Origin of the sequence: Polaribacter porphyrae, assembly GCF_002954685.1 — a bacterium.
GTDB classification, from domain to species: domain Bacteria; phylum Bacteroidota; class Bacteroidia; order Flavobacteriales; family Flavobacteriaceae; genus Polaribacter; species Polaribacter porphyrae.
The window spans coordinates 1,235,322-1,292,992 of sequence record NZ_MSCN01000001.1 but is presented as its reverse complement, the minus strand read 5'-3'; the positions used below and the strand labels follow the sequence as shown (position 1 = coordinate 1,292,992).

Genomic DNA, 57,671 nt, shown 5'->3' with positions numbered 1-57,671 from the left:
AAATGCAGGAGATTGGGTTGGAATCCTTTTTGGGATTTATAATTTGGTATCCGCTTTTTATGCATTTGCTTTGCCATACATCGCAAAGAAAATTGGAAGAAAAAGAACACACGCTATTTCTTTAATTATTGGAGGTTTAGGACTTTTATCAATTTACGTTATGCCAAACGAAAATTGGTTAATTGTATCTATGGTAGGTGTTGGAATTGCTTGGGCAAGTATTTTAGCAATGCCTTATGCAATTTTAGCAGGTTCTATTTCTGCAAAAAAAATGGGTGTTTATATGGGGATTTTTAATTTCTTCATTGTAATTCCGCAAATCATTAATGCTTTAATAGGTGGACCATTAGTAAAATACGCTTATAACAACGAAGCAATATTTGCTTTAATGATAAGTGGATTAAGTTTTTTAATTGCTGCAGCTTTAGTCTACAAAGTAAAAGATGTAGATGATGTAGTAAAAACAGTTTAAAATTAAATGAAAAAAGGATTTATTTTCGATTTGGATGGTGTTATAGTTGACACTGCCAAATATCATTATTTAGCTTGGAAAAAGTTAGCCAACGAATTAGGTTTCGAATTTACCACAGCACAAAATGAATTGTTTAAAGGTGTTAGTAGAAAACGATGTTTAGATATTCTATTAAATGACATTGGAAAAATAGACTATACTCAAGAACAATTTGACACTTGGATGATTGAGAAAAACCTCGATTATTTAGCGTTTATAAAAAATATGGATGCATCAGAAATTCTTCCAGATGTTCCTAAAATATTAGAATTTTTAAAAGAAGAATCTATTCCAATAGCTTTAGGATCAGCGAGTAAAAATGCACAGCCTATTTTAGAAAAAGTAGGTTTGTTGCATTATTTCGATACAATTGTTGATGGAAATAACGTAACAAAAGCAAAACCAGACCCAGAAGTGTTTCTGTTAGCAGCAAAACAATTGGGCGTTAACGCAGACAATTGTATAGTTTTTGAAGATGCTGTTGCTGGTATACAAGCAGCAAATGCAGCACAAATGACGAGTATTGGTATTGGTAATAAAAATGTACTCAATGAATCGCAATTCAATTTTACAGATTTTACGCAGATTAGTACCGATTTTATTAAAAATTTAATAGAAAACTAAAATGAATCAAGATTATATCATACCAAATGCTTGGTCAATCCTTGAAGAAGGTTTTGATGCAACTATGGTTAAATCTTCAGAAAGCCTGTTCAGTATTGGTAATGGAGCCATGGGACAAAGAGCAAATTTTGAAGAAAAATATACAGGAGATACTTTTCAAGGAAGTTACATAGCAGGTGTTTATTATCCAGATAAAACACGTGTTGGATGGTGGAAAAACGGCTATCCAGAATATTTTGCAAAAGTATTAAATGCACCAAATTGGATTGGAATTAACGTTCTAATCAATAAAGAAGAATTAGATTTAAATGCTTGTAAAACAGTGTCTAATTTCAGAAGAGAACTCAATATGAAAGAAGGTTGGTTATCTCGAAGTTTTGTTGCAGAACTTCAAAACGGAATAGAAATAAAAGTAGAGAGTAAACGATTTTTAAGTTTAGAATTAGATGAGGTTGGTGCTATAAAATATAGTGTTACACCATTAAATTCAGATGCAAAAATCATCTTTTCACCTTATATTGATGCAGGAATTACCAATGAAGATACCAATTGGGCTGATCAATTTTGGGATGTTTTAAAAGTTTCGCAAAATAATCAGCAATCATTTGTAGAAGCACGCACAATGAAAACCAATTTTCATACCTGTACATTTATGCAATCGAGGCTTTTTGTTGATAATGAAGAGGTTTTAACAGATTGTAATAACAAAAAGACAGATAAAACAGCAACTTGCTCATATCAACAAGAAATCAATCAAAATCAAACCTATACCATCCACAAATTTGGAGGTTATGTAGTAGATAGAAACCGAGATAAAAATGAATTGGTAGCTGCTGCAAAATGTATTTTAGACAAGGCAGTAAGTTTTGGATTTGATGCTTTATTAGAGATTCAGAAACAGTCTTGGGCTAAAATCTGGAAAATGTCAGACATCACAATTGAGGGTGATGTAAAAGCACAACAAGGAATTCGTTTTAATATTTTTCAATTAAATCAAACGTATTTAGGTACTGATGCTAGTTTAAACATTGGGCCAAAAGGTTTTACAGGAGAAAAATATGGAGGAAGCACCTATTGGGATACAGAAGCCTATTGTATACCATTTTATATGGCAACTAAAGACCAATCTGTAGCAAGAACTTTGTTAGAATACAGATATAAACATTTGGATAAAGCCATAGAAAATGCTGAAAAATTAGGTTTTACAAATGGTGCTGCATTGTATCCAATGGTTACCATGAATGGGGAAGAATGCCATAATGAATGGGAAATCACTTTTGAAGAAATTCATAGAAATGGAGCAATTGCATTTGCCATTTACAATTATCACAGGTTTACAGAAGACTATTCATACATTCCAGAAAAAGGATTAGAAGTTTTAATCGGAATTGCACGTTTTTGGCATCAAAGAGTTAATTTTTCTACGGATAAAAACAAATATGTGATGTTAGGTGTAACAGGACCTAATGAATACGAAAATAATATCAACAATAATTGGTATACAAATTACATTGCAAAATGGTGTATTGAGTATGCTTTAGAAAATATTGAAACTGTAAAATTGGATCATATTTCTGATTTCATCAGAATTAAAGAAAAAACTAATTTTAATGATGACGAATTAAAGTCTTGGAAAAATGTAGCTGACAATATGTATTTTCCATTTTCAGAAAAACACAATGTTTTCTTACAGCAAGATGGCTTTTTAGACAAAGAATTAATTACAGTTGCAGATTTAGATCAAAGTCAAAGACCAATCAACCAAAAATGGAGTTGGGATAGAATTTTACGTTCTCCATACATCAAACAAGCAGATACTTTGCAAGGTTTTTACATGTTCGAAGATCATTTTACGAATGAAGAATTAGAACGTCATTTCGATTTTTACGAACCGTTTACAGTACACGAAAGTTCACTTTCTCCTTGTGTGCATAGCATTCAGGCTGCAAAATTAAATAGAATGGAGCAAGCCTATACATTCTATTTGCGTACTTCTCGTTTAGATTTAGACGATTATAATCACGAAGTGGAAGAAGGTTTACACATTACTTCTATGGCTGGAACTTGGATGAGTATTGTTGAAGGTTTTGGAGGAATGAGAATCATTAATAATATGCTTTCGTTTACACCTAGAATTCCTAAAGGATGGAAATCGTACTCTTTTAAAGTGAATTTTAGAAACCAAGTAATTACTGTAAATGTTTCTCAAAATGGAAATAATTTTGAATTAGAAGGCAAAGAAGAGGTAAAGATTTTAGTAAATGGAGAACTTGTAAATGTATCTCCAAATAATTTAGTAACTGCATAAAAGTATTAAAATGAAACTACACAGAAGCATTATTTTTTCTTTTGTAATTATATTTTTTTTCTCATGCAATCAGAAGGAAAATCTAAAAAATGCTTCTGCAGTTTCTATTTCCAATGCTAAACTTCCAATCGTAGAACCACCAAATTGGTGGATAGGAATGGAGAATAATAATGTACAATTGTTAATTCATCATCCTAATATTTCTGAATACAAACCAGAAATAAATTACAATGGTGTTTCTATAAAAAAGACAACGCCAACATCAAAAAGTAATAATTACTTATTTATTGATTTAGAAATTTCTAAAACTACTAAAGCAGGTAAATTTGATATCATTTTAAAGAAAGAAAATACTGACGATTTTATACATACTTACGAGTTAAAATCAAGAGAAAAATCGGCCAAAGATTACAAAGGTTTTGACAGTTCTGATGCCATTTATTTAATTACTCCAGATCGATTTACAAATGCTGATGAATCTAATGATATCAACAAAAATTTAAAAGAAACCACAATTGATAGAACTGATGGTTATCAAAGACATGGAGGAGATTTACAAGGAATTATAAATGGTGTAGATTATATTTCAGATTTAGGATTTACAACTATTTGGCCAACTCCAGTTTTAACTAATGATATGCCAAAAGGTTCGTATCATGGTTATGCAATTACAGATTATTATCAAGTAGATCCACGTTTTGGAACTATGGATGATTATAAAAATTTAGCTGATAAATTGCGCCAAAAAGGAATGAAACTCATTATGGATCAAGTAGCAAATCATTGTGGATTAGAACATTGGTGGATGAAAGATTTGCCTTTTGATGATTGGGTAAATAATCAAAAAAACTATGAGGATAATATTGATAATTGGACTTACAAAACCAACATTGGTTCTAATCATAGAAGAACTACAAATCAAGATACATACGCAGCAAAAGTAGATAGAAAAGGAAATAACGAAGGCTGGTTTGTAGCTGGAATGCCAGATTTGAATCAACGTAATCCATTTATGGCAACTTACATCATTCAAAATTCAATTTGGTGGATTGAAACGTTAGGTTTAGGTGGTATTCGTCAAGATACATATCCATATCCAGACAAACAATTTATGAGTAATTGGGCAGGAGCAATTATGAACGAATATCCTAATTTTTCTATTGTTGGCGAAGAATGGAGCTACAATCCTTTGTTGGTTGGTTATTGGCAAACAGGAGCTAATAATAAAGATGGTTATGAGTCCAACTTAAAATCTACAATGGATTTCCCAATGCAAAAAAGTATCATTGAAGGTATTAATGAAGAGGAGACTTGGGGAACAGGTTTAGTAAAAATCTACGAAGGTTTAGCGAATGATTTTCATTACGCAACTCCTAAAGATATTATGGTTTTTTTAGACAATCATGATGAAGGTAGAATGTTTACTGCTCTAAATGAAGATGCTACAAAATCAAAAATGGCTTTAGGTTATATGTTGATGTTGCCAAGAATTCCTCAAATTTATTATGGAACCGAAATTTTGATGGATGATACTGCTAATCATGGAGATCATGGGTTGATTAGAACTGATTTTCCTGGAGGATGGAAAGGAGATAAAACCAATGCATTTACAAGAAAAGGGTTATCAAAAGACCAAAAAGAAATGCAATCTTTTGTAAAAAGGGTTTTAAATTATAGAAAAAATAGTAAGGCAATTCAAGAAGGAAAAACCATCCATTTTGCTCCATTTATGGGTACTTATTTCTTATTTAGAGTTAAAGATGATGAAACTGTTGTACACATCATTAATAAAAATGACAAACCAATTAGTATCGATCTAAAACGTTATGCGGAAGTTGATTTAAGAGGAAAAACTTTAAAAAACATTATAACTGGAGAAGATTTTGTTTGGGGAGATGATTTTAATTTTACTGAAAAAGGAAGCATCATTTTAACAACAAAAAAATAAATTTAAAAAGAGTGTCAGTTCGAGTGATTTCGATTTTTCATCGAAATTGTATTGAGAACATTTTAAACTTATTAATATGAAAAACTTAATCTTTTTACTTTCCATACTCTTCACATTTTCGTGTAACTCTCAAAAAAAACAATCGAAAAAAGAAGAAAATAAGTTTACCAACATCACATCAAAAGTGTTAGAAGATGCAGTTTTAGCAGGTGGAAAATTAATTAGAGTAACTGCTTTTCCATCAAAAAATATTACACCTAGACCAATAGATGTTTGGTTGCCAGAAAACTATTCATCAGCAAAAAAGTATGCAGTTTTATATATGCACGATGGTCAAAATTTATTTGATGCAACTACAACTTGGAACAAACAAGAATGGAGGATAGACGAAGTTGCAACCAAATTAATGAAAGAAGGTACTGTAAAAGATTTTATTGTTGTTGGCATTCATAATATCCCAAAAATTCGTTGGTTAGATTTATTCCCAGAAAAAGCGATGCAACATTTATCTGAAGAAGAAATAAGTGAAGCACAGAGCATTTCTAAAACTAAAGTAGCTTTAAAAGACTTTAAAGGAGATGAATATTTACAGTTTTTAGTTGAAGAATTAAAACCATACATAGATAAAACGTATTCAGTTTACACGAATAAAGAAAATACATTTGTGATGGGTTCATCAATGGGAGGTTTAATGAGTATGTATGCAATTTCAGAATATCCAACTCTTTTTCAAGGAGCAGCTTGCCTTTCTACACATTGGGTTGGTGCAATGCCAAGAGAAAATAATCCTTTTCCTAAAGCAATTTTTAAATATGTTTCAGAAAATGTGCCAGATGCAAATTCTCATAAAATCTATTTTGATTATGGTGACAAAACTTTAGACCAGTTTTATCCACAATATGCTTCTAAAGTTGATTCTATTTACTCAAGTAATGGGTATTCAGCCAAAAATTTTAAAAATCTATTTTTTGAAGGAACCAATCATTCAGAAAATGCTTGGCAAAAAAGAGTTCATATTCCATTGACTTTTTTATTAAAAAAATAGCTCTAAAACTAATAAAATATTTATCCAATAATGAGAAAATTCCTCAATATACTTTGTATAATTTTTAGTTTTAATTGTTTCAGTCAAGTTACAATTATTGTAAAAGAGATTCCAAAAGATACACCAAAAGGAGCTTCAATTTACGTCTCTGGAGATTTTGAAGGTTGGACAGGAGGTAATGAAAAATATACTTTAAAGCGAGAAAACAATGTTTATTCGATTACGCTTCCTAAAAAAGACGTAAGTGTTTTATTCAAATTTACGTTAGGTTCTTGGAAAACTGCTGAATCTAATAAAGTAGGAGAAAGTTTAGACAATAGGTCTTACACTTTTACATCGAAACACGATACTGTTTATTATAAAATTCAAGGTTGGAGTCATCTATTTGATGCAAAAAAGATGCCTACAATATCTAAAAATGTTTCTATTCTTGATGAAGAATTTTACATTCCTCAATTAAAAAGGAAGCGAAAAATTTGGATGTATCTTCCTCCAGATTATGAAGTTTCTGGAGAATCATATCCAGTTGTGTATATGCACGATGCTCAAAATATTTTTGATGAAACTACTTCATATTCAGGGGAATGGAATGTAGATGAAACTTTAGATAAATTATTTAAAGAGAAAAATTTAAAATTGATTGTTGTTGGTATTGACAATGGAGGAGACCAACGTTTGGATGAATATTCGCCTTGGAAAAACGAAAAATATGGAGGTGGAGAAGGAGATGCTTATGTAGATTTTATCAGCAATACTTTAAAACCTTATGTCGATAACAAGTATAGAACATTAAAAAGTAAAGCAAACACAGGAATTATTGGAAGTTCTATGGGCGGTTTAATTTCCTATTATGCTGCATTAAAGTACCCAAATATTTTCGGTAAAGTTGGTGTGTATTCACCTTCATTTTGGTTTTCGCCAAAAGTAAAAGAGTTCACAAAAAATCACGGTAATGTAAAAAATACAAAAATGTATTTTTTAGTAGGCGATAAAGAAGGTGTAAAACCTAGCTCTAATCAAAAAAGTAAAATGGTTTCTGATATGGAAACTACAATTGCTGTTTTAAAAAATCTGAATTTTCTATCAGAAAATATCAAATCTAAAATTGTCCCAGAAGGAAAACATAATGAAGAACTCTGGAGAACAAATTTCGAAGAAACCATTTTATGGCTTTTTAAAGAAACTATTAAAGCTAGAAGGTTTGTTGATGCAAAATTCGATAACAATGTTTTAAATATTGATGTTTCAGATGGGATTTATAAAATCCATTTTTATGATGCCAAAATTGTAGAAACTACATTTATCCCTAAAAATGAAAAAGAAATTCAAGGTTCACACGCAGTTGTGTTATCAGAAAAATATAATGATGTTGAGTTTGATGAAAATGAAACCAAAATCAATTTTTCATCAAATCAAGTTGCAGTAAAAATCACGAAAAAACCATTCAATATTTCTTATTGGCAAAATGGAATTAAATTAACTTCAGAAAAAAACGGCTATCAAAAAACAAATGATTTTGAAACCATAACCTTAAGTTTAACCAGTGATGAGGTTTTGTATGGAACAGGTGCAAGAGCATTGGGAATGAACAGAAGAGGAAATCGTCTACGACTTTATAATAGAGCACATTATGGCTATGAAACTACTTCAAAATTGATGAATTTCACGATTCCTTTAGTAGTTTCCTCAAAAAAATATATGGTGCATTTTGATAATCCTGCTATTGGATATTTGGATTTGGATTCTAAAAAAGAGAATTCGCTTACTTATGAAACGATTTCAGGTAGAAAAACTTATCAAATTATTGCAGGAGATTCTTGGGAAGATTTAATTGACAATTATACCAATTTAACAGGAAAACAGCCTTTACCTCCAAGATGGGTTTTAGGTAATTTTTCAAGTAGATTTGGGTATCATTCACAGAAAGAAACAGAAGAAACGATTGCTAAATTCAAGGTAGAAAAAATTCCTGTAGATGGCGTTATTTTAGATTTATACTGGTTTGGAAAAGGGATGAAAGGAACAATGGGAAACCTAGAAGTGTATAAAGATTCTTTTCCTGATATGCAGCAAATGGTTTCTAATTTAAAAAATAAAGGCGTAAAAACCGTTTTAATAACAGAACCATTTATAGTTGATAAATCCAAAAAATGGCAAGAAGCCAATCAAAAAGAGGTTTTAGCAAAAGACACACTTGGTAATTCAGCAAAATACAATTTCTATTTTGGAAATACTAGTATTGTAGATATTTACAAAAAAGAAGGCAGAAACTGGTTTTGGAATATTTACAAAGGCATTTTGGATTTGGGTGTAAAAGGTTTGTGGGGCGATTTAGGCGAACCAGAAGTATTGCCTTCTTGGGTTAGTTTTGGCAAGAATCAAAAATTTAAAGCAGATGAAATTCATAATATTTACGGTCACGATTGGGCAAGATTAATTTTTGAAGGTTACAAAAAAGATTTTCCAAACGAAAGACCATTTATTTTAATGCGAGCAGGATCTTCTGGTTCGCAACGTTTTGGAATGATTCCTTGGTCAGGTGATGTAAACAGAACTTGGGGAGGTTTACAATCTCAACCAGAAATTTCTTTGCAAATGGGAATGCAAGGTTTAGCATATATGCATTCTGATTTAGGTGGTTTTGCAGGTGCAAATTTAAATGATAATTTATACACAAGATGGTTGCAATATGGTGTTTTTCAACCAATTTACAGACCTCACGCACAAGAAGATGTACCAAGTGAACCTGTTTTTAGAAGTGATTTTGCAAAAAAATATGCAAAAAATGCAATTGAATTACGCTACAAGTTATTGCCTTATAATTACAATTTAGCTTTTGAAAACAATCAAAAAGGATTGCCTTTAATGCGTCCTATTTTCTTTGAAGAAGATGACAAAAAATTGATGGAGAATTCATCAACATATTTATGGGGAAAAGATTTTTTAATCACACCAATTTTAAAAGATTCTGTAAAAATAAAAGAAATTTATTTTCCTAAAACTGCAAATTGGTTCAATTTCTATTTTGATGGTGATAAGGTTGAAGGAGGACAAACAAAATCTGTAAAAGTGAAACAAAAAGCCATACCAACTTATGTAAGAGGTGGTGCTTTTATTTTGATGTCAGAATTGGTACAAACCACAGATAATTATAATGCAGATCAATTAGAATTGCATTATTATTTTGACAAAAAAGAAACATCAGAAAGAACCTTTTATAATGATAATGGAGTTACTGCAAATTCCTTTGAAAAAGGAAAATTTGAAATCATGGAATTTGAAGCAGAATTTTCAAAAAAATTTTTAGAAATTGATTTTGAAGCGGAACTAGGTAAAAACTGGAAAAGCCAAGAAAAAAATATAAAATTGATTGTGCATAATATCAATTGGAAACCAAAAAAAGTGAGAGTTAATGGAAGAAAAAGGCAAATTTTATCAAAAGAAAATCGATTAGAAATTCCTTTAAAATGGAATCCTGAAAAAGAATTGAAAATTAAAATATCACTAAAATAAATATAATATGAACAAGCAAAATAACTTTTTAATAGCGTTAATAGCTTTGGTTTTATGGAGTTGTTCTAAAGAGAAAGTATCAGAAAAGAAGATGGAGATTAGTACTATTGATAACAAAAAGCTTGTTGTTTATCAGGTTTTTACACGTTTATTTGGCAACACAAATACAACCAATAAACCTTGGGGAACTTTAGAAGAAAATGGAGTAGGGAAGTTCAATGATTTTACTGATAAAGCCTTGTCAGAAATCAAAGATTTAGGAGTTACTCATATTTGGTATACAGGAGTTCCTCACCATAATGTAATTCGAGATTATACAAAATATGGTATTTCTAATGATGATCCAGATGTTGTAAAGGGTAGAGCAGGATCACCTTATGCAGTTAAAGATTATTACAATGTAAATCCTGATTTGGCTGTAAATGTTGAAAATCGCTTACAAGAATTTGAAGCACTAATTGAACGTTCTCATAAAGCTGATTTAAAAGTGATTATTGATATTGTTCCAAATCACGTAGCTCGTAATTACCAAAGTTTAACCAATCCAAAAGGTACAAAAGATTTTGGTGCAGATGATGATAAAACTGTGGCTTACAATGTTAATAATAACTTTTATTATGTACCAAACACATCATTTGAAGTGCCAGAATTCTTAAATGGATACAAACCTTTAGGAGGAGAAAGTCATCCACTTTCTGATGGTAATTTTGATGAAAATCCTGCAAAATGGACAGGTAATGGTTCACGTTCTCCAAAACCTAGTTTTTATGATTGGTACGAAACTGTAAAAGTAAACTATGGAATTTCTCCTGATGGGAAAAAAGATTTTGATGAATTGCCAGCAGGTTTTGAAAATGAAGATTACAAAAAACATTTTAATTTTTGGAAAGATAAAACCGTACCAAATTCTTGGATAAAATTCAGAGATATTGCTTTGTATTGGATAGCAAAAGGAGTAGATGGTTTTAGATATGATATGGCAGAAATGGTGCCTGTAGAGTTTTGGAGTTATATGAATTCAGCCATAAAAATGGAAAATTCAGATGCTTTTTTATTGGCAGAAGTGTACAATCCAAAGGAATATAGAAATTATATTAAATTGGGTAAAATGGATTATTTATATGACAAAGTTCAATTGTATGATACCATTAAAAATGTAATGCAAGGAAAAGGGTTAACAGATCATATTCCACCAATTCAAGAAGATTTAAAAGATATAGAAGATCATATGTTGCATTTTCTTGAAAATCACGATGAGCAAAGAATTGCAAGTCCAGAATTTGCAGGAAATGCCTTGAAAGGAAAACCAGCAATGGTAGTTTCTGCAACCATTTCAACAGCACCAACAATGGTTTATTTTGGTCAGGAATTTGGTGAGGATGGTTCAGAAAAAGCAGGTTTTGGAAGTCCAAGTAGAACTTCAATTTTCGATTATGTTGGGGTGCCTTCTTTACAAAGATGGGTAAATGATAAGAGTTTTGATGGAGGACAATCTACCAAAGAAGAAGCTGATTTAAGAGATTTTTACAAGAGATTATTAAACTTTACCATTAATTCAGATGCTCTAATGGGTAAATATGCAGATATTCATCAATATAATCGAGAAAATACAGAATGGTATAATGAAAAAGTGTTGTCTTTCGTGCGTTATTCTGAAAATGAAAAGTTGATTGTCATTTCAAATTTTAATGCTGAAAACACCTATGGTTTTGAATTGGCTTTGCCAGAAAATATCACTCAAAAATGGAACTTAAAAGAGGGCAAATATCAGTTTAAAGATCAATTGTATAATGAATTTTCATCAACTTTAGTTGTAAAAGACAAGAAAGCAAAAATTAGAATTGATATTAAACCTTTACAATCGTTTATTCTTCAACTTCAATAAAAATGAAAAACCTTGTCTATTTTCTATTCTTGATTTTTATTTTGCAAAGTTGTAAAAATATAGAATCAAATTCAGCTAAAAAATCAGAAGTATCTGATGTTTATCAACCTGAAGAATATGTAAAAATAGCACATCCAGAATGGAGTAAAAACGCTGCCATTTATCAATTAAATACAAGACAATTTTCTGAAGAAGGCACCTTTAAAGCAGCTCAAAAACAATTGCCAAGATTAAAAGAATTAGGCATTGACATTATTTGGTTAATGCCAATTCATCCCATTGGAAATAAAAAGAGAAAAGGCAGTTTAGGAAGTCCATATTCTGTAAAAGATTATTATGGAGTAAATAAAGAATTTGGCTCATTGCAAGACTTGAAAAATTTTGTAAACGAAGCTCATAATCTGGGAATGTATGTAATTTTAGATTGGGTTGCCAATCATACTTCTTGGGATAATGATTTGGTTATCAATCATCCAGATTGGTATGATAAAGATTATAAAAACAATTTTCGTCCAACTCCTTGGTGGGATTGGTCTGATATTATCGATCTAAATTATAACAAGCCAGAAGTAAGACAATATATGACAGAAGCTTTAAAATATTGGGTAAATGAAGCCAATATTGACGGCTACAGATGTGATGTAGCTGGTTTTGTTCCTATAGAATTTTGGAATAATGTTCGTAAAGAATTGGATGCCCTAAAACCTGTTTTTATGCTAGCAGAATGGGAATCTAGAGACCTGCATGCCAAATCTTTTGATATGACGTATGCTTGGTCTTGGAACGAAGCTGTGCATAAAATTTGTAAAGGAAAAGCAGATGTAAACGCTTTGTATATTTATTATTCTTGGAACGAAAGTGCGTTTCCAGAAAATAGTATGCGAATGACTTTTGTAAGCAATCACGATAAAAATGCTTGGGAAGGCACAATGTATGAGCAATTTAAAGAAGGTTTAGAAGCTGCAATTGTACTTTCTGTTGTAGGCGAAGGAATGCCTTTAATGTACAATGGACAAGAAGCAGGAAATGCAAAAAGATTAGAATTTTTTGAGAAAGATGCTATAAAATGGCAAGATCATAAAATAGGGAAACTGTATAAAAATTTGTTTCAATTAATGAAAGAAAATACAGCTTTATGGCACGCAAAATGGGGGAGTACAATGATTAAAGTTCCTAATAATGTAGAAAGCAAAGTGTTTAGTTTTGTAAGACAGAATGAGAAAGACAAAGTTTTTGCAGTTTTTAATTTTTCTGAAGAATCAAAAGATATTAATTTTAAAGAATCTCTTTATACAGGAGATTATAAAGATTTTACAACTAAAGAAACTATAAGTTTAGATAATAATTTTAAATTAAAATTAGCTCCTTGGAGTTATAAAGTTTACATAAAATAAAACCATCATGAAAAAAATATTCGCAATCTGTTTTTTATTTGTTACTGTAATTTCTTGTCAAGAAAAAAAGGTAGATAAAATTGCTAAAAAAGAAACGAAAGATTTTGTTTGGGAAGGAGCAAACATTTATTTTTTACTAACTGATCGTTTTAACAATGGAGATAAAACTAATGATGTTAATTTTAATAGGACTAAAGAAACAGGAGTTTTAAGAGGTTTTGAAGGTGGTGATATTAAAGGAATCACAGAAAAAATTAAAGAAGGTTATTTTACAAATTTGGGAATTAATGCCATTTGGATGACGCCTATTGTAGAGCAAATTCATGATGCAACAGATGAAGGTACTGGAAACACTTATGGTTTTCATGGATATTGGGCAAAGGATTGGACAAAAATTGACCCAAATTTTGGAACGACAGCAGACTTAAAAGAATTGGTTTCAGTTGCGCATAAAAATGGAATTCGAGTATTGTTAGATGCAGTAATAAATCATACAGGTCCAGTCACAGAAAAAGATGCTGTTTGGCCAAATGAATGGGTAAGAACTCAACCTCAATGCAAATATTCTAACTATGAAAATACAATTAAATGTACTTTGGTAAAAAATTTACCAGATATTAGAACAGATAGTAACGAAAATGTAGAACTGCCTCCTCAATTGGTTGCAAAATGGAAATCAGAAGGTAGGTATGAACAAGAAATCAAAGAGTTAAATGCATTTTTCGAAAGAACAGGTCATCCAAGAGCACCACGTTTTTATATTATGAAATGGCTAACAGATTATATCACCGAATTTGGTATTGATGGTTACAGAGTAGATACAGTAAAGCATACAGAAGAGTATGTTTGGCAAGAGTTTAGAACAGAATGTGATTTTGCCTTTGAAGAGTATAAGAAAAATAACCCAGAAAAAGTTTTAGATAAAAACGATTTTTATTTAGTAGGAGAGGTGTATAATTATGCCATTTCTCATGGAAAATCTTTTGATTTTGGAGATAAAAAAGTAAATTATTTTGATAAAGCTTTTGATGCATTAATAAATTTTGAAATCAAGTGGAATGCAAAACAAATGAAAGAAGCTGATTTATTCAAAAAATATAATGAAGTTTTACAAGATAATTTTAACGGATTTAGTGTTCTAAATTACATGACTTCTCATGATGATGGACAACCATTTGATAAAGAAAGAAAGAAGCCATATAAGACTGCAACCATGCTGTTATTAACCCCAGGAACATCACAGGTTTATTATGGAGATGAATCTGCAAGAGACTTAACAATTAAAGGTGCTATTGGTGATGCAACTTTACGTTCTTTTATGAATTGGGATGCTTTAGAAAGTAATGATAATACAAAGGATATTTTAAATCATTGGCAAAAATTAGGACAGTTTAGAGCAAACCACATGTCTATTGGTGCAGGAAAACATAAAATGATTCCAAGTGAAAATGGTGTAGTTTTTTCAAGGAAATGGAAAAGTGATAAAATCATAGCAGGTATTAATCTACCAAAAGGAAAGAAGACAATAGAAACTTCATCAGTATTTAAAAACGGTGATAAATTAAAAGATTTTTATTCAAATCAAATAGTAGAAGTTAAAAATGGAAAAGTAACTGTTAACTCAAATTTTGATATTGTACTATTAGAGAAAATATAAGCTATGAAATCAATCAAATTTCTTTTTATTTTTACTTTAATAGGTTTCTTTTCCTCATGTGGTGTTGATTCTTCTAAAGTATTTTCACCAGATGAAAATACAAAAGTTCAGTTTTATTTAAATAATGAAGGTCGTTTTTTCTACATTGTAAATTACAAAGAAAAGGCTGTTATAGATACTTCTTTTGTGGGGTTTGAATTTACAAATGCTCCTGAATTAACAAAAGGTTTTATTGCAAAAGTTAAAAAACCAATAGAAGTTGAAGAGACTTGGCAAATGCCTTGGGGTGAGCAATTAGATGTAGAAAACAACTATAATGAAATTAAAATTAAGTTACAAGAAAGAGATGATTTACAACGTAAAGTAAATTTGGTTTTTCGAGTTTTTAATGATGGAGTTGGATTTAGATACGAATTTCCTGAACAAGAAAATTTAAAAGAAGTTTTAATAAAAGAAGAACATACAGAATTCAATTTAACAGAAGATTATAAAACCTTTTGGATTCCTGGAGACTGGGATATTTACGAACATTTGTATAGCACTACAAAATTCTCTGAAATTGATGCAAAATCCTACATACCAAAAACTAATTTAGCACAATCTTATATTCCAGAAAACGCGGTAAATACTCCTGTTACTTTAGTAAGTAAAAATGGAGTTCATTTAAGTTTTCATGAAGCAGCTTTGGTAGATTATGCAGGAATGACCTTAAAAGTAGACACTAAAAATTTATCTTTAAAAAGTAGTTTGGTAGGTTCTAGAAATACAGATTATAAAGTAAAAAGAACTTTACCATTTAAAACTCCATGGAGAACTATTCAGATTACAGACAATGCTCCAGATTTGATTGCTTCTAATTTAATTGTAAACTTAAACGAACCTAATAAATTGGGCGATGTTTCTTGGTTTACACCAATGAAATATACTGGAGTTTGGTGGGAGATGCATTTAGGAAAATCTTCTTGGGATTATGGTATGGAAATGATTGATGGAAAATGGACAGATACAGGAAAAGCCCATGGAAAACATGGAGCAACCACTGAAAATGTAAAACGATTTATTGATTTTTCTGCAAAAAATAATATTGGTGGAGTTCTAGTAGAAGGTTGGAATACAGGTTGGGAACGTTGGATTGGTTTCGAAGACAGAGAAGGCGTTTTCGATTTTGTAACTCCTTATCCAGATTATAATTTAGAGGAAGTTACAGCCTACGCAAAAGAAAAAGGAGTACAAATTATCATGCATCATGAAACATCTGCAGCTACACAAACATACGAAAAACAACAAGATACAGCCTATGCTTTGATGCAGAAATATGGAATACATGCTGTAAAATCTGGTTATGTTGGTAAAATTTTGCCAAAAGGAGAATATCATCATGGACAATACATGGTAAATCAATATAACAATGCAGCTATAAAAGCAGCCAAATATCAAGTTGCTGTAAATGCTCATGAGCCTATAAAAGCTACAGGTTTAAGAAGAACGTATCCAAATATTATTTCTAGAGAAGGTTTGCGTGGACAAGAATTTAATGCATGGTCTCAAGATGGAGGCAATCCTCCAGAACATTTATCAATAGTAGCTTTTACAAGAATGTTGGCAGGCCCTATAGATTTTACTCCAGGTATTTTTAACATCAAATTTGATGAATATAAAAAAGAAAATCAAGTAAATACAACATTAGCACATCAATTGGCTTTGTATGTGGTTATTTACAGTCCTGTACAAATGGCTGCAGATTTGGTAGAACATTATGAAGCAAATCCAAAACCTTTAGAGTTTATTAAAGATGTGGGTGTAGATTGGTCAGAAACCAAAGTTTTAAATGGTGAAATTGGTAATTTTGTAACTATTTCAAGAAAAGAGCGTAAAACAGAAAATTGGTTTTTAGGAAGTATTACTGATGAAAACGCTAGAGAAATAGAAGTTGATTTTAGTTTTTTGGATAAAGATCAAACATACCAAGCAAAAATTTATAAAGATGGGAAAAACGCACATTGGAATGACAACCCTTTAGATATAGATTTTGATACTATAAATGTTGATAAAAACACTAAATTAAAATTTAATTTAGCAGCTGGTGGAGGTTTGGCTATAAGTATAAAAAAGAAAAATTAGTCTTCTTTATTAACTTTATCGTATTGATTTATCATAAAATAAGCCCAGATAATTACGCATATTCCTACAAAAATAGAAAAGTAGAGAATTATATCATTTGCGCTCATTTTTTATAAGTTTTATGTAAATCATTATACCTAATAAAGTCGGGGGCCATAGACCTAAAAAAATTCCGTGTAATTTATCACCCACTAAAAATAAGTATTCAGCTACAAGTATTATTAATACACATAATAATAACATTAAAGTGTTAGCTATTCCTAACTTCTTCATCAAGTTCATCAAATCAATTAATATTATATTATAAATTTAGTCAATTATTTTTAAATCTTAAAATTATGTTAATATTATTTACGCTTTGCGTGATAAATAACACAGAAAACACTTCATTTTTAACCTAAATTACCTCTCGAAGTTTACATAAAATACCCAATGTTATATATATTTTGCTAAATTCGTATAAAAATGAAATAATTTATGCAAAAAAAAAATCTATTATTTCTTATAAATATATTTTTAATTGTTACTACAACTTTATCACAAGAAGTTCCTCCTATAAATATATTTTCTACTGAAGATTATGGAGCAGAAAATCAAAATTGGGGAGTTTCTCAAGCAAATAACAAGTTTATTTATGTAGCAAATAACGAAGGTTTATTAGAGTTTAATGGTGAGACTTGGGAGTTATATCCAACTCCAAATGAAACAATAATGCGTTCTGTTAAGTGTTTTAATGAAAGAATCTATACTGGTTTTTACATGGATTTTGGATTTTGGACAAAAAATGATTTTGGTCTTTTAGAATATACATCCATAGTAAAGAAAAATAAAATAGAAATGCTCGAGGATGAGCAAATTTGGGAAATTTCGGAGCTAGATGGTTGGATGATTTTTAAATCTTTACAAAGAATATACCTCTATAATTTAAAAACAAAACTATTAAAAGTAATAAATGCTACTAAAAGTATTACCAAACTATCTAAAGTAGAAAATACTATTTATTTTCAAGAGTTAGAAAAAGGAATTTTTATGATAGAAAATGGAAATCCTAAATTAATATCTGAAGATGATATTTTAAAGAATAATAAAGTTATAGATATTTTTCTTAAAGATAGTAAGTTATTTTTTTTAACTCAAAAAAAAGGTTTTTTCTATTTAGAAAATCAAAAAGTAAAAAGATGGAATATTGATGCAGATAGCATACTTTTTAATAAAACCATATATAGCTCTAAAAAGTTAAGAAACGGAAATATAGTATTGGGTACTATCTCTAATGGCTTTATTAAAATACATAAAAATGGAGAAATAATTTATCAAATTAATCAAGGTTTAGGCTTAAGTAATAATACTGTTTTATCCATTTTTGAGGATATAGATGACAATATTTGGTTGGGGCTAGATAATGGTATAAATACAATTAATCTTAAATCACCTTTTAAATTATTTGTAAAAAAAACGAACTTTTGGGGAACTATTTATGCGTCTAAAGTTTTTAATAATCACTTATATTTAGGTACAAATCAAGGTTTATATTATAAAAAAATAGATTCTGAAGGAGATTTTGAATTTATGGATAACACTCAAGGGCAAGTTTGGAATTTACAAGAAATAGATGAAACTTTATTTTGCAGCCATGATTCAGGGACCTTTATTATCACTAATAATAAAGCTAATTTAATTTGTGAGATAGAAGGAAACTGGAGCTTACAAAAGATAAATGAAAGCACCATTTTACAAGGCAACTATGATGGGTTATATGTATTAAAGAAGAGGAATAATAGTTGGTACTTAAGCCATAAAGTAGAAGGTTTTTCTAACTCAAGTAGGTACTTTTTATTAATTGGAGATAATAAAATTCTGGTAAATCACGAATATAAAGGTGTTTTTAAATTACAGCTAGATAAAGAATTAAAAAAAGTAATAAAACTTGAGAAAGATGAATCTGTAGAGAAAGGAATTCACTCAAGTTTAATTGAATATAATAATGAGCTATTATATTCATGTAAAAAAGGTATATATATATATAATAAAACCAAAGATTCTTTTGAAATTGATACTACCTATAGTAAATTGATGCCAGAAAATCATTTCTTATCTGCTAAACTTATTTTCGATAAAACATATAATAAGTTATGGTCTTTTACCAAAGATGATATACGTTACATAGCACCAGGTAAATTAAGTGATAAACCAGACTTAAACATAATCCCTATTAAAGGTTCAATTCACAAAGGAGCTTCTGGTTATGAAAATATTATCCACCTTAAAGATAGAAAGTACTTAATAGGTACTTCTAACGGATACTTAACTGTCAATTTAAACCTAATCAAAGAGCCAAGCGATTTTGAAGTTTCTATCAATAAAGTTTTAAGTAATGAATTAGACAATCAACAAAAGAGTGTAAACATTAAGAAAGAAATTACTTTCAAAGACAATGAAAATAATATAGAATTCTTTTATAGTGTTCCTAATTTTAATAAAGTATCTTCTGTAAAATACCAATACAAACTAGTAGGTTTAAATGAAAAATGGAGCAAAAAGTCTGATAAGAGTTCATTTTTATTTGAAAATTTATTACCAGGAGAATATCACTTCAAGGTAAGATCTTTTATTGATGGTAAGTATAGTACAAATATTGCTGAATGTACTTTTACTATTGGTAAACCATGGTATTTGTCTAATTTCTTAAAGTTTCTTTATTTAGCCCTAGCAGTAACAGTACTTATTTTTTTGCATTTAGCCTCAAGAAGATATTACAAAAAACAGAAACAAGATGTTTTAGAAAGAGCTCAAAAAGAACTAGAATTAAAAGAATTAGAGAATAAACAAAAGATAATAAAGCTAAATAATGATAAGTTAAGGAGTGATATAGAAAGTAAAAATAGAGAGTTAGCTACTTCTACAATGAGTATTATAAAAAAGAATGAATTTTTAAATACGATAAAAGCTGAATTGTTATCTAGAGGGAAAGAAAACATAGACAAGGTTATTAAGATAATTGATAAAAATTTAAACAATACTGATGACTGGAAATTGTTTCAAGAAGCCTTTAATAATGCAGATAAGAACTTTTTGAAAAAAATAAAAACCAAACATCCAGAGTTAACTCCAAATGATTTAAGATTATGCGCATATTTAAGATTAAATCTATCTTCTAAAGAAATAGCTCCTTTATTAAATATTTCTCCAAGAAGTGTAGAAGTTAAGCGTTATCGTTTAAGAAAAAAAATGAACCTTTCGCATAATGCAAACTTAACAAACTACATCATTGAAATATAAGCACTGCTCAACTCATAAAAACAACTATACATAACTACAACATTTTTTAATTTTCTTTTTTATTCTCATTTTTAACATTTTTTAACATATAGGCTATCAAAGGTTTTTATGCTGTTTTGTTATTGTGTATGTTTTTTGTTGAGGGTTTTTTTATGTATTTAACAAGTTAATGTTGGTATTTTTACAGAATCAATAATTTAAAGTTATTTACATGAGAAAAAAAATAATGTTATTACTATTCCTAATTAACAGTGTTTTTGTTTTTGCACAAACAATCAACATTAAAGGAATTGTAAAGGATGCCAAAACAGGTGATATTTTACCTGGGGTAAGTATTCAAATTAAGGGAACTACTATTGGTACTGAAACTGATTTTGATGGAGTTTACAACTTATCAAAAGTAAAAAAAGGTGCTGTTTTGGTTTTTAATTATTTAGGATACAAAACAAAAGAGGTAATAGTTAACCAATCACAAATAGATGTTTCTTTAGATGAATCAGCCGAATCTTTAGATGAGATAGTAGTGATAGGTTATGGTACACAAACCAAGAAAGAAGTTACAGGAGCAGTTACAGTTGTTGGTAGTGCACAAATTGAAGATTTAAAGCCTACAAGAATTGAGCAGGCACTACAGGGTCAAGTAGCAGGAGTTAACATTACACAAAATTCAGGTTCTCCTGGAGCTGCATCTAATATTAGAATTAGAGGTGTTTCTACAAATGGAGATTCCAGACCATTAATCCTTTTAGATGGTAGGGTAATAGAAGATCTAAGTGTTGTAAATCCATCAGATATTGAGTCTATTAATATTCTTAAAGATGCAGCAGCAGGTATTTACGGAGTTAGAGCTGCAAATGGAGTTATTTTAGTAACAACTAAATCTGGAAGAAAAAATTCGGACTTTAAATCAACACTAAATATGTATACAGGTTTTCAGCAAACCACAAGAAAGATTCCTTTATTAAATGCTACAGAATATGCATTACTAGCAAATGAAGCTTTTGCAGCAAATGGTGAGGCTTTACCTTTTTCTAATGTAAGTGGTTTAGGTCAAGGAACTAATTGGCAAGATGAAGCATTTGAAACAGCACCAATATATAGTGTTGACTATACTTTAAATAAAGGTACTGAAAAATCTACTTATTCACTTGGCTTATCGGTTTTAAGTCAAGATGGTATAGTTGGTGGTGATAAAGCAAATTTTAACAGAAGAAATATTAGATTTAATTTTGATACAGATATACTAGAAAACTTAAAATTTACTTCTTCTACAATTTATACAAATACCAATAAAAGAAATCTGATCGAAGATGCTTTAGGATCAATATTATATAATGCATTGAATATGCCAGCAACAACACCTGTTAACGATGGTAATGGAGATTTCTCTAGACCTCCAGTAACAGGCACAGGAATAGAGGTTGCAAATCCACTTGCTCAAATAGATAATGCTGAAAATCGAACTTGGGTCAATAAAATTTCTGGAAGTTATGGGTTAAATTATAAGTTTTATGATTATTTCTCTGCAGAAACAAGATTCCAAGCCAATTATTCTGTTTCAACAACGAATACATTTAATCAAATCTATAGTTATGGAAATGGAAATGTTTTTAATATAGATCAATCAACTTTTGTAGATTTTAAACAAAATTTTTTCGATTATACATTTGATGCTTTTGTGAAATATGAAAGATTGTTTAATGATGTACATGATGTAAAAGCAATGATGGGTACATCAGTATTTAAATCTATAAGTAGATTTAAAACTATTTTAACAAGTAATGCAACAGGTACAGATTTAAATGATGTAAATATTGCTGGACCAGTAGCAAATGGAGACGGACTTGCAATTCATAGAAACAATAATGGAGGTTCAAATTTATCTTTTGATAGTAGGTTACTTTCATATTTTGCAAGATTACAGTATGCTTATGATGGTAAATATTTATTTTCTGCAGTAATTAGAAGAGATGGTTCTTCTAGCTTTGGTCCAGAAAACAAATTTGGTTTTTTTCCTACAGCATCTGTAGGTTGGGTAGCATCAGAAGAAGATTTTTTAAATGAATCTGAAGTTATAAACTTTTTAAAGTTTAGAGCAAGTTATGGTATAATTGGTAACGATAGAATTGATTTTGCAGGAGCATTTAGGTTTGTATCTTTATTAAGTGGAGAAGCAGAATATGTATTTAATAATCAATTAGTACAAGGAATCGCATCAGGACCAGTTGCAAACCCTGGAATTAAGTGGGAACAACAAATTCCACTAGACATAGGTGTAGATATAGAGCTTTTTAATAAAATCAATATCACAGCAGATTACTTTAAGAAAACTACTGAAGATCTTTTAGTGTCAGCTCAAACATCAGGTATTATAGGTGTTGCTGCTCCTGGTTCTTCAGTGCCAGTAGTTAATGCAGGTAATGTAGAGAATTCTGGTTTTGAATTTTCAATTGGATATAAAGAAACAGTTTCAGAAGATTTTAATTTTAACATAAATTACAATTTCACAACATTAGATAATGTAGTAACTTTTGTTGGTAATTCTACAGGAATAATTGAAGGAGGATCTTTTGGGGTAGGTCAAGAGCCACCATCTAGAATGGAAGCTGGATTCCCAATTGGATATTTTTACGGATATAAAACTAATGGGTTATTTCAAACCCAAGCAGATGTTAATGCACATGCAACTCAAACTAATGCAACACCAGGAGATTTAAGATTTGTTGATGTAAATGGTGATGGTATAATTGATAGTGATGATAGAACTTATATAGGTGATCCAATAGCAGACTTAACTATGGGTTTGAATTTATCTTTTAATTACAAGAGATTTGATTTTAGTGCTTATGCCTTTGCATCTTTAGGTAATGAAATAGTTAGAAACTATGAGAGAAATTTACCTTTAACAAACAGACCTACTTATTATTTAGATAGATGGACAGGTCCAGGAACTAGTAATACTTTTCCTAGAGTAACTACAGGTGCAACTGGTAATAATTTATTCTCTGATTTTTATGTTGAAGACGGTTCTTTTGTAAGATTACAAAATGTACAATTAGGCTATAGTTTTAGTGATAAAGTTTTAGAAAAATTAAGTTTTGACAAATTAAGATTTTACTTTTCAGCAACAAACTTATTTACATTGACTAAATACAGAGGTTATGATCCAACTACTTCAAATGGTAATCCAATTGGGGGAGGTATAGATCAAGGTTTTTATCCAAATCCAAAGACATTTTTATTTGGTATGAATGTTAATTTTTAATAATTTGAAATGATGAAAAATTTAAAAATAAAAATAACAGTAATTACAATCTTATGTTTAGGGTTAAATTATTCTTGTAGTGATGATTTTGTTGATGTTAAACCTACTTCAGAAAATTCTGAAGACTTTTTCAACTCTCAACAAGATTATGAAGACGCACTTATTGGTGCTTATGATTTATTGCAATCTACATATTTAAATGTAATGCTAGGAGAAATAGCGTCAGATAATACATTAGCAGGGGGAGAGAGTGCCACAGATACACCAGGTATTCAAGAGGTTGATGATATGGTACATACTCCTTTAAATGCTCAATTAAGAGATATTTGGAGCTGGATGTTTGCAGGTGTTAATAGAGCAAACTACATTTTAGAATTTAAAGATAAAACAGATTTTGCAGGTAGGGAGGTGATTATAGCTGAAGCCACTTTTTTAAGAGCTTATTATTATTTCGAGTTAGTAAAGTGGTTTGGTGACGTACCTTTGGCAGTTGACAAAAGAATTCAATTTGGAGAGCAATTTTCAATAGATAGAACACCAAAAGCAGATGTATATGCACAAATTGAAGCAGATTTAACTTTTGCAGCTAGTAATTTACCATATACCCAAACAGTTGCTGGTAAAGTTACCAAAGGAGCTGCTCAAGCTTTATTGGGTAAAGTATATTTATACCAAGATAAATTTGATCAAGCTGCAACAGTTTTAGATGATGTAATTCAAAATGGACCTTACACTTTAATCACTGATTATAAATCAATTTTTGAAGAAGCAGGAGAGAATAATGCAGAATCAGTATTTGAAGTTCAATACTTTGAGGGACAAGGTGCTAGTTTTTTATGTCTTCAATGTAGTGAGGGTAATGTAGCAGTAGGTTTTCAGGGAGTTAGAGCTTATGTTGGTCCAGATTATTCTTCTGGTTTTAGTTTTAATGTACCTGTACAGGAAGTTGTAGATGCTTTTCAGGTAGGAGATTTAAGGAAAGATGTAGCTATCCTAGATATAAATGCTTGGGCAGCAAGCACAGGAGCTACTTTCGGAACAGGATATGAGCATACAGGTTACTTTAACAGAAAGTATATTCCAAGAACAAGAAGCACAGGTGCTCAAGGAGACAGAAACTTAACAAATCCAAACAATTACAGAGCAATTCGTTTTGCGGATGTATTGTTAATGGCTGCTGAAGCTTTTAATAGACAAACAACTCCAGATGATACTAAAGCACAGGCGTATTTAAATAGAGTTAGAGAAAGAGCTTTTGGTAATACTAACAATAATATTACTTCTTCCGGTACTACTTTATACAATAATATTCTTGATGAAAGAAGAGTTGAATTAGTAGGTGAAGGGCATCGATTTTTTGATTTAGTGAGAACTGGTAAAGCAGCTACAGAAATCAATGGATTTCAAGAAGATAAAAATGAAGTATTTCCAATACCAGCGATTGAAATTCAATTAGCAGGAAATCGTTGGTGTCAAAATAAAGGATATTCAACTTCAACTTGTTCAACAAATTAAAATAGTAAATATGAAAAAAATTAAAAATTTATATAAATTTTTCTTCTTGCTACTAATAGTTGTAGCTTGTGATGAAGAATTAAGAGATATTTCTTTTGCACAAAGTATCGAATTACCATCTAATATAAGTGCAACTTACGATGTAACTCAAGACAATACAGGTTTAGTAACAATTACACCAACTGCAGACAGTACAGTTAGTTATGAAGTATATTTTGGAGATAATACTCCAGATCCAGCTATTGTTACGCAAGGAGAAAATGTACAGCATACTTATGCAGAAGGTACATATCAAGTAAAAATTGTTGCATCAAATTTAAATGGAGACAAAGTTGAAGCTACGCAACAATTAGTAGTATCCTTTAAAGCACCTCAAAATTTAGTAGTGGTTATAGAGAATGATGCTGCAATATCAAAACAAGTAAATATTACTGCAAATGCAGATTTTGCAACTATGTATGAGTTTGATTCTGGAGAAACTGGTGTTACTCAACCAGTAGCAAATGGTAATATAGGTAATACTATTTCTTATCAATATGCAACAGCAGGAACATATTCTGTTAAAGTAATAGCAAAAGGGGCTGCAATTGCAACAACTGAATATGCTGTAGATTTCGAAGTAACTGAAATTTTAGCTCCAATTGTAGCAGCCTCAAAGCCACCAACTAGAAATGATGTAGATGTTATCTCAATTTTTAGTGATGCATATACTGATGTTACTTTAGATGAGCTACCTACAAGTTGGTCTGTAGGTAATTTTGAAGCCGTAAATTTAAATAACGATAATGTATGGAAGTTAACTAGTCTAGATTTTTTAGGTATGGTTACAAACTACACTAATGGTATAGACGTATCTGCAATGGAGAAGCTTCATATAGATTATTGGGTGCCAGAAGGTGTAACAAATGAGTTATTAATAAAAATAGTAAATACTGTTGACGGAGGAGAAGATATAGAATCTCTAGGCACAACTGTTACAGGTTCGTGGCAAAGCATAGATATAGATATGACTGGATTTGATGGAGGTAATTTAGCAAATAAAGAAAAAATTACTCAAATTCTTATAGATTCTGATGGAATTGCTGGTGTAGTATATGTAGATAATTTCTATTTCTATAAAGCACCTTCAGGAGTTTCACCACCATTATTATCTGATGATTTTGAAGGGAATGGAAATATTCCTGCTTTTTCAGGTGATGCAGCTGGTGCTAATATTATTGATAATCCACAAAATAATGCTGGTAACTTTTCAAATAAAATTTTAGAATACACAGATACAGGTGGGCAATATGCAAATATACAATTTACTGCTCCAACTAAATTTGACTTAAAAAATGGGCAAAGTGTATTTTCTATAAATCTTTATGTACCATCATCAAGTATTACTGGTAACCAAACTAACCAAGTATCTCTAAAACTTCAAAATAGTGATTTGGGAGGGAACTCATGGCAAACACAGACTGAAATTATTAAAACAATAGTTTTAGATCAATGGCAAACAGTTACTTTCGATTTTGTAAATGATAATTGGATTAACCTAAACAATAATGGTGTAGATCCGGATCCAGTAGATCGTACAGATTTAGATAAAGTAGTAATTCAGTTAAACTCTGAAAATAATAATGATGCAGTTACTGGTTATATAGATGATTTTTACTATGGAGTTGCTCAAGTACAAGATACTGCTCCTATTGTAAAAGATGGTTTTGAAGGTCAAGGAACCATTCCAGCATGGGTAGGAGATGCTGCTGGAGCAAATACTTCTTTTGCAAATCCGTTTGTAAATGCTGACAATAATTCAGCTACTGTTTTAGAATATACAGATACTGGTGGTCAGTATGCAAATGTTAACTTTACTGTTGCAAACAAATTCAATTTAGTAAACAAAAGTAAATTCTCAATAAAAATATATGTTCCATCATCTAGTATATCTGGTAGTCAAAATAATCAAGTATCTTTAAAATTACAGAATAGTGATTTAGGAGGAAATTCTTGGCAAACACAAACAGAAATTATTAAAACAATAGTTTTAGATCAATGGCAGGTGATCACTTTTGATTTTGTAAATGATAATTGGATTAATCTAAACAATAATGGTGTTGATCCAGACCCTATTGATAGAACTGATTTAGATAAGGTTGTGATTCAAATTAATGGAGAAAACAATAACGATACTGTTACTGCATATATTGATAATGTTAACTATTATTAAAAAGATTTAAAGATGAAAAAAATAAAAAATAAGCTCATAGTATTATTTTCATTAATTACAGTATTATATAGCTGTCAAGAAGATGAATATTCGTTTGGAGAAATTATTACACCATCAAACATACAAATTACAGCAGAAGTAATTGGTGTTGATTCAAACAATCCTAATGGAGATGGAAGTGGTGAGGTAAAATTTACAGTTACTGCAGACAATGCAGTTTCTTTTAAATTTGTTCATGATGGTGCTGAATATTTAGCATTAACAGGTGAACAAAAAATCATATTTAGTAAATTAGGTCTGAATACATATACAGTAACTGCAGTTGCTTCAGGTACTGCTGGTGTATCATCTAGTAAGACTATTCAAGTTGATGTTTTAGCTACCTACTCACCTCCAAATGATTTAACTGCTAAATTATTTGGTTTTGACCCTGCTAATCCAAATACACCTAGTTCCAAAACATGGAAAATTCAATCAGCTAAACCAGGTCATTTTGGTTTAGGACCTGTTGGGGGGACAACTCCAACTGAATGGTATGGTGCTGGTATAGACGAAAAAAATGGTGTTGGGATGTATGATGATCGAATTACCTTTAGTTCAGATGGTACATATTCTCATGTTACTAATGGAGATATATTTGGTAGAGACCCTCATGTTATTAATGATTTAGGACCTAATACAGCAGGTACTGTAGATGGTGCAGATATATTAAACTATGCTTATGCAGATTATTCAGCAACTTATTCATTAACAGCTCCAGGTGGAGTTGAAACAATAAATTTAACAGGTAATTCTTTTATTGGATATTATACAGGTGGAAATCATCAGTATGAAATTTTTGGTAGAGATACACCAAATGAAATGATCTTAAGAACAACAGATGCAGACAGTACCTTTGACTGGTGGTTTATTATTGTGGCAGAATAATTTCATATTATTTTGTAATTAAAATGTAAGGTCAGTTTTTTACTGGCCTTATTTAATATAAGCTCTTTATTTATAATATAAGTTTAACTAATTTTATATTAGAAATCTTTATTTAAGTATTTATTATAACTTATTTCCGCCTATACAATACCACAACACAGTAGTGTTTCTTTAGCTTACTCTAAATCCATTAATCCATAGTGTTTATTACAGATTTCACTTTATATAATGTTAAAATTGCATTGTATGCTTATTGTTGAGGTGTTTTTTATGAGATTCGCAATAAATTAACTCTAAATTTATGAAACTTAATAATTCAAATAATTAACCTGTGCATATATTGTTTATGTACAATTAAACTTAAAAAGAAAATTATGAAAAACATTTTTTTAAGATTACTACTTTTCTTAATTGCTTTCAATTCTTTCAGTCAAGTCCAAAAGGTATCTGTTACTAAAGATACTAATGGTATGAAATTAATGATTGATGGCAAACCTACAATGGTAAATGGTATCAATTGGGATTATGTTCCTATTGGATTCAATGTATTGGATGCTAAATTTTGGGAAAAACCAGATGATGTAATTAAGGCTGGTTTAGATGGAGAAATGCCTCTGTGGCAAAATATGGGAGTAAATGCAATAAGGACATATATTGGTATGCCTCCAAAATGGATCAAATACATTTATGAAAACTTTGGTATTTATACTATGATTAACCATCAATTTGGTGCCTATGGTTTAACTTTAGATGGAGTATGGTATGCAAAAACAGATTATGCAGATCCTAAAGTAAGAAAACACCTAATTGATGCTTCTGTAGAAATGGCAAAAACTTATGAAAATACGCCAGGTTTATTACTTTTTATGTTAGGTAATGAGAACAACTATCACTTAACTTGGGAAGGGGCAGAAACTGATGAAGGCGTTATAATAAGTGATGATGACCCTGCTAAAAGAGCACAAGCAAGAGCAATGTATAAGCTGTTTAATGATGCTACAGTAGCTATGAAAGCAATCGTTAAAAATCACCCAATAGGTATATGTAATGGAGACTTATTGTATTTAGACATAGTAGCAGAAGAATGTAAAGATATAGATATTTATGGTACAAATATGTATCGTGGAGAATCGTTCTATGATGCTTTTGATAGAGTTAATAAAGAATTTGGTAAACCTATTTTATTCACAGAGTTCGGGTCTGATGCTTTTAATGCTAGAGATATGAAAGAAGATCAGTTAATGCAAGCTTATTATATGGTTAGTAATTGGTCTGAAATTTATGCAAATGCTTACGGTCTTGGTAAAGCTCAAAACTCAATTGGAGGTTTTACTTTTCAATCTAGTGATGGTTGGTTTAAAGCAGGTTTCAACGATAGAAAAAATGCAGATGTTCACGACACTAAAGCATCGTGGCCAAGTAACGGATATAGTAGAGATCAGGCTAAAAAAGATGATAAAAACATGAATGAAGAATGGTTTGGGATAGCTGCTAAAGGGCCTACAGATGTAAGAGGACTTTATACACTTTATCCAAGAGCTTCATACTACGCTTTAAAAGAAGCTCACGAATTAGATCCTTTTAATAGTACGCAAGAATCTGTCAAAAATCATTTCAAAAATATCAATTTGATGGCTGCAGTTTTAAAAGCTAGAGGAGATAAAGCTTCTATGGGTGGAGGAAAAAAATTAGAAATTAGTAGCTTAAGAGCTGAATTTACAACTTTTAATACAGGCGGTTCATTAACTACTACACCACAATTTGCAGATGGTACAGGTCAAACTTATCCAGATAGGAGAGGATTCGATCATATGCAATCTTATTTTGTAGGTGTTAAAGGTCAACCAGCAGCAAATATTAGCGCTGAAGTTAATTTTAATATTTTGGGTAATATAGCAGGTAACCCAATAGATGATATTTTTTATGAAAATGTTGGAAGACCCATCCAAGTCGATTCTCCTAATGGAATTTTAACTTTAACAGACAATAATAGGTTAAGAGTTTATAATGCTGAATTTGAATGGAGTGCAGATGACTTCGAAATGAGAGGTTTTTATAGAACAGGTCATTATCACTGGGGCTATGAAGGAGATTTCTTCGGTATATATCCTGAAGCAAACTATGGACCTAATTTAGACATTTATAATGGTGAAATCCTTGGAATAGAAGTAGATGGTAAAGGATCATTATCTGGTTTGAAAGCTGCTTTTGGACCACAGCTTTGGTGGGGAGCTAACCCAGCCGTTTTGTTAAAGTATCAAAGAAATTATAAAGGTTATGATTTTTCAGCTGTTTATCACAAAGATTTAGTACAAGGTGGAGGTATTGATGCAAGCGGAAACAGAGTTCTAGATCCTACTCAATTAAGAACAGGTGTTATACCTGCATTACCAACAGAAAGAGCTACAATCGCTGTTGAGAAAAAAGGGAAAAACTTTGGTATGCAACTTGGTGCTATTTGGGCAGGTAGGCCTTTAAATGGAAGAGTTTATCAAGATGTGAATTCTAATGGACAAGTTGTAAATGATAAAATTCAAGCCAAAGATAATTGGGGAGGTAAAGCAAAAGTTACCTATTCTAATGGAGGTTTTAATTGGTATGCACAAGGTTCTGTAATGGGGCTTGTAGCTAATGGTGGTGCAGATCCAACATTAACTTTTACTGGATGGAAATTAAAAGATTCTGGTAGTGGAAACATGAGTAATGTACTTACTGGTATTGCATATAATTTTGGAGGTAAGTTTCAAATTGCACCAAACTTTATGTACCAAAAACCTTTAGTTGATGCTATGCCAAATGGAGTTAATGCTCCAGGAAGATTAAGAAACTTTATTGATGATCCGTTTGTTGTTAGAGGAGGAAACAGAGAGATGACTGCTGGTGAAATATTGTTTACTTATGATCCTACTCCTGCAACTTACATGTATAATTGGGATAATGATATGGCAGAAGATGCAAAGTTTGCATTTAACCTTGGTTTTGTGTATCGTAGTTTACCTACTACACAAGATGCAGCTATTGGGTTTTTAGCAAATCGTTCTTCATTTGCCTTTTCAAAATCAGCTCCAGCAAGAGATTTATGGGAAGTAAATTCAAAAATAGTATCTAAGGCTACTCCTAGTTTAGGAATGATTGCAAACCTTTACTATGGTACAGGTCAAGCAAATGGAGATAGTGATAGACTTATCTATAGAGGAGGTGCAGATTTAAGAATGATTTATAACAAAATGAAAATAACAGGTATGGTTAAGGTAAACGACTGGGGACCTTTTGATTACCATAGAGATTTTAACTTAACATTTCCTTTACAATTAATGTTAGATGTTTCAACGTCAGTAGGTAAACCAAACTGGTTTATCTTACCAGATACGAAAGTTGGTATTAGAGGTACTTGGAGATCTTTAAATGAATTTTCACCAAGATATTCTCCAAACCAAACTTCAGGTGCTTTTGCAACTGCTCCTACATTGAGCCCTGTAGGCTTTCCAAATGGTTCAGAATGGGAGATTAGAACTTATATTCATATAAATATTGGTAAATAAAAAGAAAGAAAATGAAAACAAATAAATTTATATATTCAAAAATCACATTCTTTTTAGGTCTGATTCTATTGACCACAACAAGTTGTGAAAGAGACATAACAGACGAGAATAATTTTGCAACATTTCCTACTACAGCAAATGTATTTATAGACGCTCCAGTAGGTCTTACAGATGAATTCTTTATCTCGTTCGATCCAGCAGGAGGAGCAAATACAGAAGGTTTTGGTACAGATGAAATAATATTTTATGAAGGAACTAGCTCAATAAGAGTTGATGTACCATCACCTAGCGATCCTAATGGAGGTTTTATAGGCGGTATATTTAGAGATAGAGGAGAAGGAAGAGATTTGTCAGGTTTCGATGCGTTAACTTTTTGGATAAAAGGTACCACTTCAGCTAAAGTAGGTTTACTCGGTTTTGGAACTGATTTTATTACAGATACTCACCCTGTAACAATTCAAAATTATGAGTTATCAACAGGTTGGAAAAAAGTAATTATTCCAATTCCTGATCCAAGTAAGTTAACTCAAGAAAAAGGAATGTTTATTTTTTCTGCTGGTACAGAAAGTACTGGTGGTCAGGCATTTACTTTTTGGATTGATGAAATTAAATTTGAGAAATTAGGTACATTAAAATTGAAAAACTTTTATATTCAAAATGGTAACGATGAAGAAATAAATGCTTTTACCGGAGTTAGACAAACAATTACAGGTTTAGGTGCAGTTTATAATTTACCAAATGGAATAAATCAGAATATTACAATAGCACCTTCTTATTTCGATTTTGAATCTAGTGACTCATCAGTAACTGGTGATTTCCAATTTAATAATGATGGAGGTATTTTTGCCCCAGTAATTGGTGTGGGTAGGTCAAAAGTTACTGCGCAATTAGCAAACGTTCAAGCTAAAGGATCTTTAATTATAAATGGTCAAGGCTCATTTCCACATGCACCTGTTCCTACAAAACCAGCCAGTGATGTAGTTTCTATTTTTAGTGATGCTTACACTAATGTTCCTGTAAGACATTACAATGGATTTTTTCAAGGATCGAATACAACAGGAGGAGCTGGTTCAGATCCTAACAATGTAGATATTCAAGCTCCTTTTGTTAACGGAGATTTAGATAATATAATCAATTATAAAATGCTTGACTTTGTAAGTATTGGTATGTATGAAGCTGTATCTAATGTAGATGTAAGTGCTACCACCCATTTTCATGTAAACATAAATGTTAGAGAAAATGTAGATAATGGAGATTTTATAAGAATTGAATTTGAAAGTGGTACAGGTTCAGGCACAACATCAGGAGGCACTTACACTGTTAATGCTGCTGCTTTGAGGAATGCAGATGCTAATGGGTGGGTAAGTGTAGACGTTCCACTGTCAAGCTTTTCAGGGTTCAATAACCCAAGTTCTTTAGGGCAAATATTCTTTGTTTCTTCAAATACTATATCAGATATTTGGGTAGATAATGTATATTTTTATAAAAATTAACAGTAGAAAACATTAACAATGAAAAATATATTTAAAAATAAATTACAATTTAAAGTTCTATTTTGTCTTAGCTTTATAATATTTTTAAGCTGCGATACAGATGAAACTCAAACTGTGGCTACACTCAATAATTTAGTCTGGGCAGATGAATTTGATACAAATGGTACACCAGATTCAGGAAAATGGAATCTTTTAACGGGTGATGGAACAGCACAAGGAATACCTGGTTGGGGTAATAATGAACTACAAACTTACACTGATAGAAGTGATAATGTAACAGTACAAAATGGTGTACTAATTATAACTGCTAAAGAAGAAGATTTTCAAGGCAAATCTTATACTTCTGCAAGAATTACTACAAAAGGGAAATTAGATCAGCAATATGGAAGGTTTGAAGCTAGAATAAAATTACCAACTGGTAAGGGAATTTTTCCAGCATTTTGGCTTTTAGGCGATGATAATAATGGATCACTAGTATGGCCTCAAATAGGTGAAATTGATATCATGGAATTTTTGGGTGATGAGCCAACTACTGTTTTTGGAACTATACATGGTCCAAATTATTCTGGAGCTAACTCAATAACAAAAAAATATGAAATTCAAAATGATAGATTTGATACTGGTTTTCATGTTTTTGGAGTTGAGTGGACACCAAACCAAATCAACTGGTATGTAGATGGAGATTTATATCAATCTATAACACCTGCAGATGTTTCAGAAGAAACTGACGGAACAGGAGAATGGGTTTTTAATAGACCATTTCATATCATTTTAAATGTTGCTGTTGGTGGTAATCTACCAGGCTCTCCAAATGCAGAAACTGATTTTCCTCAAAGAATGTTAGTAGATTATGTTAGAGTTTATAATTAATATAAAAATCATGAAAAATTTAATAAAAAAAGTAAGTATAATCTCTTTATCACTCTTATCAATACTATTGATAAATTCTTGTGAAGACAATGGAGATAACAACTCAAGTGCTCTTGGAGCAGTTGAAGCCAGATTCACTAGAGTTCAAGAAGGTAAAACAATAACTTTTATCAATATTTCAGAAAATGCAACTTCGTATTTATGGGATTTTGGAGATGGTACTACATCCACATTAATAGAGCCAGTTAAAAAGTATCTTAACGGAACTTATACTATAAAATTGACTGCTACCAACGAAAATGGTTCTAGTACTGTTGAAGACTCAATATTAATAGATGGTTGTGTTGATGAAACAGCAGAAAACATAGATCCAGCTAATGGTCCTTTAAACTGGACTTTTTTGAATGCGAATGGTAATGCAAGTTTTGATGCATTTGGTAATATTGGTGGTGGTATAGTAACTAATCCTAAATTAGATGCTGTGAATTCTAGCTGTAATGTTTTTTCATATACTAAAGCTATTGGTTGTGAAACTTGGTCTGGTGCAGGGTATGTTTTGAATACTTCTTTAGATTTTTCTACAATGTCAGAAAAAATCTTTAAGTTAAAAGTTTATGCAGAAACGCAAATCACTGATGTTACATTATTATTAGAGTTTCAACCTTTTCCAAATAATAACCCTTTCGAACAAAGACTTGCAAGTATTACTCAAGTAGGTGAATGGCAAGAATTAACATTCGATTTTTCTAATGTCAATACAGGTACTTTTAAAAATATTGTGATCTATTTTGAAAGAGGAGCAGCTTGTGATGGTGATGTATATTATTTTGATGACCTTATTCAGCAATAATAAAATGATGAGTTGGAAATTATTTAAATAATTTCCAACTCATATTTACATACGTAATTTTTAGAAGTTTTAAACTTCAACCAACAATTAAAATAAAAGTTAAAAATAAAAACATTGTTTTTCATGCTAAATAGCATGTTTTAAGTACAGTTTTATAATGACCAACACTACCACTTTAGAAGTTAGAGGTGAACTATTAGAAATCAATAACGAATCTTTTTATAAAATATCCAATAGTCATACAATGCGTCCATTTTTTATGACGATTGTTTCAGATTCTAATCATTGGATGTTTATTTCAAGTAATGGTGGATTAACTGCAGGTAGAAAGAATGCAGATTATTCTTTGTTTCCATATTATACAGATGATAAATTAACTGAACTATCAGAAACTACAGGCTGTAAATCTATATTTAAAATTACTAAAAATGGTAATACAAACTTATGGGAACCTTTTTCTGAAAGACAAGCAGGTATTTACAAGATTACAAGAAACTTGTACAAGAATATTTATGGAAATAAATTAATCTTTGAAGAAATTAATCATGATTTAGAAGTTACATTTACCTACGAGTGGAACTCTAGTGATGAATATGGTTTTGTTAGAAAAGCTACTTTAAAAAACAATGCAAATAGTAAGTTAGAGATATCATTAATAGATGGTTTACAGAACATTCTACCTTATGGTGTAAGTGCAGATTTACAAGGTATAAGAAGTAATTTAGTAGATGCATATAAAAAATGTGAATTACAGAAAGATTCTGGACTAGGCATTTATGCTTTAAGTGCTATTATTGTAGATAAAGCAGAACCTAGTGAAGCTCTAAAAGCAAATTTAGTATGGTCTTTAGGATTAAAAAACCCAACCTATTTATTATCATCTTCTCAATTAAATAATTTTAGAAGAGGTGTAACTTTAGAGCAAGAAGTAGATGTTAAAGCAGAAAAAGGAGCATATTTTTTAAATGCTGACATCAAATTAGATGAAAATTCAGAAAAAACTTGGATTCAAGTAGCAAATGTAAATCAAACAGTTTCTGATGTTATTCGTATTTCTGTATTAATCAAAAGTGATGAAAATCTTGAACAAATTTTAAATGATAGTATTGAAGAGGGTACAAAAAACTTGATTAATTTAGCTGCAGCTTCTGATGGGCTTCAGTTATCAAACGATGCTCTCGTAAATACAAGACACTTTTCAAATACACTTTTCAATATTATGAGAGGTGGTATTTTTGATAATAATTATACAATCGGAAAAGATGATTTTACTACATATTTAGCTCATGCAAATAAGCAATTATACAAAGCTAGAAAGAATGAGTTAGACCAACTTCCACAAGAATTTACATTATCATTTATAAAAGAATTAGCAGAAAAAGACGCTGATAAAGATTTTAAACGCCTTTGTTTAGAATATTTACCATTAAAATTTAGTAGAAGACATGGAGACCCAAGTAGACCTTGGAATAAGTTTTCTATTAATACCAAAAGTGAAGTTGATGGCTCTAAAATATTAGATTACGAAGGTAATTGGAGAGATATTTTTCAAAACTGGGAAGCATTAGCACACTCATATCCTCAATTTATAGAGAGTATGATTCATAAGTTTTTAAATGCTACCACTTTTGAAGGTTATAATCCTTATAGAGTTACCAAAGGAGGTTTTGATTGGGAAATTATTGAAGAAAACGACCCTTGGTCTTACATAGGTTATTGGGGAGATCATCAAATTATCTATTTACTAAAGTTTTTAGAATTTATAGAAAATTATTATCCATCAAAATTAGCGGAGTTGTTTGATGATGAAATTTTTGTCTACGCAAACGTTCCTTACATTATAAAATCATATCAAGATATTTTAAAGAATTCAAAAGATACTATAGATTTTGATCATCGTTTAAACGAAACAATTGACGAAAGAAGAGCAGAATTAGGAGCTGATGGGGCTTTACTAACAGCAAATAATAGTATTTATAAAGTTAACTTAATAGAAAAATTACTCGTTACAGTATTAGCAAAAGTATCTAACTTTATTCCAGAAGGAGGTATTTGGTTGAATACACAACGTCCTGAATGGAATGATGCCAACAACGCATTAGTTGGTAATGGAGTTTCTATGGTTACATTATATTACCTACGTAGATTTATCAATTTCTTTGAAGAAGTTGTAGAAAAAGCAAACACTACCGAAATCAGTATATCTGAAGAAGTTGCAACAATGTTCACAGAAATCTTACAAATTTTAGATGCAAATGCTGGTATTTTAAGTAGAAAAGTAACAAATAGCGAAAGAAAAACAATTTTAGATGGTGTTGGCATACCTGCAAGTAATTATAGAGAGTTAATTTATAAAGAAGGTTTTTCAACAAAAAAATCATCGCTTACAAAAGCATCTTTAATGCACTTTTTTGCTGTAACAAAAAACTATTTAGATCATAGTATAAGAGCCAATAAACGTTCAGATAATATGTATCATGCTTATAACCTAATGACAATAGAAAACGAAAAAGAAATTTCAATTTCCTATCTGTCAGAAATGTTAGAAGGGCAAGTTGCAGCATTAAGTTCTGGGTATTTAACACCAAAACAAGCTTTGAGTTTGTTAGATGGTTTAAAAGCTTCTGCATTGTTTAGACCAGATCAATACAGCTATATTTTATACCCAAATAAAGATTTGCCAAGATTTGAAAATAAAAATAATATTACTTCAAGTAAAGTTGATAACTCTAAATTACTATCAAAATTAGTAAAAGATGGTGATAGAAGCATAGTTGAAAGAGATATTTTAGGTAACTATCATTTCAATGGTAATTTTAATAATGCAAACAGTGTAAAAGATGCATTGTCTAATTTATCAGAAGAATATAAAGATTTAGTAGCTAAAGAAACAGATTATATTTTAGAAGTTTTTGAAGATATTTTTGATCATAAATCGTTTACTGGACGTTCAGGAACATTCTTTGGTTATGAAGGTTTAGGCTCTATTTACTGGCATATGGTTTCAAAACTATTATTAGCAGTTCAAGAAAATTGTTTATTGGCAATAAATACCAATGAAGATGAAGTTGTTATAGGTAAATTACTAGACCATTATTACGAAATTGAAGCTGGTATTGGTGTACATAAATCACCAAAATTATATGGTGCTTTTCCAACAGATGCGTATTCACATACACCTGCTACAAAAGGTGCACAGCAACCAGGAATGACAGGTCAAGTAAAAGAAGATATTTTATCTAGAATTGGTGAGTTAGGTGTTTTTGTTGAAAATGGTAAAGTTACTTTTAAACCAAGGTTATTAAAAAAATCAGAGTTTTTAGATGCACCACAAACATTTAATTATGTTGATGTAGATAGTGTAAATCAACAGTTAAATATTGATGAAAATCAATTGTGCTTTACTTATTGTCAAGTACCAATTGTGTATTCAATTTCAGATAATACAGGTGTAGAGGTTATATTCAATAATGATAAAACCACAGATTTTAGTGATTTATCTTTAAGTAAAGAAATCAGCACAAAACTATTTGAAAGAACTAATGAAATTAATCATATAAAAGTATCCATTACAAAGTAATATCGATGAGTAACAACTATCTAAAATTTATAGCTTGTTGTTTCTTATTAATAAGTTTTTCATGTAAAAAACAAATGAAAATTAGTAAAGAAGCTCAAATAGAACAAAAAGTAGATTCTCTTTTAAAGTTAATGACTTTAGAAGAGAAAATCGGACAAATGTCTCAAATAAGACATTTTGAAGAATCTGCAGATGAGCATATTACTTCTAAATTCATTGGATCAGTAATTCATACTCAAGGGCCTACACCTGGTAAAACTGCTTTAGAGTGGCAAGACAGATTTATAGAATTACAAAAGAAAGCTTTGTCCACAAGATTAGCAATTCCTTTATTATTTGCTGTAGATGCAGTTCATGGTCAAAACACATTTGAAGGAGCAACTATTTTTCCACACAATATTGGTTTAGGTGCTACTCAAAATGAAAAACTAGTTGAAGAGATAGCAAGAATCACAGCATTAGAAAGTCAGGCTACTGGTTTTAACTGGGTATTCTCACCTTGTATAGCTATACCTTATAATGAAAAATGGGGAAGAGTGTATGAGGCATTTTCAGAAAGTACAGCATTAACTGAAAAATTAACTAGGGCTTCTGTAAGAGGTCATCAAGGAGATTTATCAGACCCAACTACGGTTATAGCAACTGCAAAACATTTTGTTGGTGATGGAGCTACTGATTATGGTGTAGAAGGAGGAAATACTTCTTTAAATGCACAGCAAATAGAAGAACGTTTATTATCACCATATAAAGTTGCAGTAAAAGAAAATATAGGAGCAGTAATGTCATCATTTAATTCTATTACAGGAACATCTATGCACAATCATAAACAATTGTTGATAGATACTCTAAAAGTAGGAATGAATTTCGATGGAATTTTAGTTTCAGATTGGAAAGCATATTCACGATTTAATGGAAATGATGTTATAAATGCAGGAGTAGATATAATTATGGCTGTTGATGGTGATTTAGATGGTTTTCAAAAAGGAGCTAAAAAAGGTGTTGATAACGGCTCAATTTCTTTAGATAGAATTGATGATGCAGTTAGAAGAATTTTACGTCAAAAATTTAGATTAGAGCTTTTTGAAAACCCTTTTCCAAAATCAGATTTAGTTTCTAAAATCGGAATAAAAAAACATAGAGATATTGCAAAACAAGCAGTAAGAGAATCTTTAGTTTTGTTAAAAAATGAAGATAAGACCTTACCATTATCAAAGGATACAAAAAAAATTGTTGTTGTTGGTGAACATGCAAATTCATCAGGACTACAATCTGGAGGTTGGACAGTGAATTGGCAAGGAACTAAAGAAAATTATAAAGGTGCTACTACAATTTTAGATGGAATAAAAAGACAAGTCAAAGGAAAAGTTATTTTTGATAAACAAGCAACAGGCAATCATTTTGATGCAGATATAGCCATTATCGTTGTTGGCGAAAATCCTTATGCAGAATTTTTTGGAGATATAGGTCATGAATCTAATCAACTTAAATTAACGTTAACAGCAGAACATCAACAATATATAAAAACATACCAAGAAAAAGGAGTTAAAACAGTTGTTGTTTTGGTTTCTGGAAGACCATTAGTTGTTACTGAACAAATCAATCAATCAAATGCTTTTGTTGCTGCTTGGTTATTAGGTTCAGAAGGTGATGGAGTTGCAGAAGTGCTTTTTGGAGATTATAATTTTAGAGGCAAACTACCTCATTCTTGGCCAAAATCAATAGAGGATTATAAAGGAAAATACGGTCCTAATTTTTGGGACGATACTATAAAACCATTATTTAAATTTGGTTACGGATTAGAATATTAATTAGAAAATACGCTTTTAGAAAAGCAGATTTCATCATAAAAATAAGAGAAAAAATGAAAAATAAAGTACAGTCATTTCTATTGCTAGCAATCTTAATTTCTATGATATCATGTGTAAAATCAGAAAAAAAAGAGAATAAAAATTTGAAGACAAAGAAAGAATTGACAGCAGCAGATATTTTAGGAAATCCTAAATATATAGCGATTTCTTATGGAGGGTATAGAGAAAAATCTAGAGAAGATGGCCAACCTACTATTCAACAATTAAAGGATGATTTAAAAATCATGCATGCTATGGGTATTCGTATTTTAAGAACCTATAATGTACAACCAAAATTACCACATGCATCTAATGTTTTAAAGGCGATTTCAGAATTAAAGAAAGAAGATGCTACTTTCGAAATGTATGTAATGCTTGGAGCTTGGATAGATTGCCTAAATGCATGGACTGATAAAGCTCCAAATCACGATGTAGAAAGTCCACAAAATGAAGGCGAAATTGCAAGAGCTGTAGCATTAGCCAATAAATACCCAGACATTGTAAAAGTAATAGCAGTAGGTAATGAAGCTATGGTTAAATGGGCAGCAAGTTATTATGTTCAACCAGAAGTTATTTTAAAATGGGTAACTCATTTACAAAATTTAAAAAAAGAAGGTAAGCTATCTGAAGATTTATGGATTACATCATCAGACGACTTTTCTTCTTGGGGTGGAGGAGATGAAAACTACAGAGTACCTGCTCTAGAAGAATTAATTAAAACTGTAGATTATGTTTCTATGCATACCTATCCATATCACTACACACATTATATGTCAGCATTCTGGACGGTTCCAGAAAATGAACTAGGATTATCAGATATAGAAAAAGTTGATAAAGCTATGTTACGTGCTGCTAATAAAGCCAAACAACTGTATAAAAAAGTTGTTGATTATGTACACACCATAGATTCTTCAAAAACTGTTCATATTGGTGAAACTGGTTGGGCATCTATTTCTGATGGACATTATGGAGAAAATGGTTCAAGAGCTACTGATCAATATAAGCAAGGACTTTATTATAAATATATGAGAGATTGGACAAATGCAGATGGTATCTCTTGCTTTTACTTTGAAGCTTTTGATGAACAATGGAAAGATGCAGGAAACCCACTTGGTTCAGAAAATCATTTCGGATTAATTAATTTAAAAGGAGAGGCAAAATATCCGATTTGGGATTTGGTTGATAATGGAACTTTCAAAGGACTAAAAAGAGATGGTAAAACCATTACAAAAACTTTTGGAGGCGATAAGGAAGCACTGATGAAAACGGTTTTAGTGCCAAATACGGATTATCCAAGATAATTTTTTAACACTATGAAAAATACAAAATATTTATTCTTTACATTTTTATCTTTTATGATTATAAGTTGTGACGTTCAAAAAGAAAAACTTGTAGTAGAAGTTTACGAAACTTCAGCAAGTGGTAATAATTTACAGAAATTAGAGAATTTTTCTGCTGATGAAAATCAAGAAAATACAGTAAAAATTAAACTATTTCCAAAACAAAAAAAGCAAACTATTACTGGTTTTGGAGGCTCTTTTACAGAGTCAACAGCATATTTATTAAATAAATTAAGTAAAGAAAATCGGGCAAAAATCATTGAAGCTTATTTTGGCGAAAGTGGAGCAAAATATTCTTTAACAAGAACACACATGAATTCTTGTGATTTTTCTTTAAGTCAATATTCTTATGCTCCAGTTGAAGATGATAAAGAGCTAAAACACTTTACAATAGAAGAAGATAAAGATGATATAATTCCGATGATTAAAGATGCTATGAAAGTATCTAAAGACGGGTTCAGAATTCTTTCTTCACCTTGGACAGCATCACCTTGGATGAAAGACAACAAAAAATGGGTAGGAGGTAAACTACTACCAGAATATTATGATACTTGGGCATTATTTTTCTCAAAATACGTAACTGCCTATAAAAATGAAGGCATAGATATTTGGGGTTTCACAGTAGAAAATGAACCTTTAGGAAATGGAAATAATTGGGAAAGTATGCATTACACTCCAGATGAAATGACCAATTTTGTGCAAAACCATTTAGGTCCAAAACTTGAAGCAGATTATCCAAATGTAAAAATTCTAGGATATGATCAGAATAGAGAACATTTAAAAGAATGGATAGATTCTCAATACGCAACTGAAGCAACATCGAAATATTTCGATGGAACCGCGATTCACTGGTATGCAAGTACATTTCATTATTATCCAGAAGAATTACAATATGCACATAAAAAAGCTCCAAATAAATACTTAATTCAATCAGAAGCATGTATAGACGCAGAAGTTCCTGTTTGGAAAGACGATGCATGGTATTGGAAAAAAGAAGCAACAGATTGGGGTTGGGATTGGGCACCAGAAAAAGACAAACACATGCATCCTAAATATGCACCTGTTAACAGATATGCAAGAGATATTATTGGTTGTTTAAATAATTATGTAGATGGATGGATTGACTGGAACATGGTTCTAGATACTAAAGGAGGTCCAAACTGGTTTAAAAACTGGTGTATAGCACCTGTAATTGTAAATCCAGAAACTGATGAAGTTTATTTTACACCATTATATTACACATTATCTCACTTTAGTAAATTTATTAGACCAGAAGCAAAAATAATTGGTCTAGAAAATTCTGATAAAGAAATCATGGTTACAGCAGCAGAAAACCCAGATGGAACAATTGCTGTTGTCATTTTCAATGAAGGAGAAAATAAAAAAAATATAGAATTATCTTTAAATGAAAAGGAGATAAATGTTAATTTAAACAAACAATCTATTCAAACTATTATAATTACTAACTAATTAAAACCAAACTATATGAAAAACTATGTTACACCTTTAAAAGATAGAGTCCCTTTAGGTCAAAAAGCCGCTTTTGGTGCAGGGCATTTAGTACTTAATTTATTACCAGGAGCTTTAGGAGTATTTATGTTTTTCCTATTAACTGCTTTTGGGATGGATCCCTTTTTAGCAGGTCTATTAGGAGGTCTTCCAAGAATATTTGATGCAATTACAGATCCAATAATGGGTTTTATTTCTGATAATACCAAATCCAAATGGGGGCGTAGAAGACCATATATTTTTGTTGGTGCAATATTAAGTGGAATACTATTTGCTTTGTTGTGGCAATTAGATCCAGAAAGTACTCAAAACTATAATTTTTGGTATTTTCTAATCATGTCAATGGTATTTTTAATTGGTAATACCATGTTTGCAACACCTTTAGTTGGTTTAGGGTATGAAATGACTTCTGATTACAATGAAAGAACAAGATTGATGGCTTTTTCTCAAACTATTGGTCAAATAGCTTGGATGATAGTTCCATGGTTTTGGGTCATTATTAGTGATCCAGATATGTTGCCAATTTCTGCTGAAAAAATTAGTGAAATCGCAGCTTTAGGATTAAATGAGGCAGATGCAGCAAAAACCACGCTTGAAGCTGTTCAGGCAAATGGAGTAAGAAAATTATCTGTTATTGTAGGTATTGCTTGTATTGTTTTAGGTATTTTACCAGCATTCTTCTGTAAAGGAATAGATTCTGCTAACATGGAAAATAGAAAAGAGATTTCTTTAAAATCTTTAGGATCTAATTTAATGGATTTGTTTAGAGGAATTGCGCAAGTTTCTAAAAACAAACCTTTTGTAAAATTATGCGGAGCAACTTTTTTAGTATTTAATGGCTTTCAAATGGTTGCAGCATTTAGTGTTTATATTATTGTATTTTATATGTATAATGGTAGTTATGACGCAGCAGGTACTTTACCAGCTTGGTTTTCAACAGTAACCGCTATTATTACTGCTTTTGGAGTAATTCCGATAGTTTCTTGGATGGCAAATAAATACGGCAAACGTAAAGCTTTTATCTATTCAACAGCAATATCTATTTTAGGTTATATTTTAAAATGGTGGGCTTTCGATCCAGAAAGTGTTTGGTTATTATTCATGCCAATTCCATTCATGGCCTTTGGTTTAGGAGGTTTATTTACTTTAATGATGAGTATGACTGCAGATGTTTGTGATTTAGATGAATTAGAAAATGGAATGCCAAGAAAAGAAGGGACTTTTGGAGCAATTTATTGGTGGATGGTTAAACTAGGTCAAGCATTAGCATTAGTTTTAGGAGGTGCAGTTCTTAAGGCTGTGGGTTTTGATGGAGCAGCAGCACAACAAACAGTAGAAACAATGACAAGTTTAAGATTAGCTGATGTTTTTATACCCTCAATAACAGCTGGTTTAGCAATAGTAATAATGTGGAAATATAGTTTAAGTGAAACTAGAGCTAAAAAAATAAAGGAGCAATTAGTAGAACGTAGAGGAGAATTATAAAAATAAAAATAAATAAAGAAAATGTCTTATAGAGAAGAACGTAAGTTTGCGTTTAGCAATTTACAAATAACAGAAAATGCAGGAGTTGACTTTAGTAAGCATGAATCTTTTGAAGATTTAGCTAAACTTTGGAGAGAAACTTTAGATAAAGGAATGCATGGTATTTGCTTTAGTATGTACGAAGATGGGCAAGAGCCAGGAGATACAATTACAGAAGAACAAGTAGAAAGAAGAGTAAAAATTCTAAAACCATATACAAAATGGATTCGCTCTTTTTCTTGCATAGAAGGTAATGAACACATTCCTAGAATGGCAAAAAAACATGGTATTAAAAACCTTGTTGGTGCATGGCTAGGTGATGATATGGAAAAAAATGAACAAGAAATAGAAGGTTTAATTCAGTTGGCTAAAGAAGGTTGTGTAGATATTGCAGCTGTTGGCAATGAAGTTATGTATCGTAAAGATTTAACAGAACAACAATTATTAGACTATATCTACAGAGTAAAAGAAGCTTTAAAAGGTATGGATATTCCAGTAGGTTATGTAGATGCATACTATGAGTTTTCTCATAGACCAGCAATTACAGAAGCTTGTGATGTAATTCTATCAAACTGTTATCCTTATTGGGAAGGTTGTAGTATTGAGTATTCCCTAAATCACATGCAACAAATGTTTGGTCAAGCAGCTGCAGCTGGTCATGGAAAAAAAGTAATTATTACAGAGACTGGTTGGCCAAGTCAAGGAAGTAGTTTAGGAGGTGCACATTCAACTGCAGAAAATACCATGAAATATTTTATAAATACCCAAGCATGGTCTGCAAAAGATGATATAGAAATTTTCTATTTTTCATCTTTTGATGAATCTTGGAAAGTGGGAGCAGAAGGAGATGTTGGTGCTTATTGGGGTTTATGGGATAGACACGAAAATTTAAAATATTAAAACTGTATAGATTTTGTTTGTTTCTAAAAAACATCATGAATTTATAAATTTCTAATAATTAAAGCTTTAAAATTTAAAAATAGAGTAAATTTTAACACTTAAATTACTGATGTAGTAGTCATGTTGTGGTAAAATTTTAGGGATAACAAGAATTATATAGTAATATTGAATATTAACTTTAAACAATTATAAATTATTAAATTATGAAAAAAATTACTCTTTTATTTGCCTTATTAATTACATCAATTGGGTTTTCTCAAACTTATGATTTATTAGAATCATTTAACGGCACTGGATATGAAGGTGCTTTTGGAGGTACAAGTGCAGCTTATGATGCTGATCCCACTAATGCATCTATTCAAGTAGTTAAAATAACAAGTACTAATGGTTCAGGTGAGGTTTGGCAAGGTATAAACGTTATACTAACTAACAGTTATAAATTAACTTCAGCTACACAGTTGACGATGCAATTAGATGTATATTCAACTTCTGCAATAACAATTGCACCAAAAGCACAAGGTGGAGTATCGGGTGCTCCAGAATCAGTTAGCTCTGTAGATCATTCTGGAGGAGGTTGGGAAACTCTAACTTTCACTTTCGATAAAAGCTTGGATGGAAAGGTTCCAGCTAATGGTGATTATAATGACTTTGCACTTCATATCAATTGGGATACTGGTGCTAATAATTTTGGAGCACCAGATGGTAGAATTTTTTATATAAAAAACTTAAAAGGTTTGGCTGTTGTTACTGCTTCAGATCCTGTGCCTTCAGCAGCAGCAGCTGTGCCAACTACAGCAGATGCTAATGCATATAGTATATACAATGATACAAATAATTACACAACTTCATTTAATGTGCAATATGGTTTTGGAACATCAAGTGCTGTAGATTTAGATCCTTCAGCAGCTGTAAATAATGCTTTAAAAATGAATTTAGAAGCAGATGGTTTTGGTCAAGGTGAAGGTGGACCAGATGACATTTCTAGTTATGACTTCGTAAACTTCAACTATTGGTTTTCAAATTCTAAAGGAACTGCTGGGTTTGTTTTCATTATGATTGATAATGATGGAGCTGTACAAGAGTTTAAATATCAAGTTGGAATTAGTACTGCTGCTTCTGATTCGGCTGATATTGTAGAAAATGCTTGGACTCAAGTATCTATTCCAATGTCTCATTTTACTGATTTAGGTTTTGACAGTACGAAGTTATTCCAATGGAAAGTAGATAAATATAATCAATCAGGAGATAATGGAGGTTTTTTGTATTTAGATAATATCGTTTTAACTAAAAACGTACCTTTATCTATTGAAAATAATGAATTATTAGGTTTTTCAATGTATCCTAACCCAACAAACAATGTATTAAATATTTCAGCTAAAGGAGCAATTCAAAATGCAGAGATTTTTAATGTTTTAGGTAAAAGAGTTAAGTCTTTTAATGTAAACGATACTAAAGAGACTTTAGATGTTTCAGATTTAGCATCAGGTATTTATTTAGTTAAATATGCAGTAGATGGTTCAACAGGCACAGCTAAATTTATCAAGCAATAAGCTTTTAGACTAATATTATAATTTAAAAACCGAGCAAATTGCTCGGTTTTTTTTTGCTATTTAAAGTCTTTTTTTACAAATTAGTGTTATACTCAAAAGAAAAATATATAAGTGTGAGGTTTAAGTTTATATTATATTTGATAAAGTACACTATCGTAATAACTAGAGAGTTAGATATAAACTTATTTAGCTAAAATTAAGCACTTGTTATTTGAATATGGAAAGACTAAACCAAAGATGTCAAATTTCATCAGATTGAAACTATTTTTTATACCTCATTAGAATAATAAAATATTTATAAACTATAAGTATTATAATGTTTTGATTATCAATTGTATTTTAATACACATTTAAGTCTTATTTCTCCTTATCCTTTATTCTATCTAGATATTCTTGAAAACGTTTCCCATATTCAGATTGTTTAATTCTTGGAGGTAGAGAGTTGTTTACAGTATCTAACATTTGCAAACTAGCATCATACATTTCTGTCAAAGCAATATAAGGTGCTGCTTCTGATGCTGCATTTGTAATTGCAAAATTAGTAGTATATAAAACTCTTCTTTTTACTAATTTTTTATAATCTTCATTAAGTTTTTCAATTAAATCTTTATCATTTGCCTTTTTAGCTTCGAAATCTTTTTTGATAAATTCTAAACGTTGTTCTTGAAAGCGTTTGCTAACCACGTTATATTTATCCAAAACTTCTTGATTTTTAGATCCTTTCACTTCTGGATATACTCCAAAATTTTGTACGTTATCATTAATAGTAATAACACCTTCCTCTCCAAAAAATAAAATTCTCTTATCAGTTGTATTCCCATCAAATGTTAAGTAGTACAAAACAGGAGAATCTACAAAATCTTTTAATTCAAACTGATTTGAACCGTTTAAAGCAACTGAATCTACAGATATTAAAATAGTATCTTTCATTTTTTGAAGAAATAACTTTCCCTTTTTTAACCCCTTAATTTGACCTTGAACAATCATGTTTGTTTTCCTTTCTTTCTCACAAGAGAAAACAACAAGAGTAATCACAAAAAGTAGTATAATTTTTTTCATTTTTTTATTTCAAATTTAAGAATGCAAATATCTTTATTTTTTTACAAAGTGGAAGCTAATTCCATTAAAATAGTACAAGCTATTGCACCAATTGTTCCAATAGCATAACCAAAGACGGCTAGTAAAACCCCAACAGTTGCTAATGAAGGATGAAAGGCTTGTGCAACAATAGGAGCAGAAGCTGCACCACCTACATTTGCTTGGCTACCAACAGCTAAAAAGAAATAAGGAGCTTTTATAATTTTAGCAACTAGTATTAATAAACCAGCATGAATCGTCATCCAAACAAAACCAATAATCATCAGTCCAGGATTTTCTAAAGCTTGGTTTAAATCCATTTTCATACCAATTGTGGCGACTAGAATATAAATAAAAATACTTCCTATTTTACTTGCTCCTGCACCTTCGTAATTTTTTGCTTTTGTATAGGATAATATAATAGCAACAATTGTAGAAATACTAATGAGCCAGAAAAATCCAGAACCTAAAAAAGAAAATATATTACGCCAAGTTTGTGAATCAATTGAACCTACAAAATCAGCAAAGAAAGCACTTAAATATTTAGATGCAAAATGACCAAAACCAACAGTACCAAATGCAATAGCAAGCATAATCATATAATCTGTTAGTGATGGATTTTTTTGAACCTTTTTAGAAAATGTAATTACTTTTTCTTTTAGTTCTTCAATAGCAGAGGTATCAGCCTTTAACCATTTATCAATTTTATCTTTTTTACCAATCCCGATTAATAAAATAGCCATCCAAACATTGGCTACAACTATATCTACAATCACCATTCCTCCATATTTAGAAGGATTATATTGATAGATTTCAAGCATAGCTGTTTGGTTTGCTCCACCACCAATCCAACTTCCTGCAAGTGTAGAAAGTCCTCTCCAAACTGCATCAAAATCTGCTCCACCAACAGTTTCTGGAGAAAAAATAGAGATTAGCAAAATAGCTATTGGTCCACCAATAATTATTCCAATAGTTCCTGTAAAAAACATAATTAGTGCTTTAGAACCTAAATTAAATATCGCTTTTAAATCTATGCTTAACGTCATTAATACCAAAGCAGCTGGCAATAAAAATCGACTTGCAACATAATATAGTTGAGATTTTTGTTGTACAACTTCTCCTGTTGTATTTTCTATTTCCCATTCAGGTGCAATCACTCTAAATGTTGTAAATATGGCAGGAATAAAATATGCCATAAAAAGCCCTGGGACAATTTTATAAAACTTTGCCCAAAACCCTGTTTTAATATTTTCTGTGTAAAAAACGAATCCTAAAGAAATCATTAATATTCCAAAAACAATGGCATCATTTGTAAAAATAGGCTCCATATTTTGTTATTTTTTTATGTGATTAGTATTTAAAATAATACCCAATAAAAGTCTTTTTTGTAAATCATTTGGTAATTTAATTTGCTGATAACCAAAGTTTAGTTTTATAGATTGATTGAGTTTATGAAGAAAACCAAATCCTGTCCAATTTTGTACAAATCGTTTGCTTTTATCCATATTAAAGAAAATTTCGTTAAAAACATAAACAGACCAACTTTTAGATATAGGGTAGTTTAAATTCAAATCATATCTAAACCAATGGCTTTCACTATTAGTAGCATTAGCAGTTATGAATCTATGTTCAAAACGAAAGCGATGTCTTATTTTTAGTTTATTTATAAAATTGGTATAATTAATATCTTCATAAATTCTATTTTCATAGACTATTGGGTCTGGACTACCAAAAACAACATCAGTAGTAACGTAACTATACCCAATAGATACATTTAACTTTTTATGGATAGAATAATTAGTTGCAAGTCTGTAAATTTCTTGTTGAAAGTTATCTGCTAATTCATAGTAACGAAAATGAGCCATAGTTTGTATTTTCCAATTCTCTGCAATTTTATGAGAGCCATTATACATAAACCAATTCCCGAATTTATCACTTGTGTTTTGAGAAGTAATAGTTTGCATTAGAAATAAACAAACCAAACAAAGAAGTAATCGCATACGATGTTTAAATTATCAATTTCAGCAATATACAAAAATTGCTAAACCTTTGTTTTAATATGATTGGTATTTAAAATAATACCCAGTTGTAGTCTATGAGAAACAGCGTCACTAAATTTAGTATGCATATACCCAATTCTTAATTTTATTTTTCGATTAATTTGTTTAAAAAAACCTAATCCTGTTCTATTTTGTCCAAATGTTTTCGCTGCAAATTTGATAAAGATTTCATTAAATGCATACAAGTTTAATTTTTTGCTTACGGGATAATTTACAAAAAGTCCATATCGAATTCTGTGTGTCGTTTTTCTTTGTGATGCTTGCTCTCGAAAACGTTGAGCTAATCTTACTCTGTGATTGATATTGAATAACCCCCATTTATCTTTTAAATTAACATCTTGATAAAATCGAAATTCATACAAGTTAGGTTGATTAGTTTTGTATGATGTGTCTGTAATTGAGTAAACCATTCCACCAGTAAAACTCCATTTTTTTGATGGTGAAAATGTTAAGCCAACTCTATAAATTTCTTGTTGATACTCTGTGATAAACTCAAAATAACGAACATGAAAGCTGGTTTTTAAGTCTAATTTTTGTGATAACTTATGAGAACCATTGTACATGTACCAAGTTCCTAATTTATTTTCAGCAGAATCTTGAGCCTGAATACCATTTGATAGTAGAATCAAGCTCAAAATCAACAATACTTTTATCATAAAATAATCTAATTCGCAGAATAAATTTTAGTTTCTTTAAAAGGAGATATTTTAATATTCTCTACAGACGATTTGTATGTAAGCCAATCATTATTAAAGAAAGTATTCGTCTCTGCAACCACTTTTTTAAACTCTTCTTTAAACTGATTCATTAATTGAGTTTCAGTAGCTGTTTGCTCTCCAAAACGTGATCTAATATATCTACTAGCCAATCCAAATCGTTGACTTACTGTTACTTCTGGGTTTCTAGTAATTCCTTGTCTTTTGTCAACTTTACCCAGATATAGAGCGATTAAACTGTCAATTTTTTTACCAACTTTTGTTGATGATTTAATTTCGGCTTTGAATTTTTTCTTGTCTTCTTTTGATAATTTCGATTTGATAGCATTCACAGTATTCTTACTCTCTACCAATTGTTTTACGATTTTCGCTATTTTTTGCTGATACTTTTCCAATTCTTTGCTAGCATCGTATTTTTGATTGATAGCTTCATTAGAAATTTGTAATCTAGGATCGAATTCAACTTTTATATTTTGTTCAGAAACTGCATTACCAAAAGTCATTTTTAAACGATAAGTACCTGGTTTTACTATAACTCCTGCAGGTTCTCTTTTAGATTTTCGAATTCTTCTTGATGCTCTTGCAACTCCTTTTTCTCTTAAAAACCATCTTGTTTTATGTATACCACTTTCTTTGGGTGTTTTAAATTTGAGCGTTCTTATTTTTCTTTCTCCATCAAAAATCTCTAGTTTTATAGAATCATATTTAACTTTTTTAGATTTCTCGACTTCGCTCGAAACGACATTCTTTTTCTCTTTTTTCTTTTCTCTTGTGTCCTTTTTCTCTTTTTTTGGAACATCAACATAATAAGAAATAATAGCACCACCTTTTCTGTTTTCTCCTTGATACATTGCATCAGCTCCAAATCTACTTCCAGTAGGTTGTTGATATGCAGTTTGATAGGCTGTAGGAGGTGCAAATAATTCTAGTTTATTATTTATTAAACTGTTGTTTTTTGCAATTGCTCTTAATGGACGAATATCGTCTAAAACCCAAGCTGCTCTTCCAAAAGTACCAATTACCAAATCATTTTCTCTTTCTTGAATTACCAAATCTTTTACAGGTACTGTTGGGAAGCCTTCCGTCCATTTTGTCCATTTGTTACCAGCATCAATAGAAATATATAAACCATCATCTGTACCTAAAAATAATAAGTTAGCATTTTCTGGATCTTCAATAATACAAAGCGTGTAACTCTGCACATCATTTTCATCTACAATTCTTGTCCAAGTTGTGCCATAATCTTTTGTTCTGTATGCATAAGGAGTGTAGTTGAATCTTCTGTAATCATTTGCAATTAAAAGAGCTTCTCCTTTATTTTTGTTAGATGCTTTTATTTGAGTTATCCAGCTAAATTCTGGTAAACCTTTGATGTTTTTAGCAACATTTGTCCAAGATTCTCCACCATTTTTTGTGATATGAACTTGTCCATCATCAGTGGCAGCCCAAAGTACATCTTTCTCTAAAACAGTTGGTTCTATTACTAAAACTGTACAATGATTTTCAGCACCAGTGGCATCCATTGTTAAACCACCACTTTCTGCTTGTTTTAATTTTTCTGGATTATTGGTAGATAAATCTGGAGAAATTACTTTCCAAGTCAACCCTTTATCAGTTGATTTATGTACAAACTGACTTCCAAAATACAAAGTAGAATTATCAAAAGGATCAATATTGATAGCTGCATTCCAGTTGAAACGTAGTTTAATATTTGGGTCTTTATGCGTTGGTTTTACGCCATAATTATTTCCTGTTAAATAATCGTATCTACTTACAAAACCTTGCTGACTCATAGACCATCCATATCTGGAATCGTCTTTGTCTGGAACCACATCAAAACCATCACCAAAACTAATTTCTTGCCAATAAGAATTTCTAATTCCTTGTGATTTCCATACGTAAGCAGGGCCTCTCCAGGAACCATTGTCTTGCATACCTCCATAAACATTATATGGGAATTCGTTATCTACATTTATGTGATAAAATTGAGCAACAGGAATATTTCCAATAAATCTCCAGCTTTTACCACCATCTTTGGTAATGTTTAAACCTCCATCATTTCCATCAATCATAAACTTACCATTCTTTGGATGAATCCACCAAGCATGATGATCTGGATGCACACCATTATCAACTCCATATGCAGGCATTAATTGTTTAAACGATTTCCCTCCATCTTGAGAAACATTTACATAGGTAAAAACCGTATATAACCTATTTTCATTTTGAGGATCTACATATATTTCTGAATAATAAAAAGGACGATTTCCAATTCCAGGTTTATCGTTTATTTTTTTCCATTTAAAACCACCATCTTCACTTTTGTATAATGCATTCTTTTTAGCTTCTACTAATGCATAAATTACGTCTGGGTTGTTTGGTGCAATAGCAACACCAATTCGTCCTAATTCTCCCTTGGGAAAACCTTCTTTTTCTGTAATTTTTTTCCAATTTTCTCCACCATCGTGTGTAATGTATAAACCACTACCTTTTCCACCAGATTTAAAAAACCAAGGATCACGTTTGTGTTCCCACATTGCAGCTATGAGTTTGTTTGGATTTGAAGGATCCATAATCAAATCCGCAGTTCCTGTTTTTATGTTTTTGTATAAAATTTGTTTCCAAGTTTTTCCACCATCAGTTGTTTTGTAAACGCCTCTTTCTTTATGCTCTCCCCAAGGACTTCCAATAGCACCCACGTAAACAATATCAGGATTTGTTGGATGAATAATTACTCTATGAATATGCCTGGTTTTTTCTAAACCCATAGCTTTCCAAGTTTTTCCAGCATCTAAAGATTTATAAATACCAAAACCACCATTTAAACTATTTCTTGGGTTTCCTTCACCAGTTCCTGCCCAAATTACACTAGGATTAGACTGCTGAATAGCAACTGCACCAATAGAAGCTGTGAGTTCTTTTTCGAAAATTGGTTTCCATTTAATTCCACCAGAAGTCGATTTCCAAATTCCACCAGAAGCAGTTCCTGCATACATAATTTCTGGATTGCTTTCTACAACGTCTATCGAAGTCACACGTCCAGACATTCCTCCAGGACCTATGTTTCTTGGTTTCATGTTTTTTACCAAATCCATGGAAAACTCTTGTGAAAAGAGTAGAGTAGTAGCACTTAAAAAAAGTAAGGTGATTAGTTTTTTCATTACAAAAAGTTTGAATTAATTGAATTTAGACGAAAGATACAAAATTGAAAACTTTGGTTAAAAGTTGATTGTTTTTTTAACATAAGTTAATTTAAAGCTGGTTATATAATTCTATTCCATTGAGTAAGATTAGATTTACTTATAATCTAAATTTAATTTACTAACATATTCTGAAATATTTAATATGAACAGCTATATTAATTATATATTTTAATAAAAATAAACCATTATGTTAATAAATTTGACTACTTTTCAAATTCGCTTTATACTAATACTATTATTAGATTCTATATCAACTTTTTTTTTCTAATTTATGCATTAAATCATGGTAATGCTCAAGAGTTTAACTCAAGAAATTTTGAAAAATTATTAAATCAAACGCATTCTGAAAGGACTTTAGAATTATCAAGTTTTTACGAGAGCGAAGTGCGTTATTCAGATTCCACAGCAGTTTTTAAAAAAATAAATTCCATAAAGAATTTAGCAAAAAAAGCTAAAGACGATGATTTATTATTGGAAACAGAGTTAATGATTTTACATTATTATGTATTTAAAGATAGGTTTTCAAAAGATTTTACTGTTAAAAAAATTAAAGCACTAGCTGATATTGCTAAAAAAGATAAAGTTCTTTGGTTAGAAATTAGAACATTAAGTCTATTAGCAAACTATTTATATAGCGAGCATAAAGAATATGGTTTAGGTTTTGAATATTATGAAAAGACTGCCAAACTTTTAGAAAGTATAACTATTGAAGATTTTCCATTAAAACAAATATGCTTGTATCAAATTGCACACGTTCATAATGAATTTAAAGAATACAAAAAGGCAATAAATTATTTAAAAAGAGCTAAAGATTTAAAATCTAAATATAATAGCGAATATTATACACCTCACATTTATAATACATTAGGAGATAGCTATGCACAGCTAAACCAAATAGATTCTTCCAATCATTATTTTAAAATAAACCTTAAAAGAGCTACCCAATTAGGAGACTCTATTTGGATTGGGATTTCTTCTGGTAATTTAGGTACGAATTATTTAAATCAAAGGAATTATAATAAAGCTCTACCATTTTTAAAGAATAGTATAAGAATTACAGAAAATGCTAAAGATTGGAGTTTTACCTCTGGAAGATTATCTGATTTAGGCTTGGTGTATTTGGGACTTAATAATTTGACTGATGCAAAAGAGGCTGCAATAAAAGCAAATGATTACGCTATAAAGAGTAAAGCATACTATCGTCTTTTAAATTTATTTAAGTTACAATCTAATATTGCTGCTTATGAGTTTAAACCTGAAATAGCTTCGCAATATCTTGATTCTCTTGTTATAGTAAAAGATAGTTTAGCTAAAATTTTTAATGGAACTAAATTAGTAAGAGCCAAACAAAGAATAGCTTTAGAAAAACAACTTCTTAAAGAAGAAAAAGAAAAACTAAAAAATTTTAAGAAGATAATAATTAGAAATACTTTGATTGTTTTATTAGGTGTGTTGTTAATATTGATGTTTATTAGATATAGTAAAAATAAAAAAACGGCTTTAGAAAAGGAGGAAAAAATGCTTTTAGAAAAAGATAATGCAGAAAAAAAACTAAACATAGCATCTTTGAAACTAAAAGAGTTTACAACATCTTTTATTGATAAAAATAAAAAAATAGAAGCGTTAGAAAAATTAATAAAAGATACATCTGAAACTAAAGAAAATGATACAAAAGAGGTTAAAATAAAAATTAATCAATTAAGAAAATCTTCAATACTTACAGATGAAGAATGGGATAACTTTGTAAATATCTTTAACCAAGTATATCCAATATTTTTTAATAATTTGAAAATAAACTACCCTAAAATAACACCTTCAGAAACACGTCTTTTGGCACTTTCTAAATTAGAGTTAGAGAATAAGCAAATGGCATTAATGCTAGGAGTTGGTGCGAATGCCATTCGCCAAATAAAAAGTAGGTTTCTTAAAAAGTACGCTGTAAAAACGGATACTAAACTTATAGAAATTATTAATAAACTATAACCCTATTATCCTTCATTTCCCTTATTATCACAAAAGTGTCACGCTTTTGTCACAGTCTATTTTAAGTTTAGTATTGCTGTTAAAATATCTTTGTTTTGTTATTTAAATTTCAAAATATATTCTCTATGAAGAAAAGTGTTAGTCAAAGGAAGTATAGAAATTATCCCTTTAATAATTGTTTTTTTTGGCAAAGAAAAGATCATCTCATACTAAAATTTATTATCACTTTATTTTTTTTACCAATTGCTGTAATATCTCAAGAATTTGGCACAAACGATTTTAGAATTTCAGATGCAGGTGGTATAGGAAGTTCTCTTACAGAGGCTAGAAATAGTGATATAGCTTACAATACAACTAGGAATGAATATTTAGTAGTTTGGGAAGCTGATGACACAGATTTTTCAGGTTTTACTGATAATAACTTTCAAATTATAGGACAGATTATTAGTGCTGATGGAGTAGAAATTGGAGTAGATTTTATGATATCTAATTTTAATGTAACTGGTAAACGAATTGCTGTAACTCCCTCTGTAGTCTATAATTCTGTAGACAACGAGTATCTAGTAGTTTGGTCTGGTGGAGTGGAAGATCCAGATTTTGATAGCTATTTAGTTTATGGGCAACGTATTTCTGCAACAGGAACTTTAATTAGTTCTAATTTTTTAATATCAACAACTTATCTTAATTGGCATACAGAAAATCCTGAAGTTTCATACAGCAAAACTAGTAACCAATATTTTGTTGTTTGGGTAGGGAGTTCAGTTCATGAAAATATACAAAATATTTATGGGCAGAGAATATCTAGATGGGGAAGAAAAACAGGGACAACTGAATTTTTAATAAGTACATCAAATAATACAAATACCAGTTTTGATGCAATTGACCCACAGATAACTTATAATAGTACTAACAATGAATATTTGGTAGTCTGGAATGTGGATATAGAGCGTTACAAGGAAGAAATTTTGGGGCAACGTTTTAATGCTTCTAATGGAGCATTTATAGGTACAAATTTTAGAATTAGTAATATTTCTGATTTGGGTACTAGTTTTGACGCTATTACACCAAATGTTATCTATAACGAAACAGATAACCAATATTTAGTAATTTGGGGTGGAGATGTATCCCCAGGAAAAGAGGAGGTTTTTGGACAATTACTATCTAATGTTGGAGTGGAAATTGGAAGTGATTTTCAAATAACTACCCATGGAGGAGACCACAATGTTGATGCAAAACAGCCAGATGTAGCTTGGAGTGCAACCACAAATTCTTATATGGTAGCATGGTATGGTCCAACACTTACAACTTTTCCACAGCGTCTTTCTACAGAAATTTGGATGCAAGAAGTTTCAAATACAGGTACTTTAAGCGGTGCTGTAGTAAAAATTTCTGATTTTACTTCTTTCGGATATTATGAGTCTTA

33 protein-coding genes (2 of these 33 cut by a window edge) are annotated in these 57,671 nt (G+C 30.6%); 28 read left to right on the top strand and 5 right to left on the bottom strand.

Annotation, left to right across the window (positions count from 1 at the left end):
- From BTO18_RS05785 to BTO18_RS05655, 26 genes are all read left to right on the top strand, one after another.
- A protein-coding gene (locus tag BTO18_RS05785; RefSeq protein WP_105015320.1) for an MFS transporter crosses the window boundary here: on the top strand, window positions 1–472 show its end. It extends 878 nt beyond the left edge of the window; 472 of the gene's 1,350 nt are visible here — the last part of the coding sequence; its start codon lies off the left edge, out of view; its stop codon occupies window positions 470–472.
- A 6-nt stretch (window positions 473–478) separates the two neighbouring features.
- Window positions 479–1,135, top strand: coding sequence for a beta-phosphoglucomutase (gene pgmB / locus BTO18_RS05780; RefSeq protein WP_105015319.1), 657 nt, complete (start codon window positions 479–481; stop codon window positions 1,133–1,135).
- A gap of 1 nt (window position 1,136) precedes the next feature.
- The gene (locus BTO18_RS05775) at window positions 1,137–3,443 is read left to right on the top strand and encodes a glycoside hydrolase family 65 protein (RefSeq protein ID WP_105015318.1); all 2,307 of its coding nucleotides are present in this window, start codon (window positions 1,137–1,139) and stop codon (window positions 3,441–3,443) included.
- 10 nt (window positions 3,444–3,453) lie between these two features.
- On the top strand, window positions 3,454–5,391 hold the full coding sequence (locus BTO18_RS05770; RefSeq protein ID WP_105015317.1) for a glycoside hydrolase family 13 protein: 1,938 nt from the start codon (window positions 3,454–3,456) through the stop codon (window positions 5,389–5,391).
- 76 nt (window positions 5,392–5,467) lie between these two features.
- Window positions 5,468–6,436 carry an alpha/beta hydrolase gene (locus BTO18_RS05765; protein ID WP_105015316.1) on the top strand — a complete coding sequence of 323 codons (969 nt, stop codon included), beginning with the start codon at window positions 5,468–5,470 and terminating at the stop codon, window positions 6,434–6,436.
- A gap of 30 nt (window positions 6,437–6,466) precedes the next feature.
- On the top strand, window positions 6,467–9,949 hold the full coding sequence (locus tag BTO18_RS05760) for a TIM-barrel domain-containing protein (RefSeq protein ID WP_105015315.1): 3,483 nt from the start codon (window positions 6,467–6,469) through the stop codon (window positions 9,947–9,949).
- 91 nt (window positions 9,950–10,040) lie between these two features.
- A complete protein-coding gene (locus BTO18_RS05755) occupies window positions 10,041–11,834 on the top strand; it encodes an alpha-amylase family protein (RefSeq protein ID WP_437438437.1) in 1,794 nt (597 codons plus the stop codon).
- A gap of 2 nt (window positions 11,835–11,836) precedes the next feature.
- Window positions 11,837–13,228 (top strand): alpha-amylase family glycosyl hydrolase, encoded by a 1,392-nt coding sequence (locus BTO18_RS05750; RefSeq protein ID WP_105015313.1) that lies wholly within the window; start codon window positions 11,837–11,839, stop codon window positions 13,226–13,228.
- 7 nt (window positions 13,229–13,235) lie between these two features.
- Window positions 13,236–14,885 carry an alpha-amylase family glycosyl hydrolase gene (locus tag BTO18_RS05745; RefSeq protein WP_105015312.1) on the top strand — a complete coding sequence of 550 codons (1,650 nt, stop codon included), beginning with the start codon at window positions 13,236–13,238 and terminating at the stop codon, window positions 14,883–14,885.
- 3 nt (window positions 14,886–14,888) lie between these two features.
- Window positions 14,889–17,006 carry a glycoside hydrolase family 97 protein gene (locus BTO18_RS05740; protein WP_105015311.1) on the top strand — a complete coding sequence of 706 codons (2,118 nt, stop codon included), beginning with the start codon at window positions 14,889–14,891 and terminating at the stop codon, window positions 17,004–17,006.
- Window positions 17,007–17,483: 477 nt separating this feature from the next.
- Window positions 17,484–20,285 carry a helix-turn-helix and ligand-binding sensor domain-containing protein gene (locus BTO18_RS05730; RefSeq protein ID WP_105015309.1) on the top strand — a complete coding sequence of 934 codons (2,802 nt, stop codon included), beginning with the start codon at window positions 17,484–17,486 and terminating at the stop codon, window positions 20,283–20,285.
- A 211-nt stretch (window positions 20,286–20,496) separates the two neighbouring features.
- Window positions 20,497–23,550 (top strand): SusC/RagA family TonB-linked outer membrane protein, encoded by a 3,054-nt coding sequence (locus BTO18_RS05725; protein ID WP_105015308.1) that lies wholly within the window; start codon window positions 20,497–20,499, stop codon window positions 23,548–23,550.
- Window positions 23,551–23,562: 12 nt separating this feature from the next.
- Window positions 23,563–25,065: a RagB/SusD family nutrient uptake outer membrane protein gene (locus BTO18_RS05720; protein ID WP_105017513.1), complete on the top strand. Its 1,503-nt coding sequence runs from the start codon at window positions 23,563–23,565 to the stop codon at window positions 25,063–25,065.
- Between the two features lie 10 nt (window positions 25,066–25,075).
- A complete protein-coding gene (locus BTO18_RS05715; protein WP_105015307.1) occupies window positions 25,076–27,277 on the top strand; it encodes a PKD domain-containing protein in 2,202 nt (733 codons plus the stop codon).
- 12 nt (window positions 27,278–27,289) lie between these two features.
- A complete protein-coding gene (locus BTO18_RS05710; protein ID WP_105015306.1) occupies window positions 27,290–28,204 on the top strand; it encodes a glucan endo-1,3-beta-D-glucosidase in 915 nt (304 codons plus the stop codon).
- Window positions 28,205–28,578: 374 nt separating this feature from the next.
- Window positions 28,579–31,746, top strand: a complete 3,168-nt coding sequence (locus BTO18_RS05705) for a glycoside hydrolase 5 family protein (RefSeq protein WP_105015305.1) — start codon at window positions 28,579–28,581, stop codon at window positions 31,744–31,746.
- Between the two features lie 11 nt (window positions 31,747–31,757).
- On the top strand, window positions 31,758–33,239 hold the full coding sequence (locus tag BTO18_RS05700; protein ID WP_105015304.1) for a CIA30 family protein: 1,482 nt from the start codon (window positions 31,758–31,760) through the stop codon (window positions 33,237–33,239).
- Window positions 33,240–33,257: 18 nt separating this feature from the next.
- Window positions 33,258–34,109: a glycoside hydrolase family 16 protein gene (locus tag BTO18_RS05695; RefSeq protein WP_105015303.1), complete on the top strand. Its 852-nt coding sequence runs from the start codon at window positions 33,258–33,260 to the stop codon at window positions 34,107–34,109.
- Window positions 34,110–34,119: 10 nt separating this feature from the next.
- Window positions 34,120–34,959 carry a PKD domain-containing protein gene (locus tag BTO18_RS18140; protein WP_170063238.1) on the top strand — a complete coding sequence of 280 codons (840 nt, stop codon included), beginning with the start codon at window positions 34,120–34,122 and terminating at the stop codon, window positions 34,957–34,959.
- A gap of 157 nt (window positions 34,960–35,116) precedes the next feature.
- Complete coding sequence (locus BTO18_RS05685; RefSeq protein WP_105015301.1) at window positions 35,117–38,539, top strand: 1,3-beta-D-glucan phosphorylase, GH149 family; 3,423 nt, start codon at window positions 35,117–35,119, stop codon at window positions 38,537–38,539.
- A gap of 74 nt (window positions 38,540–38,613) precedes the next feature.
- On the top strand, window positions 38,614–40,347 hold the full coding sequence (locus tag BTO18_RS05680) for a glycoside hydrolase family 3 protein (RefSeq protein WP_211295577.1): 1,734 nt from the start codon (window positions 38,614–38,616) through the stop codon (window positions 40,345–40,347).
- A 53-nt stretch (window positions 40,348–40,400) separates the two neighbouring features.
- A complete protein-coding gene (locus tag BTO18_RS05675; RefSeq protein ID WP_105015299.1) occupies window positions 40,401–41,687 on the top strand; it encodes a glycosyl hydrolase family 17 protein in 1,287 nt (428 codons plus the stop codon).
- 12 nt (window positions 41,688–41,699) lie between these two features.
- Complete coding sequence (locus BTO18_RS05670) at window positions 41,700–43,196, top strand: glycoside hydrolase family 30 protein (protein ID WP_105015298.1); 1,497 nt, start codon at window positions 41,700–41,702, stop codon at window positions 43,194–43,196.
- 15 nt (window positions 43,197–43,211) lie between these two features.
- Window positions 43,212–44,720, top strand: a complete 1,509-nt coding sequence (locus BTO18_RS17960) for an MFS transporter (RefSeq protein ID WP_105015297.1) — start codon at window positions 43,212–43,214, stop codon at window positions 44,718–44,720.
- Window positions 44,721–44,741: 21 nt separating this feature from the next.
- Complete coding sequence (locus tag BTO18_RS17955; protein WP_105015296.1) at window positions 44,742–45,659, top strand: glycoside hydrolase family 17 protein; 918 nt, start codon at window positions 44,742–44,744, stop codon at window positions 45,657–45,659.
- Between the two features lie 203 nt (window positions 45,660–45,862).
- Window positions 45,863–47,209 (top strand): T9SS type A sorting domain-containing protein, encoded by a 1,347-nt coding sequence (locus BTO18_RS05655; protein ID WP_105015295.1) that lies wholly within the window; start codon window positions 45,863–45,865, stop codon window positions 47,207–47,209.
- Between the two features lie 357 nt (window positions 47,210–47,566).
- Here BTO18_RS05655 and BTO18_RS05650 read toward each other — a convergent pair whose 3' ends face one another.
- The 5 genes from BTO18_RS05650 to BTO18_RS05630 form a co-directional block, all read right to left on the bottom strand.
- Window positions 47,567–48,268 carry a DUF4369 domain-containing protein gene (locus BTO18_RS05650; protein ID WP_105015294.1) on the bottom strand — a complete coding sequence of 234 codons (702 nt, stop codon included), beginning with the start codon at window positions 48,266–48,268 and terminating at the stop codon, window positions 47,567–47,569.
- 41 nt (window positions 48,269–48,309) lie between these two features.
- Window positions 48,310–49,614 (bottom strand): DUF819 family protein, encoded by a 1,305-nt coding sequence (locus BTO18_RS05645; RefSeq protein ID WP_105015293.1) that lies wholly within the window; start codon window positions 49,612–49,614, stop codon window positions 48,310–48,312.
- A gap of 6 nt (window positions 49,615–49,620) precedes the next feature.
- Window positions 49,621–50,250 (bottom strand): DUF2490 domain-containing protein, encoded by a 630-nt coding sequence (locus BTO18_RS05640; protein ID WP_226789010.1) that lies wholly within the window; start codon window positions 50,248–50,250, stop codon window positions 49,621–49,623.
- Between the two features lie 77 nt (window positions 50,251–50,327).
- A complete protein-coding gene (locus BTO18_RS05635) occupies window positions 50,328–50,981 on the bottom strand; it encodes a DUF2490 domain-containing protein (protein ID WP_211295576.1) in 654 nt (217 codons plus the stop codon).
- A 29-nt stretch (window positions 50,982–51,010) separates the two neighbouring features.
- Window positions 51,011–54,223, bottom strand: coding sequence for a WD40/YVTN/BNR-like repeat-containing protein (locus BTO18_RS05630; RefSeq protein WP_105015290.1), 3,213 nt, complete (start codon window positions 54,221–54,223; stop codon window positions 51,011–51,013).
- 426 nt (window positions 54,224–54,649) lie between these two features.
- Here BTO18_RS05630 and BTO18_RS05625 point away from each other — a divergent pair, with 426 nt between their 5' ends.
- Together BTO18_RS05625 and BTO18_RS05620 are read left to right on the top strand one after the other, a co-directional pair.
- A complete protein-coding gene (locus BTO18_RS05625) occupies window positions 54,650–56,248 on the top strand; it encodes a tetratricopeptide repeat protein (protein ID WP_105015289.1) in 1,599 nt (532 codons plus the stop codon).
- 125 nt (window positions 56,249–56,373) lie between these two features.
- On the top strand, window positions 56,374–57,671 hold the 5' end (the start) of the coding sequence (locus BTO18_RS05620; RefSeq protein ID WP_105015288.1) for a T9SS type A sorting domain-containing protein. 1,759 nt of this gene lie beyond the right edge of the window; only the first 1,298 of its 3,057 coding nucleotides appear in the window; its start codon is at window positions 56,374–56,376; the stop codon falls past the right edge of the window.

What these genes read in the sequence shown, in the direction of transcription:
- BTO18_RS05650 (WP_105015294.1), bottom strand. Translation starts at nt 48,268, where the DNA reads ATGAAAAAAATTATACTACTTTTTGTGATTACTCTTGTTGTTTTCTCT.
- BTO18_RS05685 (WP_105015301.1), top strand. Translation starts at nt 35,117, where the DNA reads ATGACCAACACTACCACTTTAGAAGTTAGAGGTGAACTATTAGAAATC.
- BTO18_RS05710 (WP_105015306.1), top strand. Translation starts at nt 27,290, where the DNA reads ATGAAAAAAATAAAAAATAAGCTCATAGTATTATTTTCATTAATTACA.
- BTO18_RS05755 (WP_437438437.1), top strand. Translation starts at nt 10,041, where the DNA reads ATGGAGATTAGTACTATTGATAACAAAAAGCTTGTTGTTTATCAGGTT.
- BTO18_RS05740 (WP_105015311.1), top strand. Translation starts at nt 14,889, where the DNA reads ATGAAATCAATCAAATTTCTTTTTATTTTTACTTTAATAGGTTTCTTT.
- BTO18_RS05675 (WP_105015299.1), top strand. Translation starts at nt 40,401, where the DNA reads ATGAAAAATAAAGTACAGTCATTTCTATTGCTAGCAATCTTAATTTCT.
- BTO18_RS05630 (WP_105015290.1), bottom strand. Translation starts at nt 54,223, where the DNA reads ATGAAAAAACTAATCACCTTACTTTTTTTAAGTGCTACTACTCTACTC.
- BTO18_RS05655 (WP_105015295.1), top strand. Translation starts at nt 45,863, where the DNA reads ATGAAAAAAATTACTCTTTTATTTGCCTTATTAATTACATCAATTGGG.
- BTO18_RS05760 (WP_105015315.1), top strand. Translation starts at nt 6,467, where the DNA reads ATGAGAAAATTCCTCAATATACTTTGTATAATTTTTAGTTTTAATTGT.
- BTO18_RS05705 (WP_105015305.1), top strand. Translation starts at nt 28,579, where the DNA reads ATGAAAAACATTTTTTTAAGATTACTACTTTTCTTAATTGCTTTCAAT.
- BTO18_RS17960 (WP_105015297.1), top strand. Translation starts at nt 43,212, where the DNA reads ATGAAAAACTATGTTACACCTTTAAAAGATAGAGTCCCTTTAGGTCAA.
- BTO18_RS05700 (WP_105015304.1), top strand. Translation starts at nt 31,758, where the DNA reads ATGAAAACAAATAAATTTATATATTCAAAAATCACATTCTTTTTAGGT.
- BTO18_RS05725 (WP_105015308.1), top strand. Translation starts at nt 20,497, where the DNA reads ATGAGAAAAAAAATAATGTTATTACTATTCCTAATTAACAGTGTTTTT.
- BTO18_RS05670 (WP_105015298.1), top strand. Translation starts at nt 41,700, where the DNA reads ATGAAAAATACAAAATATTTATTCTTTACATTTTTATCTTTTATGATT.
- BTO18_RS05680 (WP_211295577.1), top strand. Translation starts at nt 38,614, where the DNA reads ATGAAAATTAGTAAAGAAGCTCAAATAGAACAAAAAGTAGATTCTCTT.
- BTO18_RS05745 (WP_105015312.1), top strand. Translation starts at nt 13,236, where the DNA reads ATGAAAAAAATATTCGCAATCTGTTTTTTATTTGTTACTGTAATTTCT.
- BTO18_RS05770 (WP_105015317.1), top strand. Translation starts at nt 3,454, where the DNA reads ATGAAACTACACAGAAGCATTATTTTTTCTTTTGTAATTATATTTTTT.
- BTO18_RS05645 (WP_105015293.1), bottom strand. Translation starts at nt 49,614, where the DNA reads ATGGAGCCTATTTTTACAAATGATGCCATTGTTTTTGGAATATTAATG.
- BTO18_RS05720 (WP_105017513.1), top strand. Translation starts at nt 23,563, where the DNA reads ATGAAAAATTTAAAAATAAAAATAACAGTAATTACAATCTTATGTTTA.
- pgmB (WP_105015319.1), top strand. Translation starts at nt 479, where the DNA reads ATGAAAAAAGGATTTATTTTCGATTTGGATGGTGTTATAGTTGACACT.
- BTO18_RS05765 (WP_105015316.1), top strand. Translation starts at nt 5,468, where the DNA reads ATGAAAAACTTAATCTTTTTACTTTCCATACTCTTCACATTTTCGTGT.
- BTO18_RS05750 (WP_105015313.1), top strand. Translation starts at nt 11,837, where the DNA reads ATGAAAAACCTTGTCTATTTTCTATTCTTGATTTTTATTTTGCAAAGT.
- BTO18_RS05730 (WP_105015309.1), top strand. Translation starts at nt 17,484, where the DNA reads ATGCAAAAAAAAAATCTATTATTTCTTATAAATATATTTTTAATTGTT.
- BTO18_RS18140 (WP_170063238.1), top strand. Translation starts at nt 34,120, where the DNA reads ATGAAAAATTTAATAAAAAAAGTAAGTATAATCTCTTTATCACTCTTA.
- BTO18_RS05715 (WP_105015307.1), top strand. Translation starts at nt 25,076, where the DNA reads ATGAAAAAAATTAAAAATTTATATAAATTTTTCTTCTTGCTACTAATA.
- BTO18_RS05775 (WP_105015318.1), top strand. Translation starts at nt 1,137, where the DNA reads ATGAATCAAGATTATATCATACCAAATGCTTGGTCAATCCTTGAAGAA.
- BTO18_RS05695 (WP_105015303.1), top strand. Translation starts at nt 33,258, where the DNA reads ATGAAAAATATATTTAAAAATAAATTACAATTTAAAGTTCTATTTTGT.
- BTO18_RS17955 (WP_105015296.1), top strand. Translation starts at nt 44,742, where the DNA reads ATGTCTTATAGAGAAGAACGTAAGTTTGCGTTTAGCAATTTACAAATA.
- BTO18_RS05640 (WP_226789010.1), bottom strand. Translation starts at nt 50,250, where the DNA reads ATGCAAACTATTACTTCTCAAAACACAAGTGATAAATTCGGGAATTGG.